This is a genomic window from Rouxiella aceris, assembly GCF_012933545.1.
In the GTDB taxonomy this organism is placed as follows: Bacteria; Pseudomonadota; Gammaproteobacteria; order Enterobacterales; family Enterobacteriaceae; genus Rouxiella; species Rouxiella aceris.
Genome location: NZ_JAADJU010000004.1, coordinates 227,123 through 284,793 on the forward strand (window position 1 = coordinate 227,123; position 57,671 = coordinate 284,793).

Sequence of the window (57,671 nt, forward strand, 5' to 3'; positions counted from 1 at the left end):
CTTACCTAAATTGACCACCGAGCAAGAGAGCCGTGATTTCAACCAGAAAATGAACTTCAGACTTATTGATGAAAACGGCAGCCCGGTCAGTTATCAGCAGGATACATTGTCTGCGGTCGCCCCACAGAACCTTGAAGCCGCCATGTCGCAATATAATTTGGCCGGCAAAACCGCGTCAGTACCAGCTTTTGCCCTGACTAAAAAGAGTAGTGGGCCGCTTAACACCAGCAATAACTCATCAGCACAGCCAGAGAAAACCGATAAATCACCGGTTAAGCTGCCATTTTCCCTGTGGGCAATGCTGCATCAAAATCCCCAGGTTGATAGCCTCAAAAAATGGTTTACTGCGCAATAATTTGATATTTTTCCAAAAATTGTCGGCAGCAGTCGACAAATCCGCGTTAAATGCTTTCCTGAAAAACCGAGTTTAAGTAATCTGATAGCAATACTTTCACTTGATTTCAAGGCAAGGCTGATGGAATACACCTCACGTACAATTACCAAACAAAAACATATTGCGTTAGTCGCGCATGACCACTGCAAAGGCAGCTTGTTGAGCTGGGTAGAAGCCAACAAGGCACAGCTTGCCGACCATATCCTCTACGCCACAGGTACAACGGGGAATCTGGTACAAAAAGAGACCGGTTTGCCGGTAATAAGTATGCTTAGCGGCCCAATGGGCGGCGATCAGCAGGTGGGGGCTTTAATCTCCGAGGGAAAAATCGATGTACTGATTTTCTTCTGGGACCCGTTAAACGCCGTTCCCCACGACCCCGACGTCAAAGCGCTGCTGCGACTGGCCACCGTGTGGAATATCCCGGTAGCCAATAACCGCTCAACGGCCGACTTTTTAATTCAATCCCCATTGTTTAAAACCGATGTCGAAATCACCATTCCTGATTATCAACGTTACCTGCAAGATCGCCTGAAATAAGGCACGCCTTAAGGTTTGCGCTGGGTGGCAACGCCCAGTGCTTCCAACTGTTCAATAAACACCGAAGGTCGCTGCTTATCCTGCATCAGCCATACCTGATGCCTGGCCCGGGTGATCGCCACATACAGCAAACGACGCTCCTCGGCATCGGCAAAATCCTCCGGCACCGGCAGCAAAACCTGTTCCATAACAGACTCACGAGCAGCGGCAGGAAAACCATCGTTGCCGTCATGCAAGCCGACGATAATCACGTACTCCGCTTGCTGCCCCTTACTGGCATGAATAGTCATAAATTCCAGCGTTAATTTTGGCCAGCGAGTACTCGCCGTTTGCAGCAGCTCGGGGCGCAGATGATGGTAGCGGGCCAGGATCAGGATGCGCTCATCCTCTGCGGCAAAACCGCTGAGCTTATCCAGCAACGCGGCTAATTGATCCTCCGGCAGAATCACCACGCTCTTTTTGCTGCCCTTGGTCAGGCTGTTCAGCGGTTTCTTTAACTGAGCAGGATTTTGCTGCACAAAGGTGTTGGCGATCTCGCCAATGCGATCGTTAAAACGGTAGGTGGTATCCAGCGCACACTGCGCGCCCTCTCCAAAATTTTTGCTAAACGCGGTGGTCAGTGCCAACTCGGCACCGCTAAAACGATAGATCGCCTGCCAGTCATCGCCGACGGCAAACAGGCTGGTTTGACTATTTTGTTGACGTAGCGTTGACAGCAGCAAGGCGCGTTGCGGTGAAATGTCCTGAAATTCGTCCACCAGAATATGTTTCCACGGGCTGATAAAGCGCCCTTTCTGCAGAATATTTACCGCCTGATGGATCAGTCCGGAAAAATCGACGGCATCTTCTTCTTTCAGCTTAGCCTTCCAGGCTTTTAACAAGGGTGCCATCAAGCGCACCCGCTTTTGGAAGATATCGCGCAAATCTTCAGGTGCCTGTTCGATCATTTCTGCCTGACTGCCGCCGTGGGTGCGCATCAGCCCTAACCAACGTTCGAGACGGCTGCCCAAACGCTCGGCCAAAGCGCTGTTTTTCCAGTAGTCACCCTCTGGCACTTCCCACTCCAGCTCCTCGCTAAGCCATTGACGCCAACCGCTGGCCTGGACTTTTTTCTCGGCACATTGCTGCTGCCAGGTTTTCACCAGCAGCGTACGTCGTGCTTTACTGTCGGTTTCCAGCTTGCTGATTTTTGGCGTTTTCTTGCTGCCTTCCTGAATAATATGCAAAGCCAGGGCATGAAAGGTCTTGGCTTTGATCCCCTCGGTGTGCAGCCGTTCCTTAATGCGAGTGTTCATTTCATCTGCCGCCTGTCGCCCAAAGGCCAGCAGCAAAATCTGTTCTGGTAACGCTTCCTGACGGCGCAGCAACCAGCCGGCCCGCGCCACCAGCACGGACGTTTTGCCGCTGCCGGCACCGGCCAGCACCAGCACTGACTCTTCGCCATTGACCACGGCACGGCACTGGCTGTCATTAAGTGGCGAGTTCTCGACGTTGGCAAAGAAATCCTGCTGGTCGTTAATGACCCGTTCGGTCCACGCCTGATTACGCTGTCGCACGCTCTGCGCTCCCTGCTTTAACCAGCGCAGGCAGGTTTGGTAGTCATCCCGGCAATTATCGAATTCATTAAGACGGACAACCGGCACAGGAATGGCAGCAAAAGCCTCCTCGATGGCTTTTTGCAGCTCCGCCAGGCGCGAACGTTTAAACCATTGGTCCTGCTGTTCAATGCGGGTAATGCTGGCAATTTGCTGTTGCAGTACGCCGGCGCTGACTTCACTCATCTCCTGGCTCCAGCCCTGCCAAAGCTTCAGTAAATGATGATAGAACTGCTGGGTTTCCTGCCATTCCGTGCCATGCAGACGCACGACTTTCTCTTCCGGCAGTTCAAACTCCAGCTCGCCCCATACGATGCCGCGTTTGCAACGAATATCGATCAGTTGATTGAAAGGAATAAGATAATGATGTTTATCACCGCTGACTTCGACCCCTGCGTTCAGAAGCCGCACCCGATTGTAGGGATGCTGAGCCAGATGCTTGCCAAATGATGTCGATTTCAGTTCCATTGTTCAGCCGCCATGATTTTTATTTTCCTCAACGTCACGGGTGTCACTGCCAGCCAGTAAGCGGGGAGATAACGATACGCTCTCCACAGCGGTGCTCACTATCAGTCAACTCTGCTAATGCAAACACTACCTCAACGGAGACAGAGCGATGCGAATAACTGGCAGTTTACCTGTAATAAGCAGTGGCGCTCCAGTGCCAAAAACAGGGTAGAATAAACAAGGTTGTACTCCACCCTGGAGAGATCCCGCTGGTGCCTTGGGTGCTGGCGCCAAACAGCTCAAATCAGCGATGGATGTCATTATGCGGACTGTATTAAATATTCTTAACTTTGTTTTAGGTGGTTTTTTTACCACCCTCGCCTGGCTGTTTGCCACGCTGGTCAGCATTGTGCTGATCTTTACCCTGCCACTGACCCGCTCTTGCTGGGAAATCACCCGTTTATCTTTTTTACCCTTTGGTAACGAAGCAATACACGTTGATGAATTATATCCGGAAAAACGTAATGTTCTGTTATCCGGTGGTGGTACTCTGTTAAATATCTTCTGGTTTATCTTTTTTGGCTGGTGGTTGTGTCTGTCGCATATTGTCACCGGGATAGTGCAATGTCTCACGGTAATTGGGATTCCGGTCGGGCTGGCCAATTTTAAAATTGCCGCCATTGCCTTATGGCCGGTGGGCAGACGTGTCGTTTCTGTCGAGCTGGCACAGCAGGCCAGAGAAGCGAGCGCCTCGCGCTTAAGAAATAGTGGACGTATTCGTTAATCTGTCAGCCTTATTGGCACTTTTTAGCGTTATTGTTAATGACCTGGTAAGCAGTTGGTCGGCATCCGTGGACTTTACTCTTCACCTTCTTGCTGGAGTTTTCTGTGTTCTCTATAGCTCCCGGTTTAAGACGTTATGCCTATAACAGCAATTTGCTGTTTGGCATTCGTATTTTTATCGCTTTTACGGGTACCGTTATTGCCCCCTGGTTGATGTCGCAACCAAAATTGACTATCCCGCTGACGTTGGGGGTGGTAGCCGCCGGTTTGACTGATTTGGACGATCGGCTGACCGGTCGTTTACGCAATCTGCTGATTACACTGATCTGTTTTTTGATCGCTTCGGTGTCCGTGGTGCTGCTGTTCCCGTATCCCTGGTTGTTTGCCATTGGGCTGACGCTCTCTACCTGGGGATTTATTCTGCTTGGCGCACTAGGCCAACGCTATGCCACCATTGCCTTTGGTGCCTTGCTGATTGCCGTTTATACCATGCTGGGCAGTACTACCGTTTTTCAGGTCTGGTACGAACAACCGCTGCTGCTGCTCACCGGAGCGATCTGGTACTACGTGCTGACCATGGCCGGGCATATTATTTTTCCTATCCGTCCCCTGCAGGACCATATTGCTCGCTGCTATCAACGTCTTGCCGTTTATCTGAATGCCAAAGCCAATCTGTTTGATCCCGACCAGGAAGACAATAACAACAAGCAGTTGGTCGAAACCTCAATGACCAACGGCCAGTTGGTGACTACCCTCAACGAAACCAAAAATGCCCTGCAAAGCCGGCTTAAGGGCGACCGCGGGCAAAGAGGCACTCGCCGTACCCTGCAATATTATTTTGTTGCCCAGGATATCCATGAGCGCGCCAGCTCTTCCCATATGCAGTATCAAAAACTGTGCGCACAATTTAATCACACCGATATCCTGTTTCGTTTGCAACGACTGATGAGCATGCAGTCCAACGCCTGCCAGCAGTTGTCGCAATGTATTTTGTATCGGCAAAAATATCAGCACAACCCGCTGTTTGACCGCGCTTTTTTACGGCTCGATGAGGCACTGGAACGGCATAGCTCACAGGTCGATGATGGCAGCATGCTTAAGGCATTACGCAATTTATTGAAAAATCTTCGTGCCATTGATGCCCAGCTTGCCAATATCGAATCTGAACAGTCGCTTTTTGCCAATCAGCAGCCAAGCCAAAAAACCTTTGCTGATGATAAAATTAACGGTTTTCAGGATATGTGGCTGCGTATTTCCCGCCACCTGACGCCAAAATCGGCGCTGTTTCGCCACGCCGTACGTATGTCACTGGTCCTTTGTTTTGGCTATCTGCTGATCCAGTTAAGTGGCGTAAGCCATGGTTACTGGATCCTGCTGACCACGCTGTTTGTTTGTCAGCCCAACTACAGCGCCACCCGTCGACGTCTGGCATTGCGAATTATTGGCACCCTGGCCGGTATTGCGCTGGGTATGCCCATTTTGTACTTTATTCCCTCTCTTGAGGGGCAAATGGTGTTGATTGTCATTTGCGGCACGCTGTTCTTTATGCTGCGCAGTGTGCAGTACGCCCAGGCCACCATATTTATTACGCTGCTGGCGCTGTTGCTGTTTAACCTGATGGGAGAAGGTTTTGAAGTCGCCATCCCGCGGGTGATCGACACTCTGGTGGGTTGCGTTATTGCCTGGTTTGCCGTCAGTTTTATCTGGCCTGACTGGCGTTTTCGTCAATTACCCACCGTGGTCAGCAAAACTTTTTATGCCAACTGCCGTTATCTCGACGCAATTTTGGTGCAGTATCACCAGGGCAGAGACAACGGTCTGGAGTATCGTTTGGCCAGGCGTGATGCACACAACTGCGATGCCGAACTGGCTTCGGTGGTTTCAAATATGACCTCCGAAAAAGACAATGACAGCGAAACGCTGGAAGCGGCATTTCGCTTGCTGTGCCTGAATCACACTATGCTCAGCTATATTTCAGCCCTCGGTGCCCATCGGGACAAGCTCGAGGACAGTGAAACCCTGAGTATGCTGGATGATGCCGTGTGTTATGTGGATGGCGCCTTGCATCACGAACCGGCAGATGCAGAACGTATTGAGCTGTTGCTTAGACAACTCGCCGATCGTGTTCATGCCAAAACCACCGAATCCGACAGTAAAGAGCAGTTGGTCTTGCAGCAAATAGGGCTATTAATGGAGCATTTGCCAGAGTTGACCAGCCTGAACAGTAAAATTATTCCGGCGCCGCAACCGGCATAATCACTACCGGCCAGCAGTCTCCCGCTGCTGGTCACGCTTTACTCTTTGGCTGCCCACCCTTCCTGCTTAAAACTATTGAACCAATGCTCAAGGTTATGCCGTGAGCTATCAGGCAGCGCCGCCTTGTGATAACCCAGAATTGCCCCCTCGAGCGCAAACAAGATATTCAAGCCAATATCTCGTTTAAGCATATAGAGTTTTACATAGGCGCTGATCGCCCCCTGCAGACGCAATTCAGTGGAATTTTTGATCCCCACCTGCCAGAGCAGACGTTCCATAGATAAATTGATATTGGGCAGATCTTTTAATCTTATTGGCTCAGCGGACAGCTTCTTTTTCTCACTCTCCATGCCGACAATCGACTCTTTGGCCAGCGCAATCAGTTGTCCCGGCTGCTGCCAGAGAGCGTCGCCAACCTGAAAATAGCGTAGTAAAATTTCGATCCCTCGTTTATGGTAGATAAATTGCTGCATATTGAGCGTTTTCATCTTTTCTTCGTTTTCTCGGGTGGCTCTCAGGTAAAGTTCCCCCTCGGCAACGAGAGCAAACATGACTTTACCCGCAGACAGGCTGTAACCACCGAATTGCGGTCGGGAATGAATGATCCCCAGGGGGGAGAATAAGCTTATTGCCTGATCAATCCTTCTTTTAGTTACATTTAACATATTGATTTCCTTATCGCATTGGCAAAAAAAAATAAATTACAATATTACCTGAACCGCTAATATTCAAAATACTCAAACGCCAATTGGCAGCCAAATCTAAAGTTCATTTACCGAGGATTTACTTCAAGAAATGCGAGATATCTTGGAAAATTTAGGTTGATCTCTCACCACAGTAGGATTACTGTATATTCATACAGTAACTCACTGGCGGAACACACTATGCGAACTCAACGTCATCATCACACTCCTTTAAGTCAGCCTACTTTGCCGGTTAGCCGTACTCCGATGCGATATGATTCTGCCACTCATAGTGGTCTTCTCAGTGAGTTCGTCTATAGTGAAAACCAGCCGGCATTAACTCAGTTGCTTTTGCCGCTGTTACATCATCTTGGCACACAGTCCCGCTGGTTACTGTGGCTAACGCCAACCCAGAAACTCAGTCGTCGCTGGCTGTCACAATCGGGATTACCGGTCGACAAGATTGTTCAGGTCAACCAGTTGCAGGGTATTGCCTCAGTCGATGCCATGGAACGTGCTTTATTGACCGGAAATTACAGCGTTGTGCTGGGTTGGTTACCCGAATTAAGTGATTCAGATCACAAAAGATTACGGGTAGCGGCAGAAATTGGCGGCTCCTATGGCTTCATTATGAAGCCTCTAAACCCCTCTTTTTCCATCGACGGACACTGCGCTGAGGTAAAAATTCACTCCAGTTTGTATCATTAATTCAATTTAGGAGTAATCCTACAAAAATGGGTGAGTTTTTAGTGATTTGTGCTAATAATGCGCTTTTACCCAGTAAATTCGGGCCTATTTGCGTTTTAAAACCACATAGTTTCGTCAACATTTTGTCTATGATGTTAAGAAATGTGTACATTTTCCCCCTTTTTTCCCTGACGTTGTCACTTCAAGCTTGTAAGTTTCTCACCACGTTGTAGACTTTACATCGCCAAGGTTGCTCTTATAATGCCAACGCAAAGTGGCAAGTACCTAAGTGAAGCAATAACTTGGACGAAGGAATTTAACCAAGGGTAAACAGCTTAATCGCTCAATTGCCTATTTGGATGATAACGAGGCGCAAAAATGAAAAAGACAGCTATCGCATTAGCAATGGCACTGGCTGGTTTCGCTACCGTAGCGCAAGCCGCCCCGAAAGATAACACCTGGTACACCGGTGGTAAATTAGGCTGGTCCCAGTATCACGACACTGGTTTTGCTAATGCTTACCAAGACATTGGCAACGGCCCAACTCATGACAGCCAGCTGGGTGCAGGTGCTTTCTTGGGTTACCAAGCGAACCCTTACCTGGGCTTCGAATTGGGATATGACTGGCTTGGCCGTATGCCTTACAAAGGCAGCGTAAACAATGGCGCATTCAAAGCACAAGGCGTTCAGCTGGCAGCTAAACTGAGCTACCCACTGACCGAAGATCTGGACGTTTATACTCGTCTGGGTGGTATGGTTTGGCGTGCAGACTCTAAAGGCTACTACGGCGCTACTGGCCAACGTGTAAGCGACAACGACACCGGTGTTTCTCCACTGGCTGCTGTTGGTGTTGAATACGCAGTGACCAAAAACTGGGCAACCCGTTTGGATTACCAGTGGGTTAACAATATCGGTGATGCTGCTACCGTTGGCGCACGTCCTGATAACGCTATGCTGTCTGTGGGTGTTTCTTACCGTTTCGGTCAGGAAGATGCTGCACCAGTTGTTGCTCCGGCACCAACTCCAGCACCAGCTCCAGTTGTTCAGACTCATAAATTTACTCTGAAATCAGACGTTCTGTTTACCTTCGGTAAATCAACTCTGAAACCAGAAGGCCGTCAGGCACTGGATCAGCTGTATACCCAACTGAGCTCAATGGATCCTAAAGATGGTTCCGCTGTTGTTCTGGGTTACACCGATGCTGTAGGTTCTGAACAGTCTAACCAGAAACTGTCTGTGCAACGTGCTCAGACTGTAGTGGATTACCTGGTATCTAAGGGTATCCCTGCCAACAAGATCTCTGCACGTGGTATGGGTGAATCTAACCCAGTTACTGGCAACACTTGTGGCTACAAAACCGGCCGTGCTAATGCTAAACAGATCGCATGTCTGGCACCAGATCGTCGCGTAGAAATCGAAGTTAAAGGTATCAAAGACGTTGTTACTCAGCCACAGGCTTAAGTAATACCGCTATCTTTTGATAGACCTCACTTCAAAAACCCCGCATTGCGGGGTTTTTTTTATGGGGAAAACCTGGGAAAAAACAGGACTGTCTCAAGAGATCGTCGTCAGGCGCTTAAGGCTGCGCGTCTTTGTTGTCGAGGATCTGCAACAGATCCTGTTTGAGCGTGGACATTTGGCTGGCGTATTTCTCTTTACGCTCGGCATCTTCCAACAGTTGAATAATGGTATCGGATAACGTGGCGCCACGTCGCTGTGCCAGGGAGGCCAAACGCTGCCAGACCAGAAATTCCAGATCGATGGACTTTTTACGGGTGTGCTGATGTTCTGCGTTGAAATGACGTTTGCGACGCGCACGAATAGTCTGCTTCAGACGGTTGTCTAAAGCACTGTTCATATTATTATCAATCCATTCAAGCACTTTGACTGGCTCATTTTCTAGCTTGAAAAGCTCTTCTACGGCATCTTGCGCCGCACTATTTTCAAGATGGCGCGTGATCCTTTCACCTTCATGGTGTTTTTTTACCAGATAATTCCATTTCCAGCCGCTCTCAAGGTTTTCCAGTTGCTGATATTTCATCGCAAGCTCTTCTGTGACCACGTAACGTTGATAAGCATAGCAGCTTTATGTCACTTTTTACCCTAAATATGTCAGGGTATCCAGGGGATCCAATTGCTTATTTTTTACCCATAAACACCATAATGTCACATCTGCGTGCGTGAAGGCTAACTCTGGTGGTATGCAGCCGGACTTATTCTTGTATAATCGCCCTTTCCCTTTTGAAGACTACAGCTAACACATTGACCAATAATCGACTTGATTGGCAGCTCTTACTGCCCGATTCCACGCCTTACCAGACAATTTTTGCCACAGCGGATCAGTTGGCAGCGGTCGATTTTTCCGTCATCCAACCGCGTCTCGAAAACGGACTCTCCCTGTTTTGCCACCCCAATTCGCGCATGCGTTTTATGACGGTCAAAGCCCTGGAAAGCCGTGAGTACCTCGCTCGTCTGGCTGATGCGGTTACCGAGTTATTGCCTGAAGCCGATGAACTGATTGGCAGTCATTACCAGATTGAGGGTAGCAAGATCACCCTGCATCCGGCCGAAGATCCTCAAGGCCCCTTCGCTGCCAGCGCAAGGTGTGTATACCAGGAATGGATTGAGCCAGAGCAGCTATTTGGTTGCGTCAGGATCTTTAAAGACCAGATTGAACTGCAACCCGGTTTAATCCATCAGGTGAATGGCGGCGTACTGATCCTGTCCATGCGCTCATTACTGGCACAACCTTTACTCTGGCTGCGCCTGAAACAGATGGTGACGCAAGAAAGCTATCACTGGGTTTCTCCCGATGAAACGCGTTCTTTGCCAGTCAGCATTCCGGCGATGCCGCTGGATATCAAACTGCTGCTGGTGGGCGATCGGGTGTCGTTGGGCGAACTCAACGATATGGAGCCAGAGTTGCTTGAATCGGCATTTTACGGCGAATTTGAAGCTGACCTGCCGCTGTCTGAACCCGATGATATGGAAAAATGGTGCGCCTACGTCAATACCCTGGCGGACGAGCTGGAGATCCCTCGGCTGGCAGCAGACGCCTGGCCTGAACTGTTTAAGGCTGCCGTGCGTTTTAGCACCGATCAAGGCTGTTTACCCCTTTGCCCGGCCTGGTTATCGGCACAACTGAGTGAGGCTGAGCTGTATAATGATCAACCTCAGTTGACGGCAAAGGCTTTCGATGCTGCAATATCGACGCGCGCCTGGCGAGAAAGCTACCTGCAAGAACGTATGCAGGATGAAATCGAACTCGGTCAAATCTTTATTGAGACCGAGGGTGAAGTGGTGGGCCAGATTAATGGCTTGTCTGTGCTGGAATATCCGGGACACCCTCGCGCTTTTGGCGAACCTTCCAGAATCAGCTGTGTGGTTCATGCCGGTGACGGTGAATTCACCGACGTTGAACGCAAGGCGGAATTAGGGGGCAATCTTCATGCCAAAGGCATGATGATTATGCAGGCCTTCCTGATTGCCGAACTGGAGCTCGATCAACCGCTGCCCTTCTCCGCCTCGATTGTTTTCGAACAATCCTATGGTGAAGTCGATGGCGATAGCGCCTCGTTGGCAGAACTCTGTGCGCTGATCAGTGCGCTGGCAATGCAGCCGATCAATCAGCAAATTGCGGTAACAGGCTCGGTCGATCAGTTCGGCAATGTGCAACCCATTGGCGGTGCCAACGAAAAAATCGAAGGTTTTTTCGAGGTCTGTCAACGTCGCGGTCTGACCGGGAAACAAGGGGTCATTCTGCCGACTGCCAACGTGCGCAATCTCTGCCTGCATCCGCAGGTGCTTGAGGCGGTGCGCGAAGGTCAGTTCCATCTGTGGGCGGTGGAGAATGCAGCCGAAGCGCTGCCAATTCTGACTGGCTTACTCTTTACTCCAACAGAAGAAAACGAGGAAGGTCCTAATTTGCTGGGCCTGATCCAGGAGAGGATTGCTGTGGCCCTGGTGCCAGAACGTCCTCGTTATCCCTGGCCTCTGCGCTGGTTAAACTGGTTTTACCGCAACTGATCGGACTTGTTCCCAGTCCGACTGTTAGCTAACCTGCGTCCTTCATTAAAATAAGGCTTACATAGAACATGGTAGATAAACGCGCATCCTATACGAAAGAAGATCTCGAAGCCTCTGGCCGTAGCGAACTTTTCGGAGCAGGTGGACCACCATTGCCGTCGGGCAATATGTTGATGATGGATCGCATCGTCAAAATGACCGAAGACGGCGGTAGCCATAACAAAGGCTACGTTGAAGCCGAATTAGATATCAACCCGGATTTGTGGTTCTTCGGTTGTCACTTCATCGGCGACCCGGTGATGCCTGGCTGCCTGGGACTGGATGCCATGTGGCAACTGGTTGGCTTCTATCTCGGTTGGCTCGGTGGCGAAGGCAAAGGCCGCGCCTTGGGCGTCGGTGAAGTCAAATTCACCGGTCAGGTGCTGCCAACGGCTAAACTGGTGACCTACCGTTTGAACTTTAAACGCGTCATCAACCGCAAGCTGATTATGGGCGTGGCGGATGGTGAAGTCCTGGTTGATGGTGTGGTGATCTATACCGCCAGCGATCTGAAAGTCGGCCTGTTTAAAGACGCAGCGGCTTTCTAAAAGCGTCCCTGCATCGCAATCCCCGGTCACTTACTCAGGTAAGTGACCGGGGTGAGTGAAAACAGCCAACACTGCTGTAGCTTGAAAGGTGCGCTTGTTTTACCCAATAGCTTTCGAGTTACAGCAAGGCGGCAATTGAGCGAATCCCCGGGAGCTTACTCAAGTAAGTGACCGGGGTGAGTGAAAGCAGCCAACACTGCTGTAGCTTGAAAGGTGCGCTTGTTTTACCCAATAGCTTTCGAGTTACAGCAAGGCGGCAATTGAGCGAATCCCCGGGAGCTTACTCAGGTAAATGACCGGGGTGAGTGAAAGCAGCCAACACTGCTGTAGCTTGAAAGGTGTGCTTATTTTACCCAATAGCTTTCGAGTTACAGCAAGGCGGCAATTGAGCGAATCCCCGGGAGCTTACTCAAGTAAGTGACTGGGGTGAGTGAAAGCAGCCAACACTGCTGTAGCTTGAAAGGTGCGCTTATTTTACCCAATAGCTTTCGAGTTACAGCAAGGCGGCAATTGAGCGAATCCCCGGGAGCTTACTCAAGTAAGTGACTGGGGTGAGTGAAAGCAGCCAACACCGCTGTAGCTTGAAAGATGAAGGGTAAAAAAAACCTCCGCGCTTGCGGAGGTTATCCCTTTTGCAACAGGGGGCCGCTTAAGCGGTAACTGCCCTGTCCTCCATGGCCTTTCGCCAACCTCCAAGCCAGTGTGAACGCGCGTCTAGCGATTGATAAGGACAAATTTCTTTCGAACGTCCTCCAATACCGGCTTGGTATCCACGTGATAGTGCCCGTTCCAGGCGATCGCGTTTTTGTCTCTTCATGCCTCGTGTCCCTCATTATTCAGGTCAAGTGGAAAGAAAACAGTGGCTCGCAATCTGCGTCCACATCTAACAAATAGCCGCGATTTTCCTGCAGGTCAATGCGCAAATTTCACGCCAATGTCATAAAGTTGCGCTATCTTAATTGATTGCGCGCAAGCTAATCGTGCGGACAAAATCTCATCCAACTGATCGCCAATAAAAAATCCCGACCGCTGCCGCTGCAGAAATCGGGATTTTTTATCGTTGTGATAAAAATAATTTATCTTATTTCTGACGCTATACTGCTCGCCTCTTGCTCCCAGCCTTTGGCCAAGGTGCGGACCAGGGCATCATATCCATCCTGATCCTGCTTTAGCTCAATATTAAAGCGATGTTGACGCAGTTGCCCATTCTGGCTGAGCGTCCATGTGCCGCTCACCACTGCCCTGCCATCATAACGACCATGGAAACCCGTCACATTGACCGTTAACTGCTGCTGATTGGCGTCAGGGCCTTGCTGCTCGGAGACAACCCAGCCAGGCAAACGGCTGCCCAGATAGCTTTGCAGAGATTGCCTTAGCTGCTGATCGAGGGGGCTGGCCCACAAATTATTGGCCGCCATCACGTACTGCACATCATTGGTCTGATAAACCAGCCCAGCACTACCGAGAAAATCAGCCACTGTAACCTGTGAAATCCACAGCCGCGGCGTCGCGTTGACAGATGCTCGCGACGCGCTGACGCTCAACGAAGGCTGTGAACTGCTGATAACCGGCAGTTGATAGTAGGTTTTTTTACCCTCACTGCTACAGGCAGCGAGGCATAACGCTAAGACGACAGGTATCCATTTCATCATTATTTGGCCTTCTTCGGCTGGGGATCATCTTGCCCGGGGGCAGCAAAGACCAGTGCATTGCTCTTGTGATTGAGCGTTTTCAACACGGGTTGCAGTTCACGCAGGGTTTCATCCAGACGCTGCATATCGTCGACCATTTTATTGTAGGCCGGCGAACCAGGCTGGAAGCCCTGCAAACTGCGATTAAGCTGCAACAGCGTTTTTTGCATATCCTGCGGCAGATCTTTCATCTCTTTGCTCGACACAATAGCATTAAGGGAATCGAGAGTTTTCTGCGTCGACTTCATGGTTTTTTGGCTTTCAGCCAGCGTTCTGGTGGCTTCTTCAATCATTGGATTCAAAGGTAACGCATTGATTTTGTCCAGTGTTGCCATCAGTTTTTGCTGGATTTGCGCAAAACCACCACTTACCGTTGGCAGCAAGACCTGACCATCAATCTCTTTAGGTCCGGTCCAGGGTTTGGCATTGGGATAGAAGTCGAGGTCGACGTACAGCGAGCCGGTCAGCAAGTTGGCCGATTTAAGTGACGCACGCAACCCGCCCTTCAGCGCCGACAACAGGTGCTCATTCATATTAAAATTGTCGCCGAGCATTTTATTGAAACGATCGGGTTCAATGCGGATCAACACCGGGATACGATAATCGCTGTCAATCTGTCCGGCGGTGCCCGGGATCTGATAAGGCACTTGCCCGACGGTACCCAAGCGGATCCCCCGGAACTCAACCGGCGCCCCCGGCTGCAGACCACGGACAGAATCGCTAAAGAACAGCACGTAATCGGTATGTTTGGTATACAGCGAGTTCTGGATGGTACGCTGATCGTCAAACAGTTGATAAGTGGCACTGTTTACCGCTTCATCACCCGGCTCCCAGCCTTCAGGCACATCAAAGCTGACGCCACCGCCAAACAGCGTGGTCAAAGAGCCCATCTGCACACGCATACCCTGTGCCGACATATCAAAGCTGACCCCGCTTTCTTTCCAGAAACGGACATTGCTGGTCACCAGGCGGTTATAGGGCGCGCGGATAAACAGCTGATAACGCAACTGACGCAAAGTCGGATCAAAGTGGCTGGTTTCCACCGACCCCACCTGGAAACCGCGAAACAGCACCGGATCGCCCGGATTGAGTTGCCCTGCCCGGTCACTGGTCAGCACCACGCGAATGCCTTCGGCATCCGGCGAGGCCAGCGGCGGCGCATCCAGCAGTTTATAATCGTTTTTCTCTTCCCCCTTGGCGCCTGGCTGCAGCTCAATATAGGCCCCGGAGAGCAGCGTGCCCAAACCAGAGATCCCCTCACGGCCAATCTGCGGTTTAACTACCCAAAATACCGAGTCACCCTTAAGCATTTTATCCATGCCGGCATCAAGACGCGCCTTGATAATTACCTGTTGCAGGTTATCACTCAGGCTGACGGCTTCCACTTTACCGACATTGACGCTACGGCTTTTAATGGTGGTTTTACCCGCTTCAATGCCATCGGCCGAAGTGGTAATCAAGGTCACCTCCGGTCCCTGATGGCTAAAATGGTAAAACAGGATCCAGGCACCGATCAGTGCCGTGACCACCGGGATGATCCACACCGGCGACCAGCGTTTGATCTTGCCGATTTCAGCCATGCCGTTATTATTTTCCGTCATCGCGTAACTCCCTGGATGCGAAGGTTCCTGAACGATCCCAAATCAATCGGGAATCAAATGTAATTGCAGAAAACATAGTGAGGATCACCACCAGGGCAAACAGCAAAGCACCGATATCTGGGTAAATGCTCATTAGCTGCCCCATTCTGACCAGTGCCGACAGCACCGCGATAACAAAGACGTCGATCATCGACCAGCGCCCGACAAATTCCACCACTTCATACACCACGTGCAAGCGTTCACGATCGACTTTTTTCTGCCCTCGGGCATCCCAGCATAGCCAGGCGATGGCCAGCATTTTTAATGAGGGTACCATAATACTGGCCACGAAAATTACCATGGCGACCGGATAGGATCCCTCGCTCCATAACAGCACCACCCCGGCCATAATCGTTGAAGTAATTTTGGTCCCCAGTGCCTGGGTGATCATAATCGGCAGCATATTCGCCGGGATATACAGCATCAAGGAGGTGATCAGTAAGGCCATGGTCCATTGCAGACTGTGCTGCTTGCGCGCATAACCTTTGCTTGAGCAGCGTGGGCAGATATGCTGCTGCACCGGCAAAATGGCCATACAGCATTGACAAGAGCGCAAGCCCTGCGACAAACCGCTTTGCCCCACGCGCAGCGGCTGGCCAACTGCCGGAGCGGGAGCTACCTGCCGCCACAACCAGAAGCGGTCAGTGCATTGAAAAGCGCGCACCTGCAGCAAACAGAATAAAACGTAGGGAATAAAGCTGGTGCCAATGCCGACTTCACCATAGGCAATCAGTTTTACAAAACTGACTAATACCCCGGCAAGGAAAATCTCCACCATGCACCAGGCCTTGAGGTGGAACAGTACCCAGCCAATACGATTATTCCAGCGGCCAGGCAGCCGCACCGGGGCACAAAGCAAAATAATCGCCAGCATGCAGAAGGCCGGGATCAGTTGCACCACCACCATAAACAGTGACGCGATACTGGCGTAGTTATCATCCACCAGCACCTGCGGGATTTGGATCAGCGTGACTTCACTGCTCAACCCTTTCACGTTCATATTGACAAAGGGGAACATATTGGCCAGTAGCAGCATAAAGAGTGCGCTAAGGGCATAGCCGACCGGGCGTTTACGCGGCTCTTGCCAGCGTGCAGTCAGCAGGGATTTACAACGAGGACAGGTGGCCTTTTGGCCATACTCTAACGGCGGCAGCGCCACCAGCAGATCGCAATGGGGGCAAAGTACGTGCGGATTATCAGAGTGTGAACACACATTCAACTCCTCAAGGATAAAACACCAGGGATGCCCTGACCCCTACGCCACAACGGCAAGGAGTCAGGGCCAGAGTCAACGTCAGGCGTTCTTCTGTGCTTCGAGCTCTTCCCAACGGGCAAATGCCTGCTCAAATTCGAGCTCGGCTGCCGCCAGGGCATTGATTACCTGCTGCGTTTCATCATAAGGGCGCGAGAAAAAGCTGGCATCGCTCATCTGTTTGCCCAGCGCGTCGATCCGTTGTTCCAACTCACTGATTTTCTCCGGCAGCTGTTCAAGTTCACGCTGCAGATTGTAACTCAGTTTATTGGCGCTACGTTTCGCCGGTTCTGCTTTTACCGTTGCCGCAGGTTTGTCGTTCACCGCCGCGGGCTGACGCAGCTGGCGTTGGGTACGACGCTGATGATGGGCATCGTGATACCCTCCCACGTAACTGTTAATAACGCCATTGCCTTCAAAAATCCAGCATTCGGTGGCAGAGTTATCAACAAATTCGCGGTCATGGCTGACCAGCATTACCGTACCCTGATAGCTGTCGATCAGCTCTTCCAGCAATTCCAGGGTTTCAACATCCAGGTCGTTGGTAGGTTCATCGAGGATCAGCAGGTTGCTTGGGCGCAGGAATAATTTTGCCAGCAACAGACGATTACGTTCACCGCCCGACAGCGCCTTGACCGGGGTCATTGCCCGTTTCGGATGGAACAGGAAGTCCTGTAAATACCCGAGAACGTGACGCGAACGGCCATTGACCATCACTTCCTGCTTGCCTTCGGCCAGGTTATCCATCACCGTGCGTTCCGGATCCAGCTCGGCGCGGTGCTGGTCAAAATAGGCCACTTCCAGCTTGGTCCCGCAGTGAATGCGACCGCTGTCCGCCTGCAATTGCGCCAGCATCAGTTTCAACAAGGTGGTTTTACCACAGCCGTTAGGACCGACCAGAGCAATTTTATCACCACGCATCACTTGGGCAGAGAAGTGGCTGACCAATTGCTTGCCAGCGATGTTGTAGCTGACATCTTCCATTTCAAAGACGATTTTGCCTGAGCGGCTGGCCTCTTCGACCTGCATTTTCGCCGTGCCCAGAACTTCGCGGCGATCGGAGCGTTCTTTACGCAGCGCCTTCAATGCACGTACACGGCCTTCATTACGGGTACGGCGGGCTTTAATCCCCTGACGGATCCACACTTCTTCCTGCGCCAGTTTTTTATCAAACTCGGCATTCTGCAACTCTTCAACGCGCAGCGCTTCTTCTTTGCTGGTCAGATAGAGTTCATAGTTGCCCGGATAAGACACCAGTTTGCCGCGATCGAGATCGACAATGCGCGTCGCCATATTGCGGATAAATGAACGGTCATGGGAAATAAAGATAATGCTGCCCTGAAACTCTTTCAGGAACTCTTCCAGCCAGTTGATACTTTCAATATCCAGGTGGTTGGTCGGTTCATCCAGCAGCAACACCTGCGGGGAACTGACCAGCGCGCGACCCAATGCCGCTTTACGCAGCCAGCCGCCGGAGAGCGCCGAAAGTTCGGTATCGCCATCCAGGCCCAGCTGTAGCAACACTTCGCTGATACGGCTGTCGAGCTGCCACAGACCCTGGTGATCGAGGATCTCCATGACCTGCGCCAGACGATTCATATTCTTTTCGCTGGGATCGGTTTCCACCAGATGGGAAATGGCGTGATAGGCTTTTAGATGCTCCGCCTGCTCAAATACCCCTTCCGAAACAAAGTCGAAAACCGTACCGCCGATATTGCGCGGTGGATCCTGCTGCAAGCGGGCAACGATCAGATCCTGCTCATACACGATGCGTCCGTCATCCAGCGGCACTTCGCGGTTGAGAATTTTCATCAGGGTCGATTTACCCGCGCCGTTACGCCCAACCAGACAGACGCGTTCATTGGCTTCGATATGTAATTCGGTATTGTCTAAAAGTGGTGCATCGCTGAAAGACAGCCAGGCACCCGACATGCTGATTAACGACATAGACTTTATTTTTCCTCGCTGGCGTGAGTGATCAGCCAGCAGTTGTGAATTTGGCGGTTACGGGCAAAATCCTGCGACTGGGTTTTGCTGGTGATATCCACGGCGCTCAGACCGAGTTTACTCAGGCCCTCGGCGTCCATCTGGAATCCGCGTTTATTGTTTGAAAACATAATGGTGCCGTTACGACGTAAAATGCGCTTCAGATCTTTCATTAACAGCAAATGATCGCGCTGCACGTCAAAGCTTTCGGCCATACGTTTTGAATTGGAGAAAGTTGGCGGATCGATAAAGATCACATCAAATTGCTCATCCGCCATCCCCAGCCAGGAGAGGCAGTCGGCCTGGATCAGGCGATGTTGACGCCCGGTCAGACCATTAACCCGCAGGTTTTTCTCTGCCCACTCCAGATAGGTGCGCGACATATCCACGGTGGTGGTACTGCGCGCGCCGCCGAGACCGGCATGAACGCTGGCGGTACCGGTATAGGCAAACAGGTTAAGGAAATCTTTTCCCTCACTCATTTCGCCCAGCATCTTACGGGCAATGCGGTGATCGAGGAACAGGCCGGTATCGAGATAGTCAGTCAGGTTAACCCAGAACTTGGCGTTAAACTCCTCAACCTGCAAAAACTCGCCTTTTTGCGCCAGTTTTTCATATTGGCTGGTGCCTTTCTGCCGCTCGCGGGTTTTCAGTACCAACTGGTTGGAAGAAATATCCAGCACCGACAGCGTAGCATTAATCACGTCAAACAGGCGCTGACGTGCTTTTTGTGCATCGACAGTTTTTGGTGGCGCATACTCCTGCACCACCACTTTGCTGCCGTAGCGGTCAACGGCAACATTATAATCCGGCAAGTCGGCATCATACAGGCGGTAGCACTCAATGCCCTGCTGTTTGGCCCATTTTTCCAGTTTCTTGACGTTTTTACGCAGGCGGTTGGCAAAATCTTCTGCCAGCGGCGTGGCGGAAGTGCCCAGCGGATTCTCAGCCAACTGATAGTTTTTCTGCACGCACTCCAGCGGGCCATTTTTTGCCTTGAACTGGCGCTCGGCGCGAAGTTGCAAACAGCTAAGCAGCTCAGGGGATGCGCTAAACAGCGACAGCTGCCAGCCACCAAACTGGGTTTTGGCAATGCGTCCCAACTGGTTATGCAGAGCAATCAGTGCCGGTTCGCTTTCCAGACGCTCACCATATGGCGGGTTACTGATCAGCGTACCGACCGGGCCTTCCGGCAGCGGGTTCTTTAACTTGCCCACTTCCGCAGCTTCGAAACTGATCAGCTCCGCCACGCCGGCACGACGCGCATTGCCTTTCGCCATCTCAATAACCCGGCGATCGATATCCGAGCCAAAGAAACGGGAGGTGGTTTCCTGCACCGCGCGTTTGGTACGCACCTGGGCTTCGCTGGTCAGCTCATGCCACAGCTCGGCATTAAAGTTCGACCAGGCGCTAAATCCCCAGTGTTGACGATGCAGACCCGGCGCGCGATCGCCGGCAATCATTGCCGCTTCAATCAGCAGCGTACCGGAACCGCACATTGGATCGACCATCGGCGTACCCGCCTGCCAGCCAGAACGCATAACAATCGCCGCCGCCAGGTTCTCTTTTAACGGTGCCTGTCCGGCCAGATCGCGATAGCCGCGCTGATGCAGACCTTCACCGCTGAGATCCAGCGCCACGCTGGCGGTATCACGTTGCAAAAATACGTTCACGCGAATATCCGGCTGCTGTTTGGCGACGTTAGGACGCTGGTCAATTTTGCGGGTAAAGCTGTCGACAATGGCGTCTTTGACTTTCAGCGCGCCGTATTGGCTGTTACGGATCTCATCGTTAAGGCCACTGAAGTGCACAGCAAAAGTTTTATCGACGCTAAAAATCGACGGCCAGTCAATGGCCATCACGCCCATATAAAGGTCGAGATCGCTGTGAACCTTAAACTCGTTTAACGGAAGCAGGATGCGCGAAGCCAATCGGCTCCACAACAGACTTTGATAGAGCAGGCGATCGTCGCCCTCAAAATGCACCCCTCCCTGCACCACTTTGCAGGCCTGCGCACCCAGCGTTTCAAGTTCGCTTTTTAATAGTTCTTCCAATCCACGCGCCGTGCTGGCAAACAAAGAGTTCATATTGAATTAATCACCTAAAAGTTATTACCTATAAGAAACGGCATTAAACCCGCCATCATCTCGAAAGATGTGGCAAGCCTATGCCCGACCCTGATGTCGCAGCGCATGCCGATAACGCAAAGGCGGCATCAAGAACATCGGGCATAAAGAAATCAGTGGCGCATTATAGCTAATCCTACCCGGTTGTCATAAAGTCTCTGTGACAATACAAAAAGAGCACCTAGCCAGCCAGGAGGCAAATGTTGGTTACCCTTTCCAGACTCTTCGTTCACCCGGTAAAATCCATGCGCGGTCTGCAGCTTTCTCATGCCCAGGTTACGCCCGGCGGACTGGCATTTGATCGGCTTTTTATGCTCACCGATGCACAGGGCATGTTTATTACCGCCCGTCAGTATCCGCAACTGGTGCAGTTTACTCCGGCTTTACTCCCGGATGGATTAATTTTAACCGCTCCCGACGGCCATGATCATATATCGCTCAAATTCAGTGATTTTGCCCCCCAGTCGCAACCGACCGAAGTTTGGGGAAATCACTTTACGGCGCTGATTGCCCCGCAAAAGGTCAACAGCTGGTTAAGTGGCTATCTGCAACGAGAAGTGCAACTGCGCTGGGTTGGTCCGGAATTGACCCGTCGAGTGAAAAACCAGCCGGCGATCCCGCTCACCTTTGCCGACGGTTATCCCTATTTACTGATCAACGAAGCCTCGCTGTTTGATTTGAAAAACCGTTGCCCGAGCAGTGTCAAAGTCGAGCAGTTTCGACCGAACCTGGTGATCGCCGGCGCTCAGCCTTATGAGGAGGACGGCTGGCAGACCATCCGCGTCGGCGAAGTGATTTTTGATCTGGTCAAACCTTGTAGCCGCTGTGTGCTTACCACGGTGAGCATTGAACGCGGCAGAAAACATCCGACGGGCGAGCCGTTGAAAACCCTGCAAAGCTATCGCACCGCCGATAACGGCGATGTCGACTTTGGGCAAAATATGATAGCGCGCAATAACGGCATGATCCGCGTCGGTGACAGCGTGGAGATCCTGGCGCGCAAACCGGCCCGTCCCTATGCGGCTGGTCAGGTGGTGGAAAGCGTCGAGGTGCCAAAAAATAGTGCGCAGCCGGTCAGCATCAGTTTTCAGGGCACTACCTTTATAGGTAACAATCAACAAATCCTGCTGGAACAGCTGGAACAACAAGGCTTGAAGGTACCTTATTCCTGTCGCGCCGGAATTTGTGGCTGTTGCAAGCTGACGCTGGTGGCAGGGGAAGTCAACGCGCTGAAAGCCAGCGGTATCGGCAAAGCGGGCAAGATCCTCTCCTGTAGCTGTATTCCGGCTTCGGATCTGGTGCTGGAATAACGATAGCAGCTTTAAGAAGTAAAACATGGACGTCGAGAAGCAGTGGCTCGAGTGCGCAACAAAGACAGAAACACGGCGGTGTCAGGGAGGGGAAGGATCAGACCGCCGTATCGTAGAGTTGATTACTTTCAATAACCGGTGCCACCGGCATTAAACGATCGTGCATGATCTTAATGGCATCGCCGAGCACCATACCGCGACCGGCAAGGGTCAAACGTTCCTGCGCCAGCAGGCACAGACTGGCATTGTCACCTGATTCAACCACCAGCAATAACGCCTGCTCACCTGATTCAGTGACATCGACACAGGCTAACTGGCCGTTGATGGGCTGGAAAGGATGACGTTGCTGAGTAAAATGCCAGCTTTTCGGCATTAAGGGTTTCAGAAAACGAATAGCCACCAGCGCATTGAGTACTAATTCCGAGCGCTGCTCATTGGCTAATTGAATTTTTTTACACTGTTCTTCAAAATCAAAATAGAGCGCGGCATCATCAACGCAAAAACAGCATTCCGAAAAAGCGTCTGGCGTCAGCATTTTGGCAGAAAAACGTGAACGGAAAATCATGCCATTGGCCAAGTCCAACATCAGTCGGTCATGTTCAGTATCAAAATACCAACGCCAATTATCATCTGGTTTGATTTTCATTTCGTTATCCTATTTCCCTCACCGGCGTTATCAAGACCGCATCTCTCGGTTTTTTGTGACCGAACGCAAATCACATCGCTTTACGTTAACACTATCAGGCACAACCTATATATAGGACAAATCGTACGTTAGCCTGGCCGACAGAAGAGATAATGCCAAATTCCGTCGCGCATTAACACAGTGAACAAAATATAGACGAGCTGGATGCAGAAATAAACCCCGGTTTTCATTTGTTGACAAAATTATTGCGGTAAACGTCACATTAGAAAAAAAAGAACTCAGCCTCTTTTTAAAAAAATGAACGCCACCGCAACCTCGCTGTCCTCAAATATGTTTCAGGATATCTTTAATCAAACGCGGGCCATGATAGATAAAGCCGGAATAAAGTTGAATTAACGATGCCCCTGCCGCCATTTTTTCGCGGGCGGCGGTCAATGAATCAATGCCACCGACGCCTATAATTGGCAGTCGACCTTTCAGCTCCTGAGACAGCATCTGAATAATCAGGGTACTTTGCATCTGTAACGGACGCCCACTTAAGCCCCCCGCTTCATCGCAATGATTGAGCCCGGCGACCAGTTTACGGTCCAGGGTGGTATTGGTGGCGATCACGCCATCCATATTATGACGCACCAGACTGTCGGCTATTTGGATCAATTCTTCCACTGACAGATCGGGGGCTATCTTCACCGCCACCGGGACATATTTTTGATGGCGCTGCTGCAGCTCGAGCTGTTTATTTTTGATAGCGGCCAGCAGATCGTCAAGCGCTTCGCCATATTGCAAAGTACGCAATCCGGGGGTGTTGGGTGAGGAGATATTAATGGCAATATAACCGGCATAGGGATAAACCTTCTCCATGCAGATCAAATAATCGTCCTTGCCATTCTCCACCGGCGTATCTTTATTCTTGCCGATATTAATGCCGAGCACGCCGTCAAAGTGCGATTTTTTGACGTTATTGACTAAATTATCAACACCGAGGTTATTAAAACCCATGCGGTTAATTATGCCTTCGGCATCGACCACCCGAAATATTCTTGGCTTGGGATTGCCGTCCTGGGCGCGAGGCGTCACTGTGCCCACTTCCACAAAACCGAACCCCAGGGCGCCTAATGCCGCAATGCAGTCACCGTTTTTATCCAGACCGGCGGCCAGTCCCAGCGGGTTCTTGAACGTCAGCCCCATACAGGTAACCGGTTTGCTGGGCACGGATTGACGAATAAGGAACTCAAAAGGAGAGCCGGAAATAAGGCTGAGTTGGCGAAAAGTCAATTCGTGCGCGCGCTCGGGATCGAGCTGAAACAGTGCTTTCTTAACGAAGGGATAATACATGGATTCTCCTGAGGTCCCGGTGGCTAATGGCTGGTGGCCAGTCGGGGCGGTATTATCGACTAAGCCAGAGACAATTGGAATTGATTCAGGATAAATATCGTCATCCTACGCAAACGATTACTTTTATTTAACAGCGCGGATACGCCAACCGCCAGAATCCTGGCCTTCCTCGTGCTTTATCCATTTCTGAACTATCAAATCCTAAAATTAAGATTTCCAGTCATAAGCCATCGCCTGCTACTTTAAACCTAATTCATTAACAAAAACGTCAGTAATATAACAATTAGTTATAAGAGGGTCGGAATGAAAGTTATATCAATTGCCGGTAGTCCACGTCAGCCTTCGCGCTCTACCGCACTTCTTGCTCTTAGCCAACAGTGGCTGACCGAGCACGGCGTGGAGGTGATCTCTTACCGTCTGCAAGACTTCACCGCCGAGGATTTACTGTTTGCCAATTTCGATAGTCCGCAGCTCAAAACGCTGATCAGTGAACTTGCCAGCGCCGATGGCCTGCTGATTGCGACGCCGGTCTATAAAGCCTCATTTGCCGGCGCGCTGAAAACGTTGCTCGATCTGCTTCCTGAACGTGCGCTGGAGCATAAAGTGGTGTTGCCTCTCGCCACCGCCGGATCCAGCGGCCATATGCTGGCCATCGACTATGCGCTCAAACCGGTACTTAACGCGCTAAAAGCCCAGGAGGTACTACAGGGCGTTTTCGCCGAAGATCGCCTGATTGGCCAATACCAGCGTTTCCCGGCAGAACTGGACAGCACATTGCAGGTGCGGTTAGAGGATGCGCTGGAGACATTTCTTGTTGCCCTCGGCCATCGCCATGCGCTGACGCAGGCGCGCGCCAAACATCAACCTACTTACGCCTGAGCGGAGCACCTTGTGATAAATCATCGCTTTATTAAACGTTTTATCCCTGGCACCAAAGCCTGGCTACCCTTGCTGGCATTAGCCCTGGGACTGACCAGCATTTTTCCTGCCAACGCCGTGGAACAGGCACCTGCTCAGCTGCGCATTGCCTACCAAAAAGGCTCGGTTGGCCTGGTGCTGGCCAAAAGCCATCATCTGCTGGAAGATCGTTTTCCCAATACCAAAATCAGCTGGGTCGAATTTCCTGCCGGCCCGCAAATTCTTGAAGCCTTAAACGTTGGCAGTATCGACTTTGGGGGCACCGGGGATTTACCGCCGCTGTTTGCTCAGGCCGCTGGCGCAGACTTACTGTATGTCGGTTTCCAGCCGCCAACGCCTAAAGCGGAAGTGATCCTGGTGGCCAATGACAGTGCCATCAAAAGCGTCGCCGATCTAAAAGGCCACAAAGTCGCCTTCCAGAAAGGCTCCAGTTCGCACAATTTGCTGTTGCGTGCCTTGCAACAGGCAGGGCTGAACATCAGCGATATTCAACCGGTATATCTCACCCCCGCCGATGCCCGCGCCGCCTTCCAGCAGCATGATGTCGATGCCTGGGCAGTATGGGATCCGTACTATTCCGCTGCGCAGTTGCAGGGTGGTGTGCGTGTTCTGACCGACGGCAGCTCGCTGCATCAAACCGGTTCGTTCTATCTGGCGCCGAAACCTTATACCGAGGCGCATCCGCAATTTATTTCTGCTGTCCTGCAGGTGTTGACCCAGGCCAATGCGCTGATCAAGTCCGACCCGCAGCAAAGTATCGCCTTATTGTCGAAAGCCATGGGACTGCCAGATAACGTGGTAGCCGCCTACCTGTCACATCTTCCCGACTTGCCAATCAAGCCGGTAGATACCCGTACCGAGCAAGCACAACAGCAGACAGCGGATCTGTTCTACCAAAATCATCTGCTGCCAAAACCCGTAGTCATCGCCGACCGTATCTGGCATGCACCGGCCACAGGCAATTAACAAGAGGAAATGCCCATGAGTCTGAACGTATTCTGGTTTTTACCTACCCACGGTGACGGCCGTTATCTCGGCACTGACGAAGGTGCACGCGCCGTAGACCACGGTTACCTGCAACAGATTGCCCAGGCTGCCGACCGGCTGGGATTTGGTGGCGTACTGATCCCCACCGGCCGCTCGTGCGAAGACTCCTGGCTGGTCGCCGCTTCATTGATCCCGGTGACCCAGCGTCTGAAATTTCTGGTGGCGCTGCGCCCCGGCATTATTTCCCCGACCCTGGCGGCCAGACAGGCTGCCACCCTGGATCGCCTTTCTAATGGCCGCGCGCTGTTTAATCTGGTGACCGGCGGTGACCCGGAAGAGCTGGCGGCGGAAGGTCTGTTCCTGAACCATGAGGAACGTTACGAAGCCTCGGCGGAATTTACCCGCATCTGGCGCAGGGTGCTGGAAGGGGAAACCGTCGATTATGAGGGTAAACATATTCGCGTTAAAGGTGCGCGTTTGCTGCATCCGCCACTACAAACCCCTCGCCCTCCGCTCTATTTTGGCGGCTCTTCGGAAGCCGCACAGGATCTCGCCGCCGAACAGGTCGAACTCTATCTGACCTGGGGTGAGCCCCCGGCACAGGTAAAAGAAAAAATTGAGCAGGTACGCGCCAAGGCGGCAGCCAAAGGCCGCACAGTGCGCTTTGGTATCCGTCTGCACGTTATTGTGCGTGAAACCAATGAAGAAGCCTGGCAGGCCGCCAATCGGCTGATTGCCAATCTCGACGATGAAACCATTGCCAAAGCGCAGGCGGCCTTCGCTCGTACCGACTCGGTGGGCCAGCATCGTATGGCTGCCTTGCACGGCGGGCAGCGCGATAAGCTGGAGATCAGTCCTAACCTGTGGGCGGGCGTTGGCCTGGTGCGTGGAGGGGCCGGAACGGCGCTGGTGGGTGATGGCGCTACGGTGGCAGCCAGAATGCAGGAATACGCCGATTTAGGCATCGATACTTTTGTGTTCTCCGGCTATCCACATCTCGAAGAGGCCTATCGGGTCAGCGAACTGCTGTTCCCGCATCTCGATCTGGCCAGCGCCGCGCAAAATGAAAGTGCAGCACAGCGCACCATTAAGCCACATGGTGAACTGGTCGCCCATGAGTTTGCCCCGTTACGCGCGGCGCAAAGCTAAGGGGGCAGGATGAATAAGCACATGCAAGCCGGGACGAATCGCCTTATTCCGTGGATTTTACCGCTGCTGGTGCTCGCTGGCTGGCAGTGGGCAGCACAGGCTGGCTGGTTGTCCACCCGCATTCTGCCCGCCCCCAGCGCGGTGGTAGAGGCGTTTTGGACGCTGGCCAAGTCCGGCGACCTGTGGCAAAACCTGAAAATCAGCACCTTCAGAGCGCTGGCCGGTTTTGTTATTGGCGGCAGCCTTGGTCTGTTACTGGGATTTATCACCGGATTGTCTCGCCTCGGCGAGCGTCTGCTGGATAGTTCGCTGCAAATGCTGCGCAATATTCCGCATCTGGCGTTGATCCCGCTGGTGATCCTTTGGTTTGGTATTGATGAGACAGCGAAGATTTTTCTGGTGGCACTGGGGACGCTGTTCCCTGTCTATCTCAATACCTATCACGGCATTCGTAATATCGATCGCGGACTGCTGGAAATGTCGCGCAGCTACGGGCTTTCCGGCTTGCCGCTGTTTACTCAGGTGGTTTTACCCGGCGCCCTGCCGTCGATTATGGTCGGTGTGCGTTTCGCGCTGGGATTTATGTGGTTAACGCTGATCGTTGCGGAAACTATCTCGGCCAATTCAGGTATTGGCTATCTGGCGATGAACGCCCGTGAATTTCTGCAAACCGACGTGGTGGTGGTGGCAATTATTTTGTATGCCATCCTCGGCAAGCTGGCGGATATTCTGGCCAGAAAACTCGAGAATATCTGGCTGCGCTGGCACCCGGCTTATCAAGTGAAATCAGGAGAAACCGCATGAGCGAACTCACTCGTATCCCGCAGGGCACGCCGGTGACGCTGGCGGGTATTGGTAAAAACTACGGCCCGCGCAATGTATTAAAAGATATCAATTTACGTATTGCCCCCGGCCAGTTTGTTGCCGTGGTCGGCCGCAGCGGCTGTGGAAAAAGTACCCTGCTTCGGCTGCTGGCCGGCCTGGAACACAGCAGCAGCGGAGAATTGCTGAGCGGCAGCGCCCCGCTCAGCCAGGCAAGAGACGACACGCGGCTGATGTTTCAGGACGATCGCCTGCTGCCGTGGAAAAAAGTCATTGATAACGTCGGATTAGGATTAAAAGGTGCCTGGCGCGAAGCGGCACTCGCCGCATTGACCGAAGTGGGACTGGCAGATCGCGCCAACGAGTGGCCGTCGGCGCTGTCGGGCGGACAAAAACAGCGCGTGGCACTGGCCCGTGCCTTGATCCATCGCCCTCGCCTGCTGCTGCTGGATGAACCTCTGGGGGCACTCGACGCCCTGACGCGTATTGAAATGCAAAGCCTGATTGAACGCCTGTGGCAACAGCATGGTTTTACCGTCTTGCTGGTCACCCACGATGTCAGCGAGGCAGTAACCGTCGCCGATCGGGTGATTTTAATTGAACAAGGTGAGATAGGGCTGGATTTGACGGTGGATTTGCCCCGTCCCCGTCGACGCGGTTCCGCACGACTGGCGGAGCTGGAAGCCGAGGTGCTTGAGCGTGTGCTGCGTCCGCAGCCGTCGCCCGTAGAGGCATTGCGCGCCCAGGTTTAATCGGCAAGAGTAATAAAAAAGGGCGATATGACTATCGCCCTTTATCGCCCTTGTTGTGACTTATCCTCTACCGGTCGAGTAATCAGGCACTCAGCGCTTTGCTTATTTTCTCAAACAGGTCGCCGGAGAGATTTTCCAGGCCTTTTAGCTGTTCCAATGCCTGACGCATCAACGCCTGACGATGTTGGTCATAGCGTTTAAGGCGGATCAGCGGTTCAATCATCCGGGCGGCTACCTGCGGATTGCGGGTATTAAGATCGGTCAGCATCTCCGCCAGGAACTGATAACCGCTACCGTCTGCCGCATGGAATGCCGCCGGATTGCCCTGAGCAAAGGCACCAATCAGTGAACGAATACGGTTGGGATTGCTCATGCTAAACGAACGGTGTGTCAACAAGCTACGCACCTGGGTCAGCACATCAGCTGCCGGACTGGTGGCTTGCAGCATAAACCACTTGTCCATCACCAGACCATCCTGATGCCAGCGCTGATCAAAGGCAGCAAGCAACCTATCGCGGCACGGCAGGTTGGCCGCTACGGCAGCGGACATGGCGGCCAGGGAGTCGGTCATATTGTCAGCCTGTTCGAACTGGGTAATCACCCGTTTGTCGGCTTCCACCGCATCGGTAAACGCCAGGTAACGCAGACAGACATTACGCAGTGAACGGCGGGCAATATCCGCATGCTCAACGCGATAAGACGGCAGACGATGGGCGTGATACACCGCCGAGAACTCGTCGGCCATTTCGCTGGCCAGACAGCGGGTGATGGCGGTATGTACGGCGCTGATCGCTTCCGGGTCAATAGTGTCGAACAGTTCGGCGATTTCGTTTTCTGACGGCAGGGTCAAAATCTGTGCTGCCAACGCCGGATCGATATGCTCATCGAGCAGCACCGCGCGGAAGGCGTCCGCTACGTGCAGCGGCAGAGAAAGCGGCTGCTTCTGCTGATGACGCGCCACGTTCAACTTGATATAAATCGCCAGCAGACTCTGTGCCGCATCCCAGCGGGAGAAGTCGTTGCGGGCATATTTCATCAGGAAAGTCAGTTGCTGGTCACCATACTTATAATCGAGTTTCACCGGAGCAGAAAACTCGCGTAATAAAGAAGGCGTTGGCTGCGCGGCGACCTCTTCAAAAATAAAGGTCTGTTCCGCTTGCGTGACATTTAATACGTTACTGACTTTTTGGCCGCCCTGCTTCAGCGCAATCACTTCCCCTTGAGGATCATAAAGCTCGATATCCAGCGGGATATGCAGTGGCAGCTTTTCTGCCTGATCCGGGGTCGCCGGGGTTTTCTGGCTGACCGTCAGGGTATAAGTCTGTTTTTCAACATCATAGTCGTCACGCACCGTCAGAACCGGGGTACCGGACTGACTGTACCAACGGCGGAACAGTGACAAATCGACGTTGGAAGCATCTTCCATCGCCTGCACAAAATCGTCGCAGGTGGCGGCACTGCCGTCATGACGTTCAAAATAGAGCTGCATACCGGCCTGGAACTGCTGTTCACCCAGCAGCGTATGCAGCATGCGGATCACTTCCGAGCCTTTCTCATACACAGTCAGCGTATAAAAGTTATTCATTTCGATAACTTTATCCGGGCGGATAGGATGCGCCATCGGGCTGGCATCTTCTGCAAACTGCGCACCACGCATAATGCGCACATTATCAATACGGTTCACCGAGCGAGAACCCAAATCCGAGCTGAACTCCTGATCGCGGAATACCGTCAGGCCTTCTTTCAGGCTCAGTTGGAACCAGTCGCGGCAGGTAACACGGTTGCCGGTCCAGTTATGGAAATATTCGTGACCAATCACCGCTTCGATGCCGAGATAATCTTTATCGGTGGCGGTTTCCGCTTTGGCCAGCACATATTTTGAGTTAAAGACGTTGAGGCCTTTGTTCTCCATCGCGCCCATATTAAAGAAGTCGACGGCAACGATCATAAAGATATCAAGATCGTATTCCAGACCAAAACGGGTTTCATCCCACTTCATCGACTGCTTGAGCGAGGTCATAGCCCAACCGGCGCGATCGAGGTTGCCACGATCAACAAACAGCTCCAGCGCCACATCGCGACCGGAACGAGTGGTAAAGGTATCGCGCAGCACGTCAAAGTCGCCGGCCACCAGCGCAAACAGGTAGCAAGGTTTTGGGAACGGATCCTGCCATTTAATCCAATGGCGACCGCCGTCCAGTTCCCCCTGATCGATACGGTTACCGTTAGACAATAAATAAGGGTAACGCGCCTTATCGGCGACAATGCGGGTGCTAAAGCGGGCCAGCACGTCTGGACGATCGAGATAGTAGGTAATATGGCGGAAGCCTTCAGCTTCACACTGGGTACAGAGCGCCTCGCCGGAGAGATATAACCCCTCAAGGGCGCTGTTTTTCGCCGGATGGATTTCGTTGACGATTTTCAGTTCAAAGGCTTCGGGCAGCCCGGTGATGGTCAAGGCATTGTCACGCAGCTGATAGTTCGGCCAGTCCTGACCATTGATTTGCAGGCTCTGCAAGGTCAGATCTTCGCCATTTAAGACCAGCGCGGCACCTTCAGCGCCCAGGCGCTTGATTTGGCTGACGGCGGTGACCACGGTGGTCTGAGCATCAAGCTCAAAATCCAGATCAATATCGGTAATGGTGTAATCAGGCGCGCGGTAATCGTGGCGATATTTAACCTGCGGTTGCGTGGCGGTATCGGTCTGTTGCTCTGCTTGCAGTTGATCTGTCATAAGAAGGACCTTTTGGCGTTTTCAGTGGGATACGCGAGTAAAGTAAACTTTATCACAGAAGGGGGAAATTCCCAGATTGTTGCCAGAATGCAGCGGACAACCGGTGAGCTTTTATTCAATACAGGCAACGCCCTCTGTGGCAGTCGAAAAATATCCCGCCGCTTTATTTACTGTTTTTTAACGTTTTAGTGCTATTTCTATCAACGTGGCAATAAAATAATGGCTACCCTGGCGGAGTTTTTTAGCCGCAGCATACTGACTGAAAACAGAGGCAAGGCGTCAGGCAACACCTTGTATTTCCTCGCCATTAAATAAAATCCCCGCACAAATATTCGGCTGTTTTTCTGTTAATTGTTTGCATTAAATGACCGATTTCCTGCTGCCTAAAGCACGTTTAACCCTCGACCCGACGCAGGGAATTATGCTGTGATGAGGGTTCATTTACTGGATAATGCGGTATACTTCCCGAACTTTGCCGCTTTATTCAGGCTATAAAAATTGAAATACCCAACGTCATTGCAGTCACAGTAGCGTGTCCGCCATCGTGACGAGAGAGACCTTGGGTAGGCCTGTTGCTTCTGACGAGGATGCAGTACGCGATATGACTTCATACGCCTCCCCGATTTTGACGTCGTTGTTAGATACTGACGCCTATAAGCTGCATATGCAGCAGGCCGTCTACCATCGCTACGCGAACAGTCATGTTGTCGCCGAATTTCGTTGCCGAGGTGACGAATTACTGGGCGAATATGCGCAAGAGATCCGTCAACAGATTGAGCTGATGAGTAAGCTGGCGCTGACGGACGACGAGTTCCGCTATCTCGACAGCCTGCCATTCTTTAGCCAGGATTACCTGCAATGGTTGCGCGGCTTTCGCTATAACCCACAGCACGTTGAGGTCACGGATCTCGGTGGACAACTGCATATACGTATTGCTGGCCCCTGGCGTGAAGTGATTATGTGGGAAGTTCCGCTGCTGGCGGTGATCAGTGAAGTGGTACACCGCCGTCGCTCACCGGATGCCACTGTCGAGATGGCCGTTGCTCAGTTGCGTCACAATCTGCAGCAATTTAGCAAAAATTCGGCAAATCTCGATATGTCGGGCTTTAAGCTAATGGATTTCGGTACCCGCCGTCGTTTTTCGGCGTCGGTGCAGCACGCCATTGTCAGCACACTAAAAGATGAATTCCCCTATCTGGTCGGCACCAGCAACTATGATTTGGCGCATCAGTTGCAGCTTAATCCGGTGGGCACTCAGGCTCATGAGTGGTTCCAGGCGCATCAGCAACTGAGTCCGGTACTGGCCAATAGCCAGCGCGCGGCGCTACAGGCCTGGCTGGACGAATACCCGGATCAGTTGGGGATTGCGCTCACCGACTGCATTACCATGGATGCTTTTCTGCGTGACTTTGGCAGCAAATTTGCCAGCGCTTACCAGGGACTGCGCCATGACTCCGGCGATCCCGTCGAGTGGGGTGAAAAAGCCATTGCCCATTATCAGCAACTGGGCATTGAACCCATGAGTAAAACCCTGGTGTTTTCAGATAATCTGGATCTTGATAAAGCGCTGGAGCTGTACCGTCATTTCCATCAACGCATCAATCTGGTATTTGGTATAGGAACCCGTCTAACCTGCAATATTCCTCAGGTTAAGCCGCTAAATATCGTGATTAAGCTGGTGCAGTGTAACGGCAAACCGGTGGCAAAATTATCCGATAGCCCGGGCAAAACCATTTGTCAGGATAAAGCCTTTGTTAAGGCGCTGCGCAAAGCCTTTGACCTGCCGTTGGTAAAAAAAGCCTCCTGATACGCTTTCTACCCTGCCCTGCGTCTCCCTTACCGGCGCAGGGCAATCCCCGACCAGCACCTTCCCCATGATCCGCTGCAGTTGATAACATAATGTGATATTGCCAGACAGGCCGACCCGCTGCGGGATAAATGTTGCCTGCGGTTGACGATTTCTGCTTGTGTCCTGAAAAAGGCTAAGTAACATAGCAAAACCCCTTCTTGCTAAGGGTGCGAGACATTTTAAACAGGTTTTTTATACGAATTTAAAACCATTGGTATCATCATCTGAACAATCAGATAATTTAAAGAGAGAAATCTATGAGCGTTGTGCCTGTAGTCGACGTACTGCAAGGCCGTGCAGCGGTTGACAGTGAAGTCACCGTACGCGGTTGGGTGCGTACCCGGAGAGATTCTAAAGCTGGCATCTCCTTCCTCGCCGTTTATGACGGCTCCTGCTTTAATCCGTTACAGGCCGTCGTAAATAATTCTTTGCCCAATTATCAGGATGAAGTTCTGCGTCTGACCACCGGCTGCTCGGTTGAAGTCACCGGCACCGTTGTCGCCTCACCTGGCGAAGGCCAAAGCTTTGAATTGCAGGCGACCTCCATCAAGGTTGTCGGTTGGGTTGACGATCCTGATACTTACCCGATGGCGGCAAAACGTCACAGCATCGAATATCTGCGCGAAGTGGCGCACCTGCGTCCGCGCACCAATCTGATTGGTGCCGTGGCGCGCGTACGTAATACGCTGTCGCAGGCCATACACCGTTTTTATCATGAAAACGGCTATTTTTGGGTTTCAACGCCGCTGATCACCGCCTCCGATACCGAAGGCGCTGGCGAAATGTTCCGCGTCTCCACGCTGGATTTGCAAAACCTGCCGCGTACCGATAAAGGCGAAGTGGATTTCAGCGAAGATTTCTTTGGTAAAGAAGCCTTCCTTACTGTATCCGGTCAGCTTAATGGCGAAACCTATGCCTGTGCACTGTCCAAGGTTTACACCTTTGGTCCGACCTTCCGTGCAGAAAACTCCAATACCAGCCGTCACCTTGCCGAGTTCTGGATGGTTGAACCGGAAGTGGCCTTTGCCACTCTCGACGATATCGCGTCACTGGCTGAACGCATGCTTAAGTATGTTTTTCAGGCGGTTCTTAACGAACGCGCAGACGATATGGCGTTTTTTGCCGAACGTGTAGACAAAGACGCCATTTCACGCCTGGAACGATTTGTAACTTCAGATTTCGCCCAGGTGGATTATACCGAGGCAGTGGAAATCCTCATCGCATCAGGTCAGAAATTTGAAAATGACGTTTCCTGGGGTGTCGATCTCTCCTCAGAACATGAACGTTATCTGGCCGAAAAGCATTTTAAAGCACCGGTAGTGGTTAAAAACTATCCGAAAGATATCAAAGCTTTCTATATGCGCATGAACGAAGACGGCAAGACCGTGGCCGCCATGGACGTATTGGCCCCGGGAATTGGCGAAATTATCGGCGGTTCTCAGCGTGAAGAGCGTCTGGACAGACTGGATGCCCGTCTGGAAGAAATGGGTCTGAATAAAGAAGATTACTGGTGGTATCGCGATCTGCGTCGCTACGGCACTGTGCCACATTCTGGTTTTGGTTTGGGTTTTGAACGTTTAGTAGCCTATGTCACCGGCGTACAAAACGTACGTGATGTGATCCCATTCCCAAGAACACCACGTAATGCAACTTTCTAATAAATTAAAATATTTCTAATTTAACAAATTTAGATACAAAACTAAGGCCAGCGATGCTGGCCTTAGTCATTTTTAAACATAGATCCCTGTCACAAAGTTCCGTAAATTTAATATTTTGTTACACACTTTTTCCTACTGAAACAAGTTTAGGGGTTTAGTAGCATTTTCGCTGTGGATTAACCGCACCCTGAATGGAACACTGCGTTCAGACACAGGAGACACCAAACTATCAGCAATAGTTCCGTAAAATATTGTAGGCAGTGGCAAGGTGTCCAAATAACACCAATGAGGGTAATAATAAATGATGAAGCGCAACATTCTTGCAGTGGTAATCCCGGCTCTTTTAGCTGCCAGCGCAGCAAACGCAGCTGAAATTTATAACAAAGACGGCAACAAGCTGGATCTGTACGGTAAAGTAGACGGCCTGCATTACTTCTCTAGCAATTCTGGCGACGATGGCGACAAAACCTACGTCCGTTTCGGCTTTAAAGGCGAAACCAAAATCAATGAATATGTCACCGGTTACGGCCAGTGGGAATACAATATTCAGGCTAACAACCCAGAATCTGGCTCTGCGGCTGTTGCAGAAGCAGGCAACAAAACCCGTCTGGGCTTTGCCGGTCTGAAATTTGGTGACTACGGCTCATTCGATTACGGTCGTAACTATGGCCTGATGTATGATTCTATCGGCTGGACCGATATGATGCCAGAATACGGCGGTGACTCTGGTTACACCGACAGCTTCCTGACTGGTCGTGCTACTGGCGTAGCTACTTACCGTAACAGCAACTTCTTCGGCCTGGTTAAAGGTTGGGATTTCGCGGTTCAGTACCAGGGTAAAAACGATCGCGACGATATCCACACCTCTAACGGTGATGGCTATGCGCTGTCAACTTCTTATACCTCTGCCATTGGCCTGGGTATCGTAGGTTCTTACGCGTCATCTGACCGTACCAACAATCAAAACCTGGCCACATATGGCCGTGGCGACAAAGCGCAGAGCTGGGGCACCGCAGTTAAGTATGATGCCAACAATGTCTATGTAGCCGCTTTGTACACCGAATCTCAGAACGCAGCACCTATCACTGGTTCCAACGGCGAAGGTTTTGCTAATAAAGCAGTAACCACTGAAGTGATTGCTCAGTACCAGTTCGATTTCGGCCTGCGTCCATCTATTGCCTACGTACAGTCTAAAGGCAAAGATATCGAAGGTATCGGCGATGCTGACCTGTATAAATACTATGAAGTTGGTGCTAACTACTACTTCAACAAAAACATGTCTACCTACGCTGACTACAAAATCAACCGTCTGAAATCTGACAACCCACTGGGTCTGGCTACCGACAACATCGTAGCTGTAGGTCTGGTGTACCAGTTCTAATTTCGCTTACGCCCCGTACCTTTTGGTACCGCATAAGTTGATAAATCAGGCAGAGCTTCGGCTCTGCCTTTTTTATTGCCCACAGGATCCCCGCCAACTTATTTCGATCGTCTCTTTCCAGCCGGTTCCATCAGATATTTTCATGATCCAAGGCGGCTCACAACTCTGCTTTCTTTTTGTCGCAAACGGTTGGCAAAGGACGATTCAGGCGGTAACCTGAACGCCTCTACTGTTGATAACAGGTCATGGAAGTATCCACATGTTTGAAAAAATCACTGCCGCACCCGCTGATCCTATCCTGGGTCTTACCGATCTTTTCCGCGCTGACGATCGTCAGAATAAAATCAATCTCGGGATCGGGGTCTATAAAGACGAAACAGGTAAGACACCGGTTTTGGCCAGTGTTAAAAAAGCCGAGCAATTCCTGCTGGAAAATGAAACCACCAAAACCTATCTGAGCATTGATGGTTTGCCTGATTTCGCTCATTGCACTCAGGAATTGCTGTTTGGTGCAGACAGTCCCCTTATTGCCGACAAACGCGCCCGTACCGCGCAAACCCCTGGTGGCACCGGTGCCCTGCGCATCGCGGCAGATTTTGTCGCCACTCAGACCAGCGCCCAACGCGTCTGGGTAAGTAATCCAAGTTGGCCGAATCACGTTGGCGTGTTCTCCTCCGCTGGCTTGCAAGTGGCTGAATATCAATATTACGATGCCGCCAATCATGCGCTGGATTTTGACGGTATGCTGCAAAGCCTGAGTCAGGCACAAGCCGGGGACATCGTATTGTTCCACGGTTGCTGTCATAACCCGACAGGTATCGATCCTACCGCCGCACAGTGGCAGCAGTTGGCCGATCTCTCCGTGGCCAAGGGTTGGTTACCTTTGTTTGACTTTGCTTACCAGGGCTTTGCCAAAGGCCTGGAGGAAGATGCAGAAGGTTTGCGCATTTTTGCCGCTCAGCATGCTGAACTGCTGATTGCCAGCTCCTACTCCAAAAACTTTGGCCTGTATAATGAACGCGTTGGGGCCTTTACTGTGGTCGCCGCCGATGCTGCCACCGTCGACCGCGCCTTTAGCCAGGTCAAGTCGGTGATCCGCACCAATTATTCCAATCCTCCGGCTCACGGTGCCTCAGTGGTAGCAACGATCCTCGGTAACCCGGCACTGCGTGCGCTGTGGGAACAGGAACTGAGTGATATGCGTCAGCGTATTCACCGTATGCGCCAACTGTTTGTCACTACCCTGCAAGAAAAAGGGGCCAACCAGGATTTCAGCTTTATTATTACGCAAAACGGCATGTTCTCGTTCAGTGGACTGAACAAGGAGCAGGTATTGCGTCTGCGTGAAGAATTCGGCGTCTATGCCGTTAATTCCGGTCGTATCAACGTCGCTGGCATCACCCTGGACAATATGGCTCCGCTGTGCGAAGCCATAGTCGCGGTGCTGTAACACGCCGCTGAGGCAACAAAAAGCCAGCCCGGATCACTCCGGGCTGGCTTTTTTAATTCACAGGTAAGGATCAGCAGTGACTCACTGCTGCCAGGCAAACTTACCAGATTGGCATTTCATCCTGCAGAAAAGGATTGGTTTTGCTCTCATAGCCCAGCGTCGACATTGGACCATGGCCGGGAATAAACGCCATATCGTCGCCCAACGGCAGTAGCTTGTTTTTAATCGAGTCGATCAAATCCTGATGGTTGCCGCGCGGAAAATCACTGCGTCCTACGCCGCCTTTAAAAATCACATCGCCGGTAAGCGCCAGGCGTGCCGTATCGTGGATAAACACGATATGTCCCGGCGTATGTCCCGGGCATTCCAGCACCGACAGCTGCTGGTTGCCAATCTGCACCATGTCCCCTTCTACCAGCCAGCGATCGGGGGTGAAAGGCGCACAGTCATCCAGACCAAACATCCGGCTTTGCTCGTGCAGGGCAGCCAATAAAAACAGATCTTCTTTATGCGGCCCGACGATCGGTACCTGATAATGCGCCGCCAACTCAGCCGCCGCGCCCACGTGGTCAAGGTGACCATGGGTCAGCAACACCTGACTAATGGTCACGCCGAGGGCAGCAACTTCGCCCTTGATCTTCTCGGCCTCGCCGCCGGGATCGACCAGTGCAGCCTGATGGGTGTCAGGGCAATAAATAACAGAACAGTTTTGGCTGAAAGCGGTAACAGGAATAATGTGATATTTCATAAGGCTCCACTGTGGTCTGCTGCTCCACGGATACTTGGCAACGCGGCTTGCCCCAGGCAACCACGCGGCTAAATCAATCCGTCAGGATACAGGCCGAAAATTACGCACATTACCAGGTTCTTGCTGGCCCGGTGTCGATGTGCACAAAGTCACTTTGTGGATAATATCCTACACCACCCATACGCATTTTTAACGCAGCTTTGCGGATATGGGCCAAATCTACGCCCTGGATATGAAAATCCATCGCTTTGCCCTGCGTGTGGTAACTGTGTTTGGCGACACCGCTGCCGGGTTCGCGCAGACTTTCATTAGTAGCTAACGATCGGTAGCCAGAGACCAGCTGTACCGGTTTATTGTGGGTACCCAGCATAACCTGTAAACGATAAAGATGATCAAACAGCTGCGGATCGATATTTTTCACTTTGCCGGCGCGATAGTCGCGGAACAAATGATTTAGTCGCGCCAACTCGTCCTTGTTATAGCGTTTGCCATCAAAAAACTCGGTTTTGAGGGTTTCGCCCGTATGCAGGTTGTTGATCACCAAAATACGTGGTCTGGGGGTGGAGAGCATGGCAAATGCGCGGCCAGGCAGCAACGCAATACCCATGGCGGCAGTGCCAAGTGCCAACCATTTTCGACGATGTTTATCTATTTGGTCCATGAACAGTCAATTACCCGATATCTATATCATAAAGAGGGGTCGGACTTGACCCCCGGTCACCTTAACCGCCTTAAATGAGCGAGTCAACCGGCTGAAAAAAGCGTTTACCCGCTTGATTTCACCTGCGACTCACTCGACTGGTCAGACGTTATGACACTTATCGGGTTAAAATTACTGCATTTATTACAGTAATTTTTCTGCCTGAGACAAGATTTGTGCGCCAGAACGCACGGTAGAATCATAATTGTAAATATCTGTGCGGAATTGCGGCTTACCATCATCGGCAACCCAAGCGGTTAAATAGAACAATTTAACCGGTATACGATGACGGATCGGTACATAGGTGGTATTCCCTGCCTGAATGGTGGAGGCAATACGTACGTCATTCCAGCCGGTATCCTGCAACAACATATTGGCCAGTTCGGAGGCTTTATTAACACGCACACAGCCGGAACTTAGCGCACGTACATCGCGCTGGAACAAATTATGGTTCGGGGTATCGTGCAGATAAATAAAATCTGAACTTGGCATATTGAATTTATAACGACCCAGCGAACTCATCGCCCCCGCATCCTGACGTACGCGGTATGGGAAATGGTCGGGGGAGATCATATTCCAGTTAAGCGTGGCCGGATCGATCACTTCCGCATCATTACTCCAGCCAGAGAGCAAGGTAAAACCATGCTTTTGCAAATAGCTTGGGTCGTGCATTAGCTTGGGCACAATATCCTGACGAACCAGGGTAGTCGGCACATTCCAGGGTGGATTCAATACCACGTTGCTTAATACGCTGCTCATAAGCGGCGTTTTACGGCTTGGACGGCCGACAATCACCCGTGAGGAGAGCACTTCGGCACCGTTAAGATAATATTTCAGCGAATAGTTGGGGATATTGACCATAATGCCGGTATTGACGTTACCGGGCAGAATTCGCAAGCGCTGAATATTCAAGGCCAGCAAGGTCGCACGGGTACGTGGCGAGGCATTCAGCCATTCCCTGGTGCGCAAACCAATTACACCGTCGGCTTCCAGCCCTTGCCATTTCTGGAAACGTTTGACCGCTTCCACCAACTCAGGAGAATACTCATTGACTGTGCTGGCAGGCACCGGTGCCGCTGCGCTATTGGTCGCGGCATTAGGGGTAGTGGTCGGTGTCGGTAACACATCTTTTACCGAGGTGGCCGAGGGGCTGACGACCGCCGTCGTTTTTGGCGTCTTATCGGCGCTTTCATCTACCGAAAAATCTTCAACGTTATTCGCGCCGCGATTTTGCGCGGTGCTCTCCACAGCAGGAGCCGGTGTCGAGGTATCTGTAACATCGATCATGCGCTCACTGCGCGCAAGGATCTGGCGCAGTGCCGGAATATCATTGCTGATTTGTCCCGGACGCAGGCTGACGATATTGGTCATCTGCGGCCATGGCTGGGTATCGGCCAGCAGGCTCTTTAATGCCGCATGCATTTTCTGATACTGCGGATGCTGTGGCTGCAGGGTGGTGATATAGTGCGCCGTAGTGCCATGGCGAACCGCCAACTGCCATTGGTTAATCACCGTCAGCGCCGGAGTGGTCATTTTATAGGGAACGTTGTTGTACAGCCAATTGCTGCCGTTAACCTCAACGCTGCTGACAAACTGCAAATAGCCCAGCATGGCATCGGATAACACCACATCACGCGCCATCCCGGTGATACTCGGATCGGTTAGCCATTTGACCCACTGCGTAAACTGCGGCTGGACACCTGAAATTGCCAACTCGGCCAGTTGCTGCTGGAATTGATGCACCGCATCGCGGTCCTGCCACATGGGCTGCATATGGTTCGCGGCGTAAATAGGTGCCAGAGAAGAAAGATAGAGCGGCTTCACGCCAGAAGGAAGTTCGGCCTGGATATGACTCAGGCTCTGCACGCTCGACAGCGTGGTGGTTTTAACCGGCATTGTCGGCATCGCCGCATTGCTCTGGGTTAGTGGCGCAAAACTACCGATCAACAATCCACCAACTAGCAGCACCCTGAGAGACTCATTACGCTTAAGCATCATCCCCTGCCTCACTTTAATACCATAAAAATACCCAATAAATCTCAACGTGCAGGAAGCCAGCAAGCGGACGGAAAGTCGGTAACTCGACCGAGTAAGCGACAAATTGTCAGCAGCAGAGTGATACGCTGCTGGTGGCCGTTCCACATAATATGGCCCAGGGAAGCGCTGATAAAAGCCCACAGCGTACCTGCAAATTACAAGACTAAGGGTAGAGCGACATCGCTAAAATAACTACCGAAATACTTAAGCAAACTGCCCATAGATTAAGTATATAGACAGAATGTTAACTTTGCTCAGTCGACAAGAAATTTGCTTTCTGATTTATACAAAGACTCTATGTTACCGGCTGGGGGAATTAAAGGGGGGAAAGCGAGTTTATTATTTTTAATATGTCAAACGCCCAAAAAATCAGCAAATCGCGCTAGCTGACGGCGTATTATTCGTCGGGTCTCTGCCGAACCCGGTAACCGGCAGATAAAAGCGCCAACTGAGTTGAGGCAGTTGGCGCTTTTAAAACCGGCAATATTAACAAAACCTATCGCCTTATGGTGTTGCCCATATTGGCTAACTTTCGGCGGTGACGTCGGCCTGGTTATTTTCCACGCCAGGGGCTGGCAGCTCCGCAGCAAATCCGCGCAGACCCACGACGTGCACATGTTCCGTATTCTGGAACACTTTACGCACCAGCTTGTAGGTAGTGCCTTTTTCCGGACTGATATTTTCCGGTGCCGCAATAATCAGCTGCATCTGCAAACGGTCGCACAACTCAAATAGTGTGGCGATCGACTTGGCATCCAGACGCGCCGCTTCATCAAGGAACAGCAGTCGGCAAGGAGAAATATCTTTACCGCGCAGGCGGCTGGATTCATCTTCCCAGCTCTGCACCACCATCACCAGAATCGACATACCGGTACCAATGGCTTCACCAGTTGACAGGGCGCCACTTTCGGCACGCAGCCAGCCGTCCGAACCACGATAAACCTCAACTTCCATTTCAAGGTAGTTACGGTAATCGAGCAGCTCTTCACCAATGGTTTGCGGCGTACGCTGCCCCATATCAATTTGCGGATTCAGGCGCTGATACAGCTTGGCCAGTGCCTCGGAGAAGCTCAGGCGATTACTGGTAAACAGATCCTGATGCTGCTCTTGCTGCTCGGACAGCACGTCGAGCAAGCCGGCATGAGCTTCGCGCACATTGACATTTAAACGTACGCTTTTCACCTGGCCAAAAGCCACTGCCTGCAATCCCTGGTTGAGCATGCGAATACGGTTCTGCTCGCGCTGAATGGTTTTGCGGATGATATTGGCAACGCTTTTCGAACTGATTGCCAGTTGTTGCTCACGCGACGTCAACTCTTCGGTCAGGCGGCCCAGTTCGATCTCCATCTGCTCGATGGCTTCCACCGGATCGTCAGTACGGATAATATCCTGACGAATGCGCTCACGCAGATGTTGATAGACGGCAATATAGAACTGGATCTTGCGCTCCGGCCGCTTGGGATCTTCTGACAGGCGCAGTACATCGCGCAAATGCTCATTGTCAGCCACCGCCAGGCGCAGCGCACCCAATGATTTATCCGACATGGAGCGCAGTTCGTCGCCATCCATATAGGCCAGTTCACGACGATGCAAACGACGTTCAACGCCGTTGTCTTTCACCAGACGCATCACTGCACACCAGCCGGCTTTCGCCGTCACCACCTGTTCGCGGCTTTGATGATAATCACGCTCAAGTTTGCGTAATTTCTTCTGCAGGTTGTCCATTTCTGCTTCGCAGAAGGTGATCTGTTTTTCCAACTGATTGCAGCGCGAACGGTTGGTGCTCAGCAACTGATGCAGTTCGTCGCGGCGCGCACGGGCACGAGCTTCGGCATTAGGATCGGCTTGCACGCCAATATCCTGCAACTCCTGTCCCAGCTCTTTAAGCATATCGCGCTTGGCTTCAAACGAGCTTTTCAGTGACGCCAATACCTGACTGTACTGCGTCAGTTGCGTCTGATGCTGACGCACCTGTTCACGGGCGCGACTACGCTCGCCTTCGGCACTTTCCAGACGCTGGCGCAGTTTGTCATTGAGATCGGAGTTTTCGGTCAGCATGCCGGCAGAGTCGGTATAGCTGAAGTGCGCACGACGCTGCACCACTTCGGTCAAGGCAAAGGCCTGCTGCTTGGCCAGACGCTGAGTGTGCTGCGCCTGGGCATAGTCTTCTTTTAATTGCTCATGTTGTTCCGGGTCGCTTTGCAGCACAGAAACCAGCGGCTCCAGTTTACCCAGCGAAACACTGTGCAACTGGATAAAGCGCGCAGCCTCCTGTGCCTCCTCCAGCTCTTCGCGCATCTCTTCCACGCGATCGATCAGTGTCTCATCACATAACAGGGCAACGCGCGGTTGCAGCTTGTTCAGCAAGGCAACGGCGTCTTTGGCCTGGTCATACTGCTGACGCTGCTGCTGGTTTTGACTTTCATGGGCACTGAGGCCACGCTCCAGCTCACCGCGACGAGCGCTTAACGAACGAATATCGGCTTCCGGATCGTCGTCAAAGGCTACCGCCAGATGACTGCCGATAAAGCGGCTAAACGCCTGATGCAAACGCTGAATTTTCTGCACGTCAAACGACAGATTGGCATAGCGTTCAGAGAGACTTTCCCGCTCTTTATGCAGGATCTCCAGCTGGTTATCACGGGCGGCACGGCCAAATAGCGGTACCTGCGGAAAGTGTGAATAGCGCCATTGACGATCGCCGCTTTTCACCAGCACCGCTTTGTCCATCTCTTCGACGGCAAACACGCTGTCATCAAAGGACTGCGGGTCCCCTTCGATCAGATAGAGATCTTCCGGGCAGTCATCGAGGCCGTCGAGCTGATCGCGAATACGCGCCAGATCCGGCACCACAATCGCATGGCGCGACGGACCATATAACGCAGAGAAGTAAGGAGCATCATCAATGGTGACATCGTCATAAATTTCAGACAGCAGCACACCGCCAAAACGTTCGGCCAGGGCAATCATGCGCGGATCTTCCGCGCCGCTTGGCTGACTTAAACGGCTGATCTGCGCGTCGACATCACGTTTGCGTGCTGCCACTTCGTCGCGCTCAACCGTGGTTTCACGCTCACTTTCCAGCAGTTGCTGCATGGTTTCAGTAACCTGCTGGCTGCTCTCCAGCGGCTCTTTACTCTGCTCGCCAAGCTGTACCAGGGCGTCCTGCGCCGCCAGCCAAACCGGGGCGCGAGCGGTCAAGTCACGGATACGTGCCTGGATCTGCTCCAGCTCCTGACGCATCTCCATGCGGCGTTCACCAGCCTGAGAGACATTGGCCGACAGCTCTTCGATCTGCACATCCAGCTCGCGCTGCAGCTCATCCAGCTCTTCGGGCTGCACCTGCTGGCCGCTGCGTTTGCAGAACTCTTGCAGTTGCCGTTCTGCCTCTTGCTGTTCACGCAGGCGCCCTTCCAGCTCGGACATGCGCATGCGCAATGGTTCGACGCGCTCCGCCTGGTGCGTCTGTGACGACCACTCGCGCAATAGTTCGCGAGCGGTTTGCCAGGCATCACTGCGGCTCACCGCACCGGCGATTTTCACCACCAGTTGATAAGCATTCTCAAACTGGCTGTGTGCCGCCTGGGCCACGCTCATCTTCTGTTCTAACTGCAACAGAATATCGGTAGCTTCCTGCTCACGTTCCTGGAAGGTCTCAAGCCAGGTTTCGCTGTTTTCCAGGGTGAGATCCGGTAACTGACACAGCTCGCGGGCGCGTTCAATGGTCTGCAAAGCCTGTTGATACTGAATAGCACGCGTCTGCTGTACGTCGAGAGCCTGCTGATAATCGGCCAGCTGGCTTTTTAATTCGTCCACTTCCAGCTCGGCGGCTTCGGCGCGCGCTTCGTGTTCCGCGTGCAGCTCGGAGGCTTCGGCGACCACTTCGTTCTGTTCTTCCAGCCGGTAGGTCAGCTCTTCCAAATCAGACTGATAACGTTCGATTTTTTCCTGCTGGCGCATGGCGGTCTGCACCAGATTAAGGTGATCGCTGGCGGCCTGATAATCGGTTTCCAGATCGCTTTGCGACCCGCTTTGCTCCGCCAATTCACGCGCCATCTCCACATGACGGTACTGCTCACTGGACAGCTGCTTGCGGCTGGTCAACAGCTCGTTACGCAGCACCAGGGCACCATCCAGATGAATACGACGTTCATTGGCATGGCGCATATAGTCGGCGGCCACATAGGAGGTGGCTTCGGAGATCAAATGCTTGAACAGATCGCGATCGGCCTGGGTGACACGGATCGCTTCCAGCGTCATGCGGTTTTCGCGCAGAGCGGCTTCCATATCCTGGAAGGCTTTACGCACCCCACTGTTCTCCGGCAACAGGTAATCACGCAGTGAACGGGTGATGGCGCTGGAGATACCGCCGTACAACGAAGCTTCAATCAAACGGTAGAACTTGCTGCGATCGGCAGCCGAACGCAGACGACGCGGGATAACCCCGAGATCGAACATCAGCGAGTGGTAGTCGGTGATCGAGTTAAACTGCTTGAACTGCACCCCTTCCATGGCTTCGACACGATCTTTCAGCTCTTGCAAAGAGAGCACCCGCGCCTGCCGTTCGCCGACGGTTTGCGTCAGGATCTCGGTAGGCTGAACCGCAGTCGGCAGCCCCTGAATGGTAAAAGGCTTGATATCGACTTTGCGATCGCGACCGGCGACCTGCTGCAAACGCACGCCAACAATCACCCGCTGATGGCGGGAGTTGACCACGTCAAGGGTGGAGTAACACACCCCGGCACGCAGTTTACCGTGCAGCCCTTTATCACGGGAGCCCGAGGTCGCCCCTGCTTCGGTAGTATTACGAAAGTGCAATAAGGTGAGATCGGGGATCAGCGCCGTAACAAAGGCGGCCATGGTGGTGGACTTACCGGCACCGTTACCGCCGGAAAGGGTGGTCACCAGCGCATCGAGGTCAAAGGTTCTGGCAAAAAAGCCGTTCCAGTTAACCAGTGTCAATGAGCGAAATTTACCGCGTTCAATCATTCCTGTTCATCCTCTCCACCTTCTGGCCCGTGATCGGCCTGTGGTTCACTCTCATCATTATCATCATTGAGCGACAGAGTGTTCTCTACCGGCATGGCTTCACCGTCGCGGATCATGCGCAGTTGCGCTTCGCGCACATCATCACCGCTGCGCACATCGGCGCCAAAGCGGAAAACGGCTTCGGTAATGCGGAACTTGCTGCTGTCAGCGCCCATAAAATAGACCATGCCCAGTCGACGCAGACGATTGAGTGACGTTCTGACTTTTTCCTGAAGTTTTTGCCGATCGAGATCGGAGCCGGTGGAACGCTGGTTGACGTATTTCAGCAACTTGCTTTCATCAGCCAGACTCAGCAACTCATCATATAATTCCTGCTGAGTAAAAATCCCTTCATGGGCCAGACGCTCCGGACTCAGGTAGAGATAACAGAGAATTTTACCGACCATCATATCCAGTTCAGACAACACAGAACGCGGAATAAGCGTTGTCGAACGCGGACGCAGATAGAAAAAACCTTCCGGCGCGCGGATCAGCTCTACCCCGTAACGGCTGTAGAAATGTTCGATCTCGTCCTGATAATCCATCAGAAAAGCGTGGTTATCCAACTCCTCAATACCGATATGACGGCCAGAACGTAACTGACTGTCGAGGGCCGGGAACAGGGAATTAGCCAACGCCTGTGCCAGCTTGGCTGGCATTATTTGTTCAATATTTGTCGATGACATGGGCCTGCACCTTGGCTCCGTAATCATTGATTGCCTGCCACTGCGCCGGCAACCCTGAAAAATCTGCTTCAGCCACACCAAGGCGCACTGCCTGGTCGACCATAATTCGCGCCACATCAAAATGACGCGCACGGGGATACTGATGGAGATAGTCGCGCATAATCAGCGCCAGATTGAGCGGCACTTTTTGCTGCTGGTAAACCAACAACGCCTGTTCGATCAGCGCCGCCAGCTGTTCGTGCAGCTCACTAAACTCTTCGAACTCGAGATCCGGAGGCAGTTCGCCGGTAACCTCTTCACTACGCAGCGCCAGCTCCTCGTCACGCATATCCAGCAGACGGTCGGCATTGGCAAAGGTCAGCGTCCAGGGGTTATCAAAATAGTTCTGCACCGATAAACGCAAACGTTGGGAGAACACGCGGTTTTTATCCATATCGATCGCGGTACGGATAAATTTGTGCACATGCCGGTCATAGCCGATCCATAAATCGATCGCCTGCTGCCCCCAACTGGTGATCCTGTCGAGTTTGTTTTGCAGATCATAAACCAGCTTATCGATCAGGCCTAAATCCGGGCTACCGATAATGGCATCCTGAATGCGCAGCAAGTGGGCCTGCAGCAAATCTCCTGCCGCTTCCAGCGTGTCCTGCAATTCGCGCAGCGTACCTGAAGTCTCGGAGAGTAACAGCTCACAGCTGGAAATGGCCGCCCGCCAGTCTTTACCCAACAGCGCGGCGATATCGTCTTTCACGCCCTGTTGCTGCTCGTCCATAATGCGTTGCGTCAAATCGATGCTGTCGAAAATCTCGGCCACCGAGTATTTCAAAGGCGCAAAGACGTTGCGATGCCAGTGGAACTCATCGCCGCCTTCTTCGGCGGCATCCGCCGCGCGTTTCAGCTCTTGCGCCACGATAGACAGCTGCATGGACAGGCGCAGCGTCGAAAACTCACGCTGGCGAATATAGTAATCGGTGATGCCAATGCCCAGCGGCGTCAAACGGTATATGGCGTTACCGTCCGCCAGCTCGCTGACAAAACGGTTAAGCAAGCGCTGGCGAACCATATCATTGATGGCATTATTGGCGCGCACCGCGATGGTTTCGTTGGTTTGTTCAAATCCCTTGCTGACATGGCGAAATGCATCGATCAGTTCGCCTTCACTCATTTCACCATCAAGGCGCTCGCTGTTAAGCGTGGCAATGGCCAGAAGAAAGGCCAACCGCTCCGTCGGCAATGAAATTGAGAAGTCATTTTTACGTGCCCAGGCGACCAGTTCAGGGACAGTCTGGGAAAATTCACTCATAATTCGTCCTTCCGGTCGGGTTTGCGCGCCATCACATGGATGTAACGTCCCAAACTAATAAAAGGCTCCTGCCGGCAATAACGCTGTTCCAGCGCCAGAAGCTCGTCAAAATCCTGCTTATGCTGTTGCCGATTACGCAGATAGTCATGAAAGACACGGACACCGGTCTTGCCAACTATCTCTAACCCGAGTTGTTCTAACCACTGGTAAACCTGGTTGGGGTCCAGCGGGTGATCGGGCAGCAACGAGCTTTTTTTTATTTTGGGTAAACCTGCTTCGACATGGCCGAAATTACCCAGCACCATATGGCGCATCAATAAACCGTTGACGTTATAAAACATCAAAGAGAGTGCGCCACCGGGGAGCAGGCAGTCATACAATGCCTGTAATGCCGGTCGGGGTTCAGCTAACCATTCTATAACCGCATGAAACAGTATCAGATCAACGGGCTGTGCCAAATACTGAGCGACATCCTGAGCGGGACATTGTACAAATTGCATGTTGTCGCTGACACCTTTTTCCTCCGCCGCCGCTTTTGCGCGCTTGATCATCTCACCGGAAAGGTCGCACAACAATACCTGATGTCCTAAAGCGGCCAGTTCACAGGCCATTTGCCCTTCGCCGCCGCCGGCATCAAGTATACGCAAAGGACGTTGCGGAAGCTCGGTTAAAAGCCCGTGCAAATCCTGCCCCAAAACCGCCTGACGAATACGCCCCTTGGTGGTGCCGTAGATATTGCGCGAAAATTTTTCCGCCATATCATCAAAGTTGCGATCCTGCGCGGAGGTATCCTCCACCTGTATCATTTTTTTTCTGGCCAACTGTATAATTTTACCAATGGATAGAACAACCGCCGAATCTGCTATTTTGGCACAGGCTGGCATAGAATAAATCATCCTGACCGATAATCTCGCCCGGATGCCGTTTTTTCACCCAACAGGACCGATAATCTGATGTTTTTTATCTTGAAAAAAATTGTCGGTGGTTTGCTAATGCCACTTCCGCTGTTATTGCTGTTGATGGCCGTCGCACTGTATTTGCTGACCTTCACGCAGCGACAAAAAATGGGAAAAGTGATTTTTTTGCTTGCTTGGCTGTTTTTGGCGCTGTTGAGCCTGCAACCGGTAGCCGACAGGCTGTTACGTCCGCTGGAAAACACCTACGCCACCTATAACGGTCAACGGCCAATAGATTATGTGGTGGTACTGGGGGGAGGATATACCTATAACGCGGCCTGGGCACCCAGTTCCAATCTGGTTAACAACAGCCTGCCGCGGGTTACCGAAGGGATCCGCATCTATCTGCTTAATCCGGGATCAAAACTGATTTTTACCGGTGCCGCCGCGCAAAGTAATCCCGTGAGCAGCGCCGCAACGGCGGGCAAAGTGGCGGAAAGCCTGGGGGTTCCCGCCGCGGATATCATTATTCTCGATCAACCAAAAGATACCCGTCAGGAGGCGCAGCAGGTGGCTTTGCGTATTGGCCATCACCCCTTCGCCCTGGTGACTTCCGCCAATCACTTGCCGCGTGCCATGCTGTTCTTTCAGCAGGAAGGCCTCTCTCCCTTGCCTGCCCCGGCCAATCAAATGGCCATTGACTCGCCGCTTAATCCCTGGGAACGACTGGTGCCGCAATCGCTGTACTTATCGCACAGCGAACGCGCCTGGTATGAGAGCCTGGGTCGCTTATGGCAAGCGTTGACCGGCAAGCAGCAAAGTGAGACCCCTAGCTAAGCCAGGGGATCAGTTGCTGTTGAGCATAGTTAAATGACTGGCGATCGAGGGTGCCGGTATGAATAAGATTTGCCATAGATTCCCAAATGACATAGACCCAACGGCGAGCGATAAAGCTTTCGGATACCGGTGCTTTTTGCAGATAGCGATACAACAGCTGGCTGCTCATGCCCTGCTCCCATAGGCGAAACAGTTCAAACTCGCGCGGTGCCCAGAGCACCATCCCGGGATTGATCATCGCCAATAGCTGATCACTTTTGGGATCTTTGAGCATGCTGCGTAGAGAAAGGTTGCCGTGTACCAACACAGCGCTATCGTTAAAGTCGGCAAACAGCGCGGGCAGGCTGGCGCGAGATCGATAGAGAATTGCACGATCCTCGGCGGTCAGCATCGGCAGCGGCAAATTCGTCAGGGTCGACCACAGCACTTCAACTCGCTGTTGATACCAGTGAAACCAGTCGTTGTCCTGAACACTCTCCACCGCCCCCACACTGCCATGGCTGTCAATCCGGTGCCAGGCCAGCAGTGTTTCGACGATTTGATCCATCAGGCAATCCCAACGCTCCGGTGTGCGCGTCGGCGCCTCGACCGAAACGCCGCGCAGCCGTTCGATAAGCAACACTTCATGATAAGGCGGTTGGTGGCTGGTGGCCATGCCATAGACGGTAGGCATACGGACATAGCCATCGCGGGCCAGCATTGACAGTTTATAGGCTTCCTGGGCGGCGATCCCGGCGCAAGTAAAACTCTTTGCCAACAACGGCATAGCGTATCCCTCTGCATCATACAAGGCAAAGAGATGGGCATAGGGTTGTTCACTGACGCATTCCAATCGGGAGAGTCGCTCTCCCAGAACAATACTCAATTCGGCTTTTAATTGTTCCATAAAGGTTACACTTTAGCGGAAAGGCTTAGCACCATGATGAAAGTATCAAAGGACAATTACCCCATTTTAGATCAAACAAAACCAAATAAGCGCGGGGAGAAAATACGTCAGTAAGGGAACAAAAAACGCAGGGAGTGATAGAGCAAAGCGGATTTCCGGGCAAAAACAGCGCCGTTTAGCTGTTAAAACGGCGCATCAGGCTTATTTTGCGGCGAAGAATTCGCGTACGCGTGCCAAATCTTCCGCCGTATCGACACCGACAGAAGGGACGGATTTGGCCACGGCGACATGGATCTTTTCGCCATACCAGAGCACACGCAGTTGCTCGAGCAACTCAATCTGCTCCAGCGCGCTCGGCTCCCAGGTGACATAGCGGCGCACAAAACCGGCGCGATAGGCATAGATACCGATATGGCGCAGAAAGCTATTACCAATGGTCTCTCTGGATTTGGCAAAACGCTCGCGCTCCCAGGGAATGGTGGCCCGAGAAAAATAGAGCGCAAAGCCCTGCGCGTCCATCACCACTTTGACCGCATTGGGATTGAATGCCTCTTCTGCGCTGTCGATGGGCACGGCCAGGGTGGCCATACCGGCAGCACACTGTGCCAGATTCTCTGCCACCTGACGGATGATCACCGGTGGGATCAAGGGTTCATCACCCTGCACGTTGACGATGATTTCATCATCGGCAAAACCGCATTTTTCAATCACTTCCGCCAGACGTTCGGTACCTGACTGGTGATCGGCCCGCGTCATGCACACTTCACCTCCGGCTGCTTCCACGGCCAGCCGCACATCGGGATGATCGGTGGCAACAATAACGCGTTTGGCACCGGACTCAAGGGCACGCTCCATCACATGCACAATCATCGGTTTGCCGTTGATATCGGCCAGAGGTTTGCCGGGTAAGCGGCTGGAAGCGTAACGTGCGGGAATGATGGCAACAAAACTCATGGGTGGATCTCATCGGCGGACAGTGAGCGAGCTTCGACTTCCAGCAATACAGGAATACCATCGCGCACCGGGTAAGCCAGGCCATCCGCTTTGCACACCAGTTCCTGAGATTCTTTATTGAAGTACAACTTGCCGTTGCAAACCGGGCAGGCAACGATTTCCAGTAAACGATGATCCATAATTCCTCCGTGAGGCATAAATTGAGCACTCACTCGGTGCCAACTGTGACGCCAGGTAAGTCATTATACCCAAAGTAACGGGTGTTGCAGCCGGGCGGCAAGTGAATCCATCCCTCAGGGGAGTAACGAGGGTGAGGGTTCCAGGCTCGCGCAGGTGCAGCTTCAGATACCAGGGGCTCTGTGGTGACAGAGAATACCACAGCCCCCCAGCGCCGTTAACAGTTCACACCAAAGAAGTTAACGCGCACTATTGCCAATCTTTCCGCCGTGGAGTATTATTTTTGTGACCTGCATCACATTAATAATTAATTTTACGAGCCTAGGAATGAAAATGTTAAACAAAATCATCGCTTTGTTTGCCAATTTTAGCAGCTAATGCTAATTGGTTAAACACCAAGTATGTAAACGGCTGCCAATCTGCAGCCGTTTCTATTTCACTGCCCGCCCAAATTCACACCACCACCTTCCAACCCGTTCCCCAGCGTGCTGCCAGCTCCGGCGGCAGCGAAGTCAACACCACCTGATGCGCCCCCTGCCAACGCGCAAAGCGGCTGATAGCCTCGGCGATATCCCGCGCTCGGCGTACCCCCACTTTGACTCCCGCTTCAAGATGGAGACTTTTAATTTCCAGTTGCTGCGTCTTGCGATGCATTTTGGCATCAGTGCGGCCAATAATCTCACCGCGATTAAGAATGGGTAGCGTGAAATAGCCATATTGCCGCTTGTCCTGCGGGGTATAACACTCCAGGCGGTAATCGAAATTGAACAGCTCAAGGGCACGTTTTCTGTCCCAGACCACGGGGTCAAAAGGCGATAGCAAGGTGGTCACCGTGGAAGTCAGGGTACCGGCCAGCGCCTGGGCAAGCAGTTGATCATGATCCTGATGGACATACATGGGTGCGTCTATTCCCGTCACCTCAACCGCGGTGATTATCCCCTGCTGCAACAGTTGCGCAGTCAGCTTTTTACTGTTGACGCGTTTAAGCCGGTAATAGTCAGCCAGCCATTCGATACGAAAAATCCCCAACGCCTGCGCCGAACGACACAGCATGGCAAATTCTGCGTCCTCCTTGCTCAATGTCTGGGTGACATCATCCCAGGAAGGCAGCACCTTTTCACGCAGGTCATAAACACGATGGAAATTGCGCCGCTCAACCACCATTAACTCCCCCGCCGTAAACAGAGTTTCAAGATGTTTTTTATAAGGCTTCCAGTCCCACCAGCCGCTGGTCGCGCGCTTTTCGGCGCTAAAATCCGCCGAGCGTACCGGGCCGTTCTGCGCAATATGCTGCAACAGATTGGCAATCTCGGTTTGATGTTGATTAAACCAGGCCTGATTGAACTTCCAGCCCATGGCCTCGGGAGCCAGCATGCGGTGACGCAGCAAGGGATAATCTTCAATAGGAATAAAGCAAGCCTCGTGGGCCCAATATTCAAAGAGTTGATGTTCACGCAAGGCGGTTTCCAGCCATGCCGAGGGATACTCACCCAGGCGACTGAACAGGACTAAATAGGGACTGCGGGCGACTACGCTGATGGTATCAATTTGCAGCAGGGCCATACGCTGGATAGCGGTAAGCAGATCGTTGGGATGAGCCTGACGTTTTAAGGGGGATTGCAGTTGTTGAGCTGCGAGATGCAGTACGCGCGCAGCAGAGAGAGGTAACACCGGGATAGGCATATCGATATCCGTGAGCAAAAGTACCTGCCCGATTTTCTCACATCATTGCAAGAAAGCAGGCGAAGCAACCAGTATACGGATACCGATAACATATTTTTATCAGTGGGTAAAATGCCCGCCACTGATTTTGGGTGACGCTCGCTTAGAAAGCGATAACGTCGGCGGCCGCTGGGCCGTAAGTCGAACTATTATAAATGGTGAACTCTACGCTTTGACCGGCATTCAGTGATTTATTTCGCGTATTGGCAATTGAATTACGACTTACATAAATCTCAGACGAACCGTCAACAGGAGAGATAAAACCATAGCCTTTGGCCTGATTAAACCATTTAACAAAACCCATTTTTAACATCATATTTTTACTTCCTTAATTTTGGGCATCCATGACAACGCTTTATTATTATTGTTCGGATGCGCTTGCCCATTCTAAAGTTATTCGTATAAAGAACCTCTAATGAGCGTATAAACCCTGCCTTCATTGGCAGGATAAACATTGAGTTGGTATTGATAGTATTACCACCAAGAGATTAGACAGTAATCATCACCACAAGTTCCCGTGGCCATCAACTCGTTACTTTTCGATTTTTTGCTTACAGCGCAACAACGTTGGCAGCAGCGGGGCCACGCGGGCTATCCTGAATACTGTATTCAACACGCTGACCTTCAGCCAGGGTCTTGAAGCCTTCAGAGGCGATAGCAGAAAAATGCACAAACACATCTTTGCCGCCGTCCTGTTGTTCAATAAATCCAAAACCTTTACTTTCGTTGAACCATTTTACTTGACCGATTTTCTTCGTCATTTTTAAAACCTTTTAAATATTAATTTCCAGCCATAAAGGCAATAGCGGCCATCTTTTAGAAAGATTACTTATGGGAGGTACTCAGAAGGTTCGTCTTTGAAGCGGAATCAATCAAACAAGAAGATAACGTTTTGGGAGGAACAACTACTTACTCTTAACGATGCTGTACATACTCATAAATAGCCCTGCTTTCACAGGCCAGATGCTATTTACTCATAATTATCCGACAAGGTCAAGTTAACAGACCTGCCTATTTTATGAATTGTGTGTGTTTTAGATTTAACCATTGAATAACATAGCAATTAAAAATTATCTTTTTATCACTTTCTGCCGAGGCAATGCGTGTTCATCACGCAGATGGCTTAACCAGGGCGCAAATTCTTTCAAGCAAATTTAAAGACCCAGGTTCGGCAAGCTGCGCATCAACGGGAAGATACCACCAGTTCGCTTCGGCAAAGGCGCGGCATTTTACTGCATCTTTCTCTGTCATCAGTAATATCTGCGTCGGGGACGCTAATGCCTTGAGTTGCGCAGGCTGATAGGCCTGGTGATCGGCAAAGGCAATCTCCTGCTCAGGCTGTACGCCTGACTGACGTAAGGTAGCGAAAAAACGCGGCGGATGGCCGATACCCGCCATGGCGACCACGGCCGACAAGCTTTGCACCGGACGCTTTTCACCGCTCAACAGGTTAATAGCCAGGCCAGCCTGCAACGACATGCCTATCTCTCTGCCCTGCCCCTGGCCGTTGCCATTGATAATCACCGCATCGACGCTGCGTAATCTTGAGGCACGTTCCCGCATGGGCCCAGCTGGCAGCCAGTGACCGTTGCCAAAACGACGCACACCATCAACGACGACGATTTCGAAATCGCGCTGCAGGGCGTAATGCTGTAAGCCATCATCGGTAACGATAAGATCGACAGGCGCTGCCTGTAAAAGCGCTTTGACCGCCTCACTGCGATTAGGAGAAACGGCGACCGGCGCACCAGTGCGTTGAAAAATCAGCACTGGTTCGTCACCGGCCTGCGCGGTGGTGGTGGCGTTATCCAGCAGTAAAGGATAGCGTTCTGCCTTACCGCCATAGCCGCGTGAAACCACGCCGACACGCAGCCCACGCTGTTGTAAATGCTCAACCAGCCAGATCACCACCGGGGTCTTACCGTTACCACCGGCGGTCAGGTTGCCGACAATCACCACCGGAACCGGTGCTCGCCAGCTTTTCTTCCAGCCTTTTTTATAGCAAAAGCGCAGGATCAGGGTAATCAGGCCGTACAAACCACTCAGCGGCAGCAGCAGCAGATAGAGTGCGGATTGCCCCGACCAGATACGCTCAATCATTGGCCAAACTGCATACGATGCAATTGCGCATAAACCCCGTGCATGGCGATCAGCTCGTCATGAGGACCACGCTCCACCACTTTGCCATCTTCGATCACCAGGATTTGATCGGCTTTTTCGATAGTAGACAGACGGTGGGCGATCACCAGTGAAGTGCGGTTTTTCTGCAGTTCATCCAAAGCTGCCTGAATGGCGCGTTCGGACTCGGTATCGAGCGCCGAAGTAGCTTCGTCGAGGATCAGCACTGGCGAATCACGCAGCAAGGCACGGGCAATGGCGATACGCTGGCGTTGGCCACCAGAGAGCAGCACACCGTTTTCGCCGATTACCGTATCCAGGCCATTTTCCATCTTGCTGATGAAATCCATGGCATGGGCCATAGTCGCGGCCTTTTCAACATCTTCGCGGCTATAAACTTCGGTACGCGCGTAGGCAATATTATTGGCAATGGTGTCATTAAACAGATGCACGTTTTGTGAAACCAACGCTACCTGATCGCGTAATGACGACAGGGTATATTCACGTAAATCGTGACCATCGAGCAGAATTTCACCCTTCTGAATATCGTAAAAACGGGTCAGCAGATTGGCAATAGTTGATTTACCTGAACCCGAACGCCCAACCAGAGCCACGGTTTTACCCGCCGGGATATCAAAGGAGATCTCGCGAAGCGCCGGTTTTTCACTGCTACCGTAGTAAAAGGTGACATTTTTAAATTCAATATCCCCTTTGGCACGTTCTACTGCCAACGTGCCTTCGTCTTTCTCCTGTTCCATATCAAGAATGCTGTACAGCGTCTGGCAAGCAGCCATACCACGCTGGAACTGGGCATTGACGTTGGTCAGGGATTTCAACGGTCGCATCAGGGCAATCATTGAAGAGAACACCACTGTAATGGTACCGGCGCTCAGGGTTTCCATCACTGACGGGAAACTGGCGGCATACAGCACAAAGGCCAGCGCCAGCGAGGCGATCAGCTGAATAATGGGATCGGAAATGGAAGACGCCGACACCAGACGCATGCCCTGACGACGCATATGATTGCTGACGTCATCAAAACGTTCGGTTTCAACCTTCTGTCCGCCAAAAATCAGCACTTCTTTATGCCCTTTCAGCATCTGTTCGGCGCTGGTCGTGACCTGTCCCATACTGTTTTGCATATTCTTGCTGATAGTACGAAAACGCTTGGACACTACGCGAATGACGATAGAAACAATTGGCGCAATGATCACCAGGATCACTGACAGCTGCCAACTGTAATAGAACATCATAATAAACAGGCCAATAATCGACGCCCCTTCGCGCACCACTGTCACCAGGGCACTGGAAGAGGACGATGCCACTTGCTCGGAGTCATAGGTAATGCGAGAAAGCAGGGTCCCGGTGGACTGTTGGTCAAAGAACGCCACCGGCATTCTCATCATATGACCAAAGAGTCGACGCCGCATTTCCATTACCACTTTGCCAGACACCCAGGAAATACAGTAACTCGAGATATAGCCACTGACGCCACGCACAATCATCAAACCAATGACCACCAACGGCATCCACAATAAAATCGAACGGTCAGCTTTACCAAAGCCATCATCCAATAGTGGCTTCAGCAGCGATAGCATGAGGGTATCACCGGCGGCATTGACCACCAGTGCAATAGCCGCAGCAATAAGCCCGGCTTTAAAAGGGGTGATCATCGGCCAGAGGCGACGGAATGTCTGCCAGGTGGAGAGATCTTTATCATTCATCATGCAATTAACCAGCAGCGAAATAAACAGCGGCCATTCTACTCATTATCGTCCCCAACGCCAAACCACTGATGGTACCAACGTGGCATTAATTGCTCCCGCAGGCCTTTAATTGCCCAATAGTTGTTGAAAAAAAAGGCACTCAGTTGGCCGGAGCGGGCGGTATCGCGC

47 protein-coding genes (2 of these 47 running past the window's edge) are annotated in these 57,671 nt (G+C 52.0%); 19 read left to right on the forward strand and 28 right to left on the reverse strand.

Annotated features, from left to right (window positions below; translation table 11 throughout):
• Together GW590_RS09335 and GW590_RS09340 are read left to right on the forward strand one after the other, a co-directional pair.
• Nucleotides 1-355 carry the 3' portion of a YccT family protein gene (locus GW590_RS09335; protein ID WP_169402746.1) on the forward strand. It extends 293 nt beyond the left edge of the window, so the window shows 355 of its 648 coding nt (coding positions 294-648); its start codon lies off the left edge, out of view; the stop codon is at nucleotides 353-355.
• Nucleotides 356-475: 120 nt separating this feature from the next.
• Nucleotides 476-934: a methylglyoxal synthase gene (locus tag GW590_RS09340; RefSeq protein ID WP_169402747.1), complete on the forward strand. Its 459-nt coding sequence runs from the start codon at nucleotides 476-478 to the stop codon at nucleotides 932-934.
• Nucleotides 935-942: 8 nt separating this feature from the next.
• On the opposite strand, the gene helD is transcribed toward GW590_RS09340, so the two are convergent.
• Complete coding sequence (gene helD / locus GW590_RS09345; RefSeq protein ID WP_169402748.1) at nucleotides 943-2,997, reverse strand: DNA helicase IV; 2,055 nt, start codon at nucleotides 2,995-2,997, stop codon at nucleotides 943-945.
• Nucleotides 2,998-3,298: 301 nt separating this feature from the next.
• Here helD and GW590_RS09350 point away from each other — a divergent pair, with 301 nt between their 5' ends.
• Nucleotides 3,299-3,760, forward strand: coding sequence for a YccF domain-containing protein (locus GW590_RS09350; protein ID WP_169402749.1), 462 nt, complete (start codon nucleotides 3,299-3,301; stop codon nucleotides 3,758-3,760).
• A gap of 104 nt (nucleotides 3,761-3,864) precedes the next feature.
• Nucleotides 3,865-6,015: a YccS family putative transporter gene (gene yccS / locus GW590_RS09355; protein WP_169402750.1), complete on the forward strand. Its 2,151-nt coding sequence runs from the start codon at nucleotides 3,865-3,867 to the stop codon at nucleotides 6,013-6,015.
• A 38-nt stretch (nucleotides 6,016-6,053) separates the two neighbouring features.
• Here the strand turns inward: yccS and GW590_RS09360 are convergent, their stop codons facing one another.
• A complete protein-coding gene (locus GW590_RS09360) occupies nucleotides 6,054-6,680 on the reverse strand; it encodes a TfoX/Sxy family DNA transformation protein (protein ID WP_169402751.1) in 627 nt (208 codons plus the stop codon).
• Nucleotides 6,681-6,899: 219 nt separating this feature from the next.
• On the opposite strand from GW590_RS09360, the gene sulA reads away from it, so the two are divergent.
• Both sulA and ompA read left to right on the forward strand, forming a co-directional pair.
• A complete protein-coding gene (gene sulA / locus GW590_RS09365; protein WP_169402752.1) occupies nucleotides 6,900-7,406 on the forward strand; it encodes an SOS-induced cell division inhibitor SulA in 507 nt (168 codons plus the stop codon).
• Nucleotides 7,407-7,763: 357 nt separating this feature from the next.
• Complete coding sequence (gene ompA / locus GW590_RS09370; RefSeq protein ID WP_169402753.1) at nucleotides 7,764-8,846, forward strand: porin OmpA; 1,083 nt, start codon at nucleotides 7,764-7,766, stop codon at nucleotides 8,844-8,846.
• A gap of 115 nt (nucleotides 8,847-8,961) precedes the next feature.
• On the opposite strand, the gene matP is transcribed toward ompA, so the two are convergent.
• Nucleotides 8,962-9,426 (reverse strand): macrodomain Ter protein MatP, encoded by a 465-nt coding sequence (gene matP / locus GW590_RS09375; RefSeq protein WP_169402754.1) that lies wholly within the window; start codon nucleotides 9,424-9,426, stop codon nucleotides 8,962-8,964.
• Nucleotides 9,427-9,647: 221 nt separating this feature from the next.
• Here matP and GW590_RS09380 point away from each other — a divergent pair, with 221 nt between their 5' ends.
• Nucleotides 9,648-11,411, forward strand: coding sequence for an AAA family ATPase (locus GW590_RS09380; protein ID WP_169402755.1), 1,764 nt, complete (start codon nucleotides 9,648-9,650; stop codon nucleotides 11,409-11,411).
• 68 nt (nucleotides 11,412-11,479) lie between these two features.
• The gene (gene fabA, locus GW590_RS09385) at nucleotides 11,480-11,998 is read left to right on the forward strand and encodes a bifunctional 3-hydroxydecanoyl-ACP dehydratase/trans-2-decenoyl-ACP isomerase (RefSeq protein WP_169402756.1); all 519 of its coding nucleotides are present in this window, start codon (nucleotides 11,480-11,482) and stop codon (nucleotides 11,996-11,998) included.
• A gap of 649 nt (nucleotides 11,999-12,647) precedes the next feature.
• Here the strand turns inward: fabA and rmf are convergent.
• From rmf to rlmKL, 6 genes are all read right to left on the reverse strand, one after another.
• Nucleotides 12,648-12,815, reverse strand: a complete 168-nt coding sequence (gene rmf / locus GW590_RS09390) for a ribosome modulation factor (RefSeq protein ID WP_169402757.1) — start codon at nucleotides 12,813-12,815, stop codon at nucleotides 12,648-12,650.
• 259 nt (nucleotides 12,816-13,074) lie between these two features.
• On the reverse strand, nucleotides 13,075-13,650 hold the full coding sequence (pqiC, locus tag GW590_RS09395) for a membrane integrity-associated transporter subunit PqiC (protein ID WP_169402758.1): 576 nt from the start codon (nucleotides 13,648-13,650) through the stop codon (nucleotides 13,075-13,077).
• Nucleotides 13,650-15,290: an intermembrane transport protein PqiB gene (pqiB, locus tag GW590_RS09400; protein WP_169402759.1), complete on the reverse strand. Its 1,641-nt coding sequence runs from the start codon at nucleotides 15,288-15,290 to the stop codon at nucleotides 13,650-13,652. Before pqiB ends, pqiC begins: the two co-directional genes overlap by 1 nt.
• Complete coding sequence (pqiA, locus tag GW590_RS09405) at nucleotides 15,277-16,542, reverse strand: membrane integrity-associated transporter subunit PqiA (protein ID WP_169402760.1); 1,266 nt, start codon at nucleotides 16,540-16,542, stop codon at nucleotides 15,277-15,279. Before pqiA ends, pqiB begins: the two co-directional genes overlap by 14 nt.
• Nucleotides 16,543-16,623: 81 nt before the next feature.
• Complete coding sequence (locus GW590_RS09410) at nucleotides 16,624-18,528, reverse strand: ABC transporter ATP-binding protein (protein ID WP_169402761.1); 1,905 nt, start codon at nucleotides 18,526-18,528, stop codon at nucleotides 16,624-16,626.
• 5 nt (nucleotides 18,529-18,533) lie between these two features.
• On the reverse strand, nucleotides 18,534-20,654 hold the full coding sequence (gene rlmKL / locus GW590_RS09415; RefSeq protein ID WP_169402762.1) for a bifunctional 23S rRNA (guanine(2069)-N(7))-methyltransferase RlmK/23S rRNA (guanine(2445)-N(2))-methyltransferase RlmL: 2,121 nt from the start codon (nucleotides 20,652-20,654) through the stop codon (nucleotides 18,534-18,536).
• A gap of 239 nt (nucleotides 20,655-20,893) precedes the next feature.
• Between rlmKL and GW590_RS09420 the strand changes: the two genes are divergently transcribed.
• The gene (locus GW590_RS09420; protein ID WP_328803063.1) at nucleotides 20,894-22,003 is read left to right on the forward strand and encodes a YcbX family protein; all 1,110 of its coding nucleotides are present in this window, start codon (nucleotides 20,894-20,896) and stop codon (nucleotides 22,001-22,003) included.
• A 97-nt stretch (nucleotides 22,004-22,100) separates the two neighbouring features.
• Here GW590_RS09420 and GW590_RS09425 read toward each other — a convergent pair whose 3' ends face one another.
• Nucleotides 22,101-22,649 (reverse strand): cell division protein ZapC, encoded by a 549-nt coding sequence (locus GW590_RS09425; RefSeq protein ID WP_169402763.1) that lies wholly within the window; start codon nucleotides 22,647-22,649, stop codon nucleotides 22,101-22,103.
• A gap of 324 nt (nucleotides 22,650-22,973) precedes the next feature.
• Nucleotides 22,974-23,984, reverse strand: a complete 1,011-nt coding sequence (gene pyrD, locus GW590_RS09430) for a quinone-dependent dihydroorotate dehydrogenase (protein WP_169402764.1) — start codon at nucleotides 23,982-23,984, stop codon at nucleotides 22,974-22,976.
• 303 nt (nucleotides 23,985-24,287) lie between these two features.
• Between pyrD and ssuE the strand changes: the two genes are divergently transcribed.
• From ssuE to ssuB, 5 genes are read left to right on the forward strand one after another with little or no spacing between them, the layout of a single operon-like run.
• Nucleotides 24,288-24,863, forward strand: a complete 576-nt coding sequence (gene ssuE / locus GW590_RS09435; RefSeq protein WP_169402765.1) for an NADPH-dependent FMN reductase — start codon at nucleotides 24,288-24,290, stop codon at nucleotides 24,861-24,863.
• A gap of 30 nt (nucleotides 24,864-24,893) precedes the next feature.
• The gene (locus GW590_RS09440; RefSeq protein ID WP_408014927.1) at nucleotides 24,894-25,868 is read left to right on the forward strand and encodes an aliphatic sulfonate ABC transporter substrate-binding protein; all 975 of its coding nucleotides are present in this window, start codon (nucleotides 24,894-24,896) and stop codon (nucleotides 25,866-25,868) included.
• Between the two features lie 15 nt (nucleotides 25,869-25,883).
• The gene (ssuD, locus tag GW590_RS09445) at nucleotides 25,884-27,038 is read left to right on the forward strand and encodes an FMNH2-dependent alkanesulfonate monooxygenase (protein WP_169402766.1); all 1,155 of its coding nucleotides are present in this window, start codon (nucleotides 25,884-25,886) and stop codon (nucleotides 27,036-27,038) included.
• Nucleotides 27,039-27,047: 9 nt separating this feature from the next.
• Nucleotides 27,048-27,842, forward strand: coding sequence for an aliphatic sulfonate ABC transporter permease SsuC (gene ssuC, locus GW590_RS09450; RefSeq protein WP_169402767.1), 795 nt, complete (start codon nucleotides 27,048-27,050; stop codon nucleotides 27,840-27,842).
• Nucleotides 27,839-28,612, forward strand: a complete 774-nt coding sequence (ssuB, locus tag GW590_RS09455) for an aliphatic sulfonates ABC transporter ATP-binding protein (protein WP_169402768.1) — start codon at nucleotides 27,839-27,841, stop codon at nucleotides 28,610-28,612. Before ssuC ends, ssuB begins: the two co-directional genes overlap by 4 nt.
• An 82-nt stretch (nucleotides 28,613-28,694) precedes the next feature.
• Here the strand turns inward: ssuB and pepN are convergent, their stop codons facing one another.
• A complete protein-coding gene (gene pepN, locus GW590_RS09460; RefSeq protein WP_169402769.1) occupies nucleotides 28,695-31,346 on the reverse strand; it encodes an aminopeptidase N in 2,652 nt (883 codons plus the stop codon).
• 601 nt (nucleotides 31,347-31,947) lie between these two features.
• On the opposite strand from pepN, the gene pncB reads away from it, so the two are divergent.
• The 4 genes from pncB (at nucleotide 31,948) to GW590_RS09480 (ending at nucleotide 37,684) form a co-directional block, all read left to right on the forward strand.
• Nucleotides 31,948-33,153 (forward strand): nicotinate phosphoribosyltransferase, encoded by a 1,206-nt coding sequence (gene pncB, locus GW590_RS09465; protein WP_169402770.1) that lies wholly within the window; start codon nucleotides 31,948-31,950, stop codon nucleotides 33,151-33,153.
• Between the two features lie 299 nt (nucleotides 33,154-33,452).
• Complete coding sequence (gene asnS / locus GW590_RS09470) at nucleotides 33,453-34,853, forward strand: asparagine--tRNA ligase (protein ID WP_169402771.1); 1,401 nt, start codon at nucleotides 33,453-33,455, stop codon at nucleotides 34,851-34,853.
• A 301-nt stretch (nucleotides 34,854-35,154) separates the two neighbouring features.
• Nucleotides 35,155-36,234, forward strand: coding sequence for a porin (locus GW590_RS09475; protein WP_328803064.1), 1,080 nt, complete (start codon nucleotides 35,155-35,157; stop codon nucleotides 36,232-36,234).
• Between the two features lie 259 nt (nucleotides 36,235-36,493).
• Nucleotides 36,494-37,684, forward strand: a complete 1,191-nt coding sequence (locus GW590_RS09480) for an amino acid aminotransferase (protein ID WP_169402772.1) — start codon at nucleotides 36,494-36,496, stop codon at nucleotides 37,682-37,684.
• Nucleotides 37,685-37,784: 100 nt separating this feature from the next.
• Here the strand turns inward: GW590_RS09480 and GW590_RS09485 are convergent, their stop codons facing one another.
• The 7 genes from GW590_RS09485 to cmoM form a co-directional block, all read right to left on the reverse strand.
• Complete coding sequence (locus tag GW590_RS09485; RefSeq protein WP_169402773.1) at nucleotides 37,785-38,432, reverse strand: MBL fold metallo-hydrolase; 648 nt, start codon at nucleotides 38,430-38,432, stop codon at nucleotides 37,785-37,787.
• Nucleotides 38,433-38,541: 109 nt separating this feature from the next.
• Nucleotides 38,542-39,093 carry a YcbK family protein gene (locus GW590_RS09490; protein WP_169402774.1) on the reverse strand — a complete coding sequence of 184 codons (552 nt, stop codon included), beginning with the start codon at nucleotides 39,091-39,093 and terminating at the stop codon, nucleotides 38,542-38,544.
• 183 nt (nucleotides 39,094-39,276) lie between these two features.
• Complete coding sequence (gene ldtD, locus GW590_RS09495) at nucleotides 39,277-41,130, reverse strand: L,D-transpeptidase (RefSeq protein ID WP_211186695.1); 1,854 nt, start codon at nucleotides 41,128-41,130, stop codon at nucleotides 39,277-39,279.
• 564 nt (nucleotides 41,131-41,694) lie between these two features.
• On the reverse strand, nucleotides 41,695-46,158 hold the full coding sequence (gene mukB / locus GW590_RS09500; protein WP_169402775.1) for a chromosome partition protein MukB: 4,464 nt from the start codon (nucleotides 46,156-46,158) through the stop codon (nucleotides 41,695-41,697).
• Nucleotides 46,155-46,883, reverse strand: coding sequence for a chromosome partition protein MukE (mukE, locus tag GW590_RS09505; protein WP_169402776.1), 729 nt, complete (start codon nucleotides 46,881-46,883; stop codon nucleotides 46,155-46,157). Before mukE ends, mukB begins: the two co-directional genes overlap by 4 nt.
• The gene (gene mukF / locus GW590_RS09510; protein ID WP_169402777.1) at nucleotides 46,864-48,186 is read right to left on the reverse strand and encodes a chromosome partition protein MukF; all 1,323 of its coding nucleotides are present in this window, start codon (nucleotides 48,184-48,186) and stop codon (nucleotides 46,864-46,866) included. Before mukF ends, mukE begins: the two co-directional genes overlap by 20 nt.
• A complete protein-coding gene (gene cmoM, locus GW590_RS09515) occupies nucleotides 48,183-48,992 on the reverse strand; it encodes a tRNA uridine 5-oxyacetic acid(34) methyltransferase CmoM (RefSeq protein WP_169402778.1) in 810 nt (269 codons plus the stop codon). The genes mukF and cmoM overlap by 4 nt, the downstream gene beginning before the upstream one ends.
• A gap of 147 nt (nucleotides 48,993-49,139) precedes the next feature.
• On the opposite strand from cmoM, the gene elyC reads away from it, so the two are divergent.
• Entirely contained in the window at nucleotides 49,140-49,919 is a 780-nt protein-coding gene (gene elyC / locus GW590_RS09520; protein ID WP_169402779.1) for an envelope biogenesis factor ElyC, read from the forward strand.
• On the opposite strand, the gene GW590_RS09525 is transcribed toward elyC, so the two are convergent.
• The 9 genes from GW590_RS09525 to GW590_RS09565 form a co-directional block, all read right to left on the reverse strand.
• Nucleotides 49,912-50,805, reverse strand: coding sequence for a YcbJ family phosphotransferase (locus GW590_RS09525; protein WP_169402780.1), 894 nt, complete (start codon nucleotides 50,803-50,805; stop codon nucleotides 49,912-49,914). The genes elyC and GW590_RS09525 overlap by 8 nt on opposite strands.
• Nucleotides 50,806-51,006: 201 nt before the next feature.
• Nucleotides 51,007-51,759: a 3-deoxy-manno-octulosonate cytidylyltransferase gene (kdsB, locus tag GW590_RS09530; RefSeq protein ID WP_169402781.1), complete on the reverse strand. Its 753-nt coding sequence runs from the start codon at nucleotides 51,757-51,759 to the stop codon at nucleotides 51,007-51,009.
• On the reverse strand, nucleotides 51,756-51,938 hold the full coding sequence (locus tag GW590_RS09535; protein ID WP_009636632.1) for a Trm112 family protein: 183 nt from the start codon (nucleotides 51,936-51,938) through the stop codon (nucleotides 51,756-51,758). The genes kdsB and GW590_RS09535 overlap by 4 nt, the downstream gene beginning before the upstream one ends.
• Before the next feature lie 451 nt (nucleotides 51,939-52,389).
• Entirely contained in the window at nucleotides 52,390-53,619 is a 1,230-nt protein-coding gene (locus GW590_RS09540; RefSeq protein WP_169402782.1) for a winged helix-turn-helix domain-containing protein, read from the reverse strand.
• Nucleotides 53,620-53,761: 142 nt separating this feature from the next.
• Entirely contained in the window at nucleotides 53,762-53,974 is a 213-nt protein-coding gene (locus GW590_RS09545; RefSeq protein ID WP_169402783.1) for a cold-shock protein, read from the reverse strand.
• 235 nt (nucleotides 53,975-54,209) lie between these two features.
• Nucleotides 54,210-54,419 carry a transcription antiterminator/RNA stability regulator CspE gene (cspE, locus tag GW590_RS09550; RefSeq protein ID WP_169402784.1) on the reverse strand — a complete coding sequence of 70 codons (210 nt, stop codon included), beginning with the start codon at nucleotides 54,417-54,419 and terminating at the stop codon, nucleotides 54,210-54,212.
• 349 nt (nucleotides 54,420-54,768) lie between these two features.
• Nucleotides 54,769-55,758: a tetraacyldisaccharide 4'-kinase gene (gene lpxK / locus GW590_RS09555; protein ID WP_169402785.1), complete on the reverse strand. Its 990-nt coding sequence runs from the start codon at nucleotides 55,756-55,758 to the stop codon at nucleotides 54,769-54,771.
• Nucleotides 55,755-57,503 (reverse strand): lipid A ABC transporter ATP-binding protein/permease MsbA, encoded by a 1,749-nt coding sequence (msbA, locus tag GW590_RS09560; protein WP_169402786.1) that lies wholly within the window; start codon nucleotides 57,501-57,503, stop codon nucleotides 55,755-55,757. The genes lpxK and msbA overlap by 4 nt, the downstream gene beginning before the upstream one ends.
• 35 nt (nucleotides 57,504-57,538) lie before the next feature.
• Nucleotides 57,539-57,671, reverse strand: the final stretch of a protein-coding gene (locus GW590_RS09565; protein WP_169402787.1) for a ComEC family protein. 2,159 nt of this gene lie beyond the right edge of the window; the window shows 133 of its 2,292 coding nt (coding positions 2,160-2,292); its start codon lies off the right edge, out of view — the gene reads right to left on this strand; the stop codon is at nucleotides 57,539-57,541.

What these genes read in the sequence shown, in the direction of transcription:
- GW590_RS09340 (WP_169402747.1), top strand. Translation starts at nt 476, where the DNA reads ATGGAATACACCTCACGTACAATTACCAAACAAAAACATATTGCGTTA.
- helD (WP_169402748.1), bottom strand. Translation starts at nt 2,997, where the DNA reads ATGGAACTGAAATCGACATCATTTGGCAAGCATCTGGCTCAGCATCCC.
- GW590_RS09350 (WP_169402749.1), top strand. Translation starts at nt 3,299, where the DNA reads ATGCGGACTGTATTAAATATTCTTAACTTTGTTTTAGGTGGTTTTTTT.
- GW590_RS09360 (WP_169402751.1), bottom strand. Translation starts at nt 6,680, where the DNA reads ATGTTAAATGTAACTAAAAGAAGGATTGATCAGGCAATAAGCTTATTC.
- sulA (WP_169402752.1), top strand. Translation starts at nt 6,900, where the DNA reads ATGCGAACTCAACGTCATCATCACACTCCTTTAAGTCAGCCTACTTTG.
- ompA (WP_169402753.1), top strand. Translation starts at nt 7,764, where the DNA reads ATGAAAAAGACAGCTATCGCATTAGCAATGGCACTGGCTGGTTTCGCT.
- matP (WP_169402754.1), bottom strand. Translation starts at nt 9,426, where the DNA reads ATGAAATATCAGCAACTGGAAAACCTTGAGAGCGGCTGGAAATGGAAT.
- fabA (WP_169402756.1), top strand. Translation starts at nt 11,480, where the DNA reads ATGGTAGATAAACGCGCATCCTATACGAAAGAAGATCTCGAAGCCTCT.
- rmf (WP_169402757.1), bottom strand. Translation starts at nt 12,815, where the DNA reads ATGAAGAGACAAAAACGCGATCGCCTGGAACGGGCACTATCACGTGGA.
- pqiC (WP_169402758.1), bottom strand. Translation starts at nt 13,650, where the DNA reads ATGATGAAATGGATACCTGTCGTCTTAGCGTTATGCCTCGCTGCCTGT.
- pqiB (WP_169402759.1), bottom strand. Translation starts at nt 15,290, where the DNA reads ATGACGGAAAATAATAACGGCATGGCTGAAATCGGCAAGATCAAACGC.
- GW590_RS09410 (WP_169402761.1), bottom strand. Translation starts at nt 18,528, where the DNA reads ATGTCGTTAATCAGCATGTCGGGTGCCTGGCTGTCTTTCAGCGATGCA.
- rlmKL (WP_169402762.1), bottom strand. Translation starts at nt 20,654, where the DNA reads ATGAACTCTTTGTTTGCCAGCACGGCGCGTGGATTGGAAGAACTATTA.
- GW590_RS09420 (WP_328803063.1), top strand. Translation starts at nt 20,894, where the DNA reads ATGTTGGTTACCCTTTCCAGACTCTTCGTTCACCCGGTAAAATCCATG.
- GW590_RS09425 (WP_169402763.1), bottom strand. Translation starts at nt 22,649, where the DNA reads ATGAAAATCAAACCAGATGATAATTGGCGTTGGTATTTTGATACTGAA.
- pyrD (WP_169402764.1), bottom strand. Translation starts at nt 23,984, where the DNA reads ATGTATTATCCCTTCGTTAAGAAAGCACTGTTTCAGCTCGATCCCGAG.
- ssuE (WP_169402765.1), top strand. Translation starts at nt 24,288, where the DNA reads ATGAAAGTTATATCAATTGCCGGTAGTCCACGTCAGCCTTCGCGCTCT.
- ssuD (WP_169402766.1), top strand. Translation starts at nt 25,884, where the DNA reads ATGAGTCTGAACGTATTCTGGTTTTTACCTACCCACGGTGACGGCCGT.
- ssuC (WP_169402767.1), top strand. Translation starts at nt 27,048, where the DNA reads ATGAATAAGCACATGCAAGCCGGGACGAATCGCCTTATTCCGTGGATT.
- ssuB (WP_169402768.1), top strand. Translation starts at nt 27,839, where the DNA reads ATGAGCGAACTCACTCGTATCCCGCAGGGCACGCCGGTGACGCTGGCG.
- pepN (WP_169402769.1), bottom strand. Translation starts at nt 31,346, where the DNA reads ATGACAGATCAACTGCAAGCAGAGCAACAGACCGATACCGCCACGCAA.
- pncB (WP_169402770.1), top strand. Translation starts at nt 31,948, where the DNA reads ATGACTTCATACGCCTCCCCGATTTTGACGTCGTTGTTAGATACTGAC.
- asnS (WP_169402771.1), top strand. Translation starts at nt 33,453, where the DNA reads ATGAGCGTTGTGCCTGTAGTCGACGTACTGCAAGGCCGTGCAGCGGTT.
- GW590_RS09475 (WP_328803064.1), top strand. Translation starts at nt 35,155, where the DNA reads ATGATGAAGCGCAACATTCTTGCAGTGGTAATCCCGGCTCTTTTAGCT.
- GW590_RS09480 (WP_169402772.1), top strand. Translation starts at nt 36,494, where the DNA reads ATGTTTGAAAAAATCACTGCCGCACCCGCTGATCCTATCCTGGGTCTT.
- GW590_RS09485 (WP_169402773.1), bottom strand. Translation starts at nt 38,432, where the DNA reads ATGAAATATCACATTATTCCTGTTACCGCTTTCAGCCAAAACTGTTCT.
- GW590_RS09490 (WP_169402774.1), bottom strand. Translation starts at nt 39,093, where the DNA reads ATGGACCAAATAGATAAACATCGTCGAAAATGGTTGGCACTTGGCACT.
- ldtD (WP_211186695.1), bottom strand. Translation starts at nt 41,130, where the DNA reads ATGATGCTTAAGCGTAATGAGTCTCTCAGGGTGCTGCTAGTTGGTGGA.
- mukB (WP_169402775.1), bottom strand. Translation starts at nt 46,158, where the DNA reads ATGATTGAACGCGGTAAATTTCGCTCATTGACACTGGTTAACTGGAAC.
- mukE (WP_169402776.1), bottom strand. Translation starts at nt 46,883, where the DNA reads ATGTCATCGACAAATATTGAACAAATAATGCCAGCCAAGCTGGCACAG.
- mukF (WP_169402777.1), bottom strand. Translation starts at nt 48,186, where the DNA reads ATGAGTGAATTTTCCCAGACTGTCCCTGAACTGGTCGCCTGGGCACGT.
- cmoM (WP_169402778.1), bottom strand. Translation starts at nt 48,992, where the DNA reads ATGATACAGGTGGAGGATACCTCCGCGCAGGATCGCAACTTTGATGAT.
- elyC (WP_169402779.1), top strand. Translation starts at nt 49,140, where the DNA reads ATGTTTTTTATCTTGAAAAAAATTGTCGGTGGTTTGCTAATGCCACTT.
- GW590_RS09525 (WP_169402780.1), bottom strand. Translation starts at nt 50,805, where the DNA reads ATGGAACAATTAAAAGCCGAATTGAGTATTGTTCTGGGAGAGCGACTC.
- kdsB (WP_169402781.1), bottom strand. Translation starts at nt 51,759, where the DNA reads ATGAGTTTTGTTGCCATCATTCCCGCACGTTACGCTTCCAGCCGCTTA.
- GW590_RS09535 (WP_009636632.1), bottom strand. Translation starts at nt 51,938, where the DNA reads ATGGATCATCGTTTACTGGAAATCGTTGCCTGCCCGGTTTGCAACGGC.
- GW590_RS09540 (WP_169402782.1), bottom strand. Translation starts at nt 53,619, where the DNA reads ATGCCTATCCCGGTGTTACCTCTCTCTGCTGCGCGCGTACTGCATCTC.
- GW590_RS09545 (WP_169402783.1), bottom strand. Translation starts at nt 53,974, where the DNA reads ATGATGTTAAAAATGGGTTTTGTTAAATGGTTTAATCAGGCCAAAGGC.
- cspE (WP_169402784.1), bottom strand. Translation starts at nt 54,419, where the DNA reads ATGACGAAGAAAATCGGTCAAGTAAAATGGTTCAACGAAAGTAAAGGT.
- lpxK (WP_169402785.1), bottom strand. Translation starts at nt 55,758, where the DNA reads ATGATTGAGCGTATCTGGTCGGGGCAATCCGCACTCTATCTGCTGCTG.
- msbA (WP_169402786.1), bottom strand. Translation starts at nt 57,503, where the DNA reads ATGATGAATGATAAAGATCTCTCCACCTGGCAGACATTCCGTCGCCTC.